Genomic DNA, 56,820 nt, shown 5'->3' on the forward strand with positions numbered 1-56,820 from the left:
AAAGAAGCAGCAAAAGACCCTGTAGCCTTTTGGGCTGCAAGAGCAAAAGAAGGACTAGAATGGTTCCAACCGTGGACTGAAACATACCAGTGGAATCCACCATACTATAAATGGTTTGTCAATGGCAAAATCAACGCTTCCTACAACGCCCTCGACCGCCACGTCAAAACATGGCGAAAAAATAAAGCAGCAATCATCTGGGAGCCAGAATCAATAAACGAGCCCACCCGAGTGCTTACTTATAACGACCTCTATCGCGAAGTCAACAAATTCGCTAATGTACTGAAAAGCTTAGGCGTAAAGAAAGGCGACCGCGTAGGCATCTATTTACCTATGATTCCAGAAGTGCAAATCGCCATGCTAGCTTGCGCACGCATAGGAGCGATCCACAGCGTCATCTTTTCAGCTTTCAGCGGCGAATCATTGGGAAATAGGATGAAGGACGCGGAAGCAAAAGTTTTGGTTACTGCAGACGGTTACTTCAGAAGAGGTAAAGTTGTTAACCTAAAAGCCAACGCAGACATAGGCGTCAAAGACGCAAAAATCAAACAAGTTGTCGTCGTTAAACGCGCAGGAAACGAAATCAAGATGACCGAGGATAGAGATCTTTGGTGGCACGAGTTGATGGCCAAGGCTTCGCTTTACTGCGAACCAGAACCTATGGACAGCGAAGACACACTTTTTATCCTTTACACGAGCGGCACCACGGGAAAACCAAAAGGTATAGTTCATCACACAGGTGGCTACTTGACTGTCGCCCTTTGGACTGCTAAATGGGACTTTGATCTCCACGACGAGGACATATTCTGGTGCACCGCTGACATAGGCTGGGTTACAGGACATACTTACGCGTGTTATGGACCATTACTTAACGGCGCAACTATCCTAGTTTATGAAGGTGCATTAAACTTCCCAGAAGTCGACAGATGGTGGGAAATCGTAGAAAAATATGGTGTCACAGTGTTCTATACGGCTCCAACAGCCATACGGATGATACTGAGGTGGGGCGAAGAATGGCCTAAGAAACACGACCTCAGCAGCCTACGTCTTCTAGGCACAGTCGGCGAACCGATCAACCAAGACGCTTGGATGTGGTATTTCAAGCATATAGGTGGTGAAAGATGCCCCGTTATAGACACGTGGTGGCAGACGGAAACAGGTGCAACCCTCATAAATTCATTGCCAGGCATCGGTCCGTTCATCCCAACAGTCGCTGGTAGAAGCTTCCCTGGTACAACTCACGACATCCTAGACGAAACGGGACAGCCAGTCAAAATGGGCGAAGGCGGATACCTCGTTCAAAAAAGTCCTTTCGCACCCGGCATGTTAAGAGGAGTCTACAAAGACCCAGAAAGATACAAAGCACAATATTGGAGTGTCTACAGCGATAAAACCTATTACACAAGCGACGGGGCAATATTTTGGGACGAACTAGGGAACATACGCTTAACCGGCAGAGTTGACGACGTGATGAAAGTCGCAGGTCACAGGTTATCAACTGCAGAAGTGGAGAACGCGCTGACGCAACACACCTCAGTTGCAGAATGCGCAGTAGTCGCCGCGCCTCATGACATAAAAGGTGAAGTTCCAGTTGCCTTTGTTGTCCTAAAACAGGGAGTAACAGCCTCTTCTGCACTTGAAAACGAACTCATACAACAAGTGGTTAAAGTAATAGGACCTACAGCGAAACCTGCAAAAATAGTGTTAACAGATGCGTTGCCGAAGACTCGAAGCGGAAAAATCATGCGGAGAATTCTGAAAGCCTTAGTGAAAGGCGAGACCGTTGGCGATGTAACAACTTTGATGAACCCTCAAACAGTTGAAGACCTAAAACAAAAGATTGGATATCAAGCCTAGCTCCAGTGCAAATGGGGACGCTCCACAGCTATCCCCATTTCCGATTATTTAAACTTCTTTCTGTGGAAAGAAAATTTTTTTACAACAACGAACACCGCATGCATGCATGTATATGATGGAAAAGCATGGTAAATTGTAAAAAATAGTTGTAAAAAAACTGTGAAAATCCCTTTTTCTCTGGAAACCCTGATTTTACCGTAGACAACAATGGAAAAAAGGTTGTCGCGATTTTGAGTTTTTTACGACCTTGAAAAAGAGGCTGAAACGCCTGTTTTGAGCTGCTTTCCTGATTTAGGTCTAACTCATTAACCTAGAAGATTGGGTAACCATTGCGCAACCGTTGCCTCAACTTTGAGTTTACCATAGATTTACATGGTTAATCGGTGTACTTAGGTCAGAATAGAGGAGTGACTCAATGAAGAAAAAAGATAAGACGCCTGCAGAAAAGCAGAATAAGAAGCCTCAAAGTCAAAGCAAGGTTCACAAGTCAGGAATCAGCTTTGATTCAGAAGTATGGAAGCAGCTAGAAAACTACGCAGGGTCAGAGTTCAAGGGAAATAAGTCAAAGGCATGCATTAATCAGCGTCTCAAAGGTTTGCTGTTTTCCCAAATATATTCTAGGGATCTCTATTTTTCTCCCAAAATACAGATCCAGCTGCATGCATGCCCTCAAAAGATGAATGTGACAATTTTAAATGGTTTTTAAAATGGTTTGGATATCATTGATGCGCGCACAAATAACGATCTGAAGCAGTAACAATATTGATTTAAAATTACATACTTTTAAATGCGTAGTAGTTTATTGGTTAATTAAATAAACTTTCAATATTCACCAACTCTATTAGAGATTGATTCAAACAGTATATGTGGTTGGGAGTGTCGAAGATCGTTAGTGTTCCTAGGCAACCCGTTGGAATGAGTGTCTCAAAGAACAGTAGGTTGCTCTTTCATCCAACCTTTGAAGAAACACTAACAGAGCTTAAAAGAAAGAAAATTAGGTTGCCAAATAAACCCACAGATCAAGAGTTAGACTTCCGTGAATATGGCTACCCACAAGATGGCGAATTAATAACGGGTGTTGAAGACTTCGGCAAACGTAAACTTGATCCTAATAAGGGAGAAGAAATCTGCAAATCTTCTCTTATCTGCGCCTATGACGAATCTGTTAATAAATTTGAGGGATTGGAAGGAACAGCGTATCTCACTTCCCATTCAATAATCGTTCATGGAGAATACGATTTTATTCCTGTCGATCTGTTAACTTTCTATTTTTACACAAGGTCTTTGTTGCTATCTAAAGACTCTAAATATGTCAAATATTCAGAAAACACGGAAGTAGATTCAAAAAGAGATTACATTGATGACCGGAAAAAATTACTGAGCGAGAATGTCCCAGAGAATTCGATTATTTTCATTGACGGTCCACTCGTGGGGAGTCAAATGACAAGACAAACAATTGACTTAAATAATATATTACTAAGGAAGAAAATCGCTCCAATTTTTTTTGTTAAGAACAGTAATAGCAATTTAGTTATAGAAAATATTAAACATTTAAAAAATCGCTATAATTCCGATATGCATTGGTCCTATAATTTTCTCAAAGAGGGAGAACGAACTAGTCTCTTCAGATACGTTGATAAGACAAATCGGGATTTCGCGAAGATCTTTTGTTATTTGAAAGCATTTGATGCAAGTCCACAAAGAATCGAAATTGACCTAAATACCTTCAGAGAATTCGCCAATAGCATCAATGATTTGTTTGATTTGGCGTATTATCTGCTTCTTGCTCAAGGAGATCTGAAGAACCCACAGATTAGATCAATAGCAATTGCCGAAAAATATGCGCGAGCCACTTTAAGATTGATAAATCTTCCACAAATGATGAAAGAACTAGGAATAACTCCAACTATGAATCAAGAAAGGTTTGCGTGGTAGAATATGTGGATAGTTTTGGGTGAAGAAAAAGGAAGAATAAAACTCGTTTCTTCTTCAAAAATGGATGGAATCTTACCTAAAGGGTCATTCCTTACTGTTGAATCAAGCGAGAATAAACATATCTTGAGAGTTGTAGATAGCCAACAACACGAACCTTATTCCCCAACACCAATGTTAGTTGATATGGATTTGACACCTCTCAAACAAGATCAGAAATGTCAAAATGTAATCCATGCCGTAAGAGTTGGGGACATAAAAGAAAGAAAAGACGGACTTATTGATTTTATTAGACCTCAACTACCAGCAAGAAGATCTAATCAAAGTGAAATTGATAGTGTGCTAGGTTTAAAATCGGTTGGTCCACAAGTTTTTGTAGCAACAGTCCAAGGTGGAAAGAATCAGATTCTTCGAGATGAGAAGGGTACTCCAATTATTGTTTCGGTTCCAACTGAATTTTTCTATCACCAGATATTAATTTGTGGAAAAACTGGGAGTGGAAAAACAGTTGCATCCAAGTATCTTGCTCAATACTTCGTTGAAGAACTAGAACACTATGGTGCCGTCTTAGCAGTAAACGTAAAGGACGTAGATTTCCTCAAAATGGAAAAAGCATCTATTACTGCTAACCCAAATTTGGTAGAGGAATGGAAATCAATCCAAAAAACTGCTCATGGAATCGAAAATTTTACAGTGTACTATCCTGCAAACCAAATAATCGATCCCGGTCAAGGAGTAAATATGGATGTATGCAAGAACATTACACTCAATGTCCGTCTTATTGATCCTGAGGCTTTGTCGGGTCTTATAGTTGGATTCTCAGACATTGCAGCACAACATTTACCAAACATATTTAGAGCTTGGCAACATAAAAGACTTGAATCAAACCATGGAGAGTTTACTTTCGGAGATTTTGTAAGGTATTTTGCCTTAGGTTCTGAGGACAATTATCGTTATGAAACGATTAATGCACGAGGAGATCCACTTCAAGTAACTTTACCTTGGGGTACTTATCATAATATTTTGCGAAATTTGAATTATGCTACAGAATTCTTTGATGATGAAACAGCCGAAACAATAAGCGCTCAAGATATTTTAGTTCGAGGAAAGATGTCTGTCATAAATGTTGCCGGAGAAAAAGGAATACAATTTGGATCTGTAATTTTACGACACCTATTGAAAAACATTGTTGAAGAAAAAAGTACTGGAAGGTCTAAAGTTCCTATATTAATTATTATTGACGAAGTACATCAATTTTATGATACAGGTAGTTCGCGAGAAGCACTTGGTGAATTAGATACAATATGCCGTACTGGTCGAAGTAAAGAAATTGGAGTGATATTCTCGTCACAGAATCCTTCAGATATACCAAGAGGGTTGTCAAACGTTATTAATACTAAATTCTTTTTCAAATCTGACAGGTCTTCAGCAAAAGATTATGGGATTTCTGTAACAAATGAAGAAGTTCAGAATCTTGGTAAGGGATATGCGATAGCCAATATTCATGGTTTACCCCAAGTTAGGGTTGTGAAATTTCCGTTAGCTTTGTCAGGTGTATTTGAAAAAGGAGTTTGAACAGTTGGATCAGTATTCTATTATAAGTTTTCTAGAGTCGCTTGCTGACGATGAGATAGAAAAAGTACTGATAAGACTAATTTCCGAGGGTAATCAAGGTGAGGATTTACTGAGAAAACTCCTCGAAACAATTGTGGGGATAAAAAATGATAACATATGACTACCTTATCGAGAGAAATCTTGGTCAAGGTAAATCAATCAGGTTCGATCCAGAGCAAATACCAACTAGACTTGAGAATGTTGTCGTAATTGAAGGCCCAAATTCATCTGGAAAAAGTACTCTCCTGAATATAATTGCTTTGGGGCTTTTCGGTATGAAAAGTTCAAGAATTAACTTTATTTTGAAAAGTAAATTAGATTCTCTATTAGATTTAAATCATCAAAAAATTACGTTTTCATTTAAAATTGTTTCAAAAAACGGAAAATTTACCTTGAAATCAGAAAAAGCTGACATTAATGGAAATGAAATTATTGTGGAAGAAAGCGTTGACGGGAAAAAATTTAAACCTTTGAGTTTTGAGAATTTTCAAAGAAAATATAATCTAATTTATGATATACCCAATAATCCAACTGAAAGGCTACCTGAGTTACTTAAAGAACTAAAAGATGAACAGCTTCAATTTGGGAATAGCTTCAAAAATTTTGGATTTTATTTGCATAATGTTATTACGGAAATAAATAGTTCTAGGAATCCTAAACGTCTTGAAGAACTTAGGAGAAAGCTTGCTGATGAAGAGAAAAAGAAGGGAGAATTAGCTAAAGAACTGCCTGAATTAGAGGCTTTTTTGAACCAGCTAGAAATGAATGCATATATTGATTACTTCTACCACTATTCGAATGAAGGCGAATTCTTAACAAGGAAAATCGACAAACTAGAAAGAGAAATTGGTAAAATAAAAAGAGATGGCAAAAAAATAACCAGGAGTATAACAAATAACAGGAAAAAATTGGCTAGGCTCCGAAGAGAATTTAGTGAATATTATAAAAAAGTTACTCCATTAATTAAAAATGCATTACCAAAAAATGAACGATCACGATTTAATATTTGGAAGGATGTTAACCCATATTGTGCTGAAAGTAACGAACTTAACACTGTGAAAATCGAAGCTACGCACTTTCAAGATATATTTTCTAAAGAAATTGAGGTACTGAAAAAAGATCGATCGTTTATAGATGCTAAGATAATGGCGCAATTATTCGAGGCTTTGAGCGAATTTGAGGATTCTATGCTGAGGATTCCTGAATTGGAAGTTACGATTGGGGAATTAGTTCGTATATTGAAAAAAGAAAGTAATACTAGTTCTATTCTGATTACGAAATATGATACTCTGAATAAAATTATTGGGGACCTTAAAAATCTGAAACTAACTGTCGGGGAGTTACAAAAAATTGAAATGGCGTTGAAACTAGAATCAGATGTAAGTGAAGAATTTTGTGAAGAAACCATTGATGCCTTCGATGAAAACAATCGTCAATTAAAAGATATGAAAAATGATCTGGAGTTATATGCAATTAAGTGTAATGAGTATTTTCAACGAAGTATTTCTAAAGGTATTAATCAACTGCAACTTGAAAACATGACATACAGAGAGTGCGTTAAGGAGATACCCAGAAATAGTAAAATCAATCAATATTTATCACTAAGTGAAAAACAGGTCTTAGAACAAATCAAAAAACTACAAGACGACATTATTGAAAAAAGGGGAGAATTGTCAGGTCGTGAAGTAGTAATAACCCAGTATAGAAAGAACGTCAAACATTTAGAGAACCAAAAACCGCATAAATTTGAGAAACAAGTCGAGGTAATAGGTAGTCTTCTCCGAAAGACTGATGCTATTAGCCAAAAAATTCTGTCTAGTCATAACATTAACCTAAAGAACTTGATAAATAAGAAGATAAAAGTGGAGCAAAAATTAAAGACGGAGGAGTTGAGGTATTATGATGAAGTTTCTAAATATCTCGCTCACAGAATTGGCGCCTTCAGACATATTGACAAGATTTACAAAGCAAAAGTAGTTGATCTTATTTCAGGAAAGATATTAACAGACAGCGAAGAGATAATTTACATTGGTGATATGGGTACTGGGCAAAGTCAAAGTGCGTATATTCTCAGTTTACTTAATGTAAAAGATGATAATAGGAAGATAATAGCTCTTTTTGATGAGATTGCGATGATGGATGATGAATCTCTTAAACCAATTTATTCAAGATTGCGAGAACTCTACAAATCCAATAAGCTTCTGTTAGGAATTCTGGTTCAACGAAGTAACGAACCTGCAGTTAAAGAATTAGTTTAGAGGAATTTAGATGAATTCTGAAGAAAAAAGATACCTAAAAGATTTTTACAATACGTTGAGAGATAATATTCGAAGAGAAAGAAGTCTAAAAAGTAAATCTGTCTTGGTGTCATTTCTAGAAAGTCGAAGCGCATCAAGATTTAAGTTGCTAAAAAACTCGACAATTCATTCAAGTTTAATTCCAAATGAAATTCTTATGTCTCTATTATCAAAAGGTTACATTCAGGTCCTGAGCAACATCAACACTTATGTTGTAACAGCTAAGGGCGTTTGGGAAAATGAGCAAGATTTGGACATAATAAATGAGGACAAATTACTATCGTATATTAATACTAAATATTTTACAGGTAAGCCTCCCGGCTCCAAATTTAAAAACGATTTGGATGATAAAGAAAAGACAATTCTTTTGGCTATGGTTTCAGCCAGAGCTTTTTCAGAGAACTCTTTGGCCGATCTAAAAAAAAGTGAAATGGTTAAGAACAAATGGAAAGAAATTCTGGAAAAATCGTATGACTTACTATACAGCCAAAATCAAATAAAAAAATCGAAGGAATCGTTCTTTAATAAGAAAGGAAACGAACATGTTGCTAGTAGCATATTCAGGCACAATAACCTGATGGTACAAAAAACAAGAGGAATCTACGAATACAAAGGAAATTATCAATATTTTCTAAATCTATACGAGAACTCCGAATTTTCTACAGAAAAACTCAGTTACCTCTTCTGGAAAATTTTCAAAGGGGAAATTGATTCAAATTCAGTGGATGTGATAGTCGAATACTGCAACGATATTTCAAACAAAGAGAGTATCTATCTTTTTGATATGAAAGAACATATTTTCTCAATGCCAATTTATGACTCATTATTAAAAGACAATTTACTTGACTCACTAGCATCAAAAGCTAAATGGGCAAAGATAGGATAGCCGCCAAACAACTTTTTAAATGTTCAAATACTAAATTAACAAACAATTATGGCAATTGTAAAAACCCCGTTAAGATATCCAGGTGGAAAGGCCAAAGCATTAAAAAAAATATTACCTCATATTCCAAATGGCTTTTCTGAATATCGAGAACCGTTTCTTGGTGGAGGCTCCGTTTTTGTGGCTTTAAAACAACAAAACCCAAATTTATTTTGTAGAATTAATGATTTAAATAATGACGTTTCTTCTTTATGGATTTCCCTTAAGGAAAACCCAGACGAACTAATCGCTGCAATTAAAGAAATAAAAAACAGATGGACGAATGGCAAAAGTCTGTATAAGAAATTGGCCCATGCCAAAACTCAAGGGGTTTTTGGTCGAGCCCTAAGATTCTATATTTTAAACAGAATCACTTACTCAGGCACAGTCGACTCTGGAGGATACTCTCCAGAATCTTTCGAGAAACGATTCACTTATTCACGAATTGAAAGTCTTCAACCTTTAGCTAACCTCTTAAAAAATGTGAAGATAACAAATGAAAGCTATGAGCGTTTGCTCTTTGAGAAAGGAAAAGATGTTTTCATTTTTTTAGATCCACCTTATTGGAAACCAAGAAAATCACCATTATATGGAAGAAATGGGGACTTAAACAAATTTTTTGACCACAAACAATTCGCAGAAAACGTCAAAAAATGCAAACATAAGTGGCTTATTACTTGTGATGATTCAGACTTAATAAGGAGCTTATTTTCATTCGCATACACCTATCCCTGGGAAATGCTATACAATGGCTTGAATAAGAAAAAAGCAGTAAAGGGAAAAGAACTCTTCATAACAAACTACAAAATAAAAGATTTATAGTCTGCAGAAGTTTAATAGCACGACGGTTTTAATTTGCTTTTATTTTTAAATTACAATAAGCTTCGCGCGCGTGCATGCATACTCGCCAAAGCGTTTTCTTCACATTGTGTCTACCTTTATTGGATTACTAACCAAGATCATTAATGCTAGGATTCCAAAACGCTTTAACCCTAAGGGCTAATCACTGCTCCAATACAAGTTTTCCGTCTTTGAATTCCTGCCACTCGTTTTCAGCTCCAATCAGAACTCTTTGATGATTGGTGGTATCCTTAATGAAGTTCTCATCAATTGATACATGCTCCTCCATTGCTCCTTCAATGAGTGCATTATGCAGAGATATAATAAAGGGTCGTGGGTTTTTCTGGGTCTTCAAATGAATGTATCTGAGAACGCTCTCCTCAAACGGATATAACTCTGGCTTCTCACTTCCCTCGATTTTATACTTGCCGAGATAGTAAGCGGCTAGTCTGATTGCATCATCTGATTCGAATGGTCCTAAGGTAACTGTTCTCTCCTCCCCGATCTGAACAATCTCCGGAATGTACTCACTAGCAGCCTTACCGAAGATTTCAAATGCTTCTGGATGCATAGAAACTACTAGTGAAGCCCTCCCCAATGTAGCTCTGAAAAGATCGTTAATGTCATTGCCAAGCCTGTCAAGAGCTGCGTATCCTCTATGCGACCGCACGAATTCCTCAAATTGATCTATGAAGACTATCAATCTTCCCAATTTACACGCCTCCATCAATGCAACAACATATCCAAAGACTTCCGTGGCCGAAGAGACCCTAATAGATCTTCGTATGTTGGCAAACTTCTTTGCTGTATCTTCCGGACCCATTTCAAGAATACGGACAAGTGCTCCTACTAAACTTGGAAGTGGAATTCGATAAGAAGCCTTTAGCATATCTCGAATTCTACTATAGGATATTTCCCCAATCGCTTCTTTCATATTGTCAAAAACACCTTCAGCAACCATGGAGTCTATTATTCGTCCCAAAGTCGGAGATGTGGAATAGCCTCCTGTAGCTTCTGCCCATACCACATTTTGCTTTGCATCATAGAGCTTCCAATAGGCTGCCGCCATTAAAGCAGATTTTCCAGTTCCTTTGACAACACGAGGAGAATATACAAATATCAGGTTTGGCTTTCTGACTATCAAGGACATGAGTTTTCCCATTTCTTTGGTAACTATTTCTTCGCAAAAAAGACGTCCGTTTAGTCTTCTATCATTCGCCCATATGTTGATAAAAGCCTGGTCTGTGAATGGATTGTCTTTTAGATCATACCTTCTCCAATCATGTTTTCTCCATTCAAATTCCATTTATCATTTCCTCCTTTTTAGCAATCTTACGTATGTTACATACATTTCTGCATTGATCTGTGGAAGATTCAGTCCCTTTATGAGGACTCCACTAGATCTACCAAGGAAGAGAGTACCTCTACTAAGCTCAACAATCACTTCTGGGCTTCCCTTTGCTAAAGCTAGCAATTCATTATTGAATTGAGTATCGCTGATGCCTAGTTCTTCCGCAACTATATCTCGAAGCTCCAAAATATTCACAACATTTCCCCAAGAATTTCTTGTCAACAGCTTGTAAGCTCTAACTAGGGAGTCTTCAAAAGAATTAGTGGAGATCTTACGCTCATAGAGAATACTTCCGTTTCTTAGCTTGAGATTCCTGCAATAGTTTCCGGAACTTTCTGCTTTCTCAGGAACGAACTCACAAGTTAAGCACAAATGTTCACGATCCTTTTGCATTCTCCAATTCAAAAGGCTGAAATCATACAACAGGTCTCTAATAGTGTAAAACGACGCAACATCTGTTTGAAACTCATTCTCCATGAGATAGTCTTTAATTCCGCTGATTCCAGTTCTCCCCTTGAACCTTCTTGGAATATGAAAGTGTCCACCAATTTCCTGAAGATGTGAGATGAAAAGAAAGTATGCTTTATATCTTGAAGCAAGAATGAGTTCTATCAGCGAGTCGATTGCTGAAGGATAATCTGACTCGATCAAGGAGTTAATGTTCCTGATTCGTTCTGGACATTGGATTTTTCCGTTCACAACTTTGAAGATTCCAACTCCTTTTGCGAAAGCTACAGTGTCTCGTGCCATACTTGCATAAGAACGTCTTTTGGTATCACCTAGTTGACGGAGGGCTCTTCTTGGTCCCATTTGTGTTATCAGAAGTCGCATTGATTCTCTTTTTACACGATCTTTCTCAATAAGCGTCCTGATGTTTTGAGAAGAGAAGATCTTACCTGAGTGAGTAACACTGTATTGGACTAGTTTGACGATTTGAGATTTGGATCTAACTTTTCTCACAGATCCCCACTGACATACGGTATCTGATCGTTTTTTCATTACAACACAGCCTTAATATCTGCATCGACATCTAGTTGTTCAAATTTTTTTGGAACAGCTATAAAACTGCTTGAAGGTAAGTGTCGTCGTCTGACGATACCCTTTGCATTTGGTGAAACTAGGATTACCTTAATGTCTCGGTTTCTTTCATAAGCATCAAGGAAAATCTGCCATACATTCGGATCTCCGAATTCATAGCCAACAACTACACAAAGATCGCACAAAGTGAGTTTCTCTTTCAGAAGATACAACAATTCCAACTGTGGCTCTTTTGCAATATAACTGTATGTTCCTGGATATATTAAATCAGGAAATGCAGGTCTTCCTGCAATAACTAAGGACCCCCGGGGAGGATAAAAGGCAACTCGATCAATATCACCATTATCTAGTTTAGCGTACGTTATTGTCCCATGAAGCTTGAAAAGACGCAAGATTGTGCTTGCCTGTTCATAATAATATGGATCAAAGCGATAGTTCCCCCTCGTTTCTTCTCTGTATCCATCATATAATGCCAACCCATTCCTCCGACAATATTCCTCAATCGTGTTGTCGTAATTAGTGGTAAACACGTCGAGTGGTGGACAAGTATCTCTTCCAGCCGGATTACAATTTCCAAGATCAAAACAGTTGCTTGTGTCCTTGAAGAACTTTCCATATATAGTGAAAATCAGCTCAGTAGTGCTTGCATCATTGACACAGCATCTTCGCACGATATATTCCTTTATCCTTAGAGCGATTCTTTTGTCTCTCTTATTCGGCTTTAGGCTCCCAAGATTGTATTTTGTTATCTCTGAAAAGAACGCTCCCATCTCATATATCATTCTACGGGGATTGGTCCAAAACTCCAAGACAGAAAGTATAGTCTCTATATCATTTCTAAATCCGTACATCTTTGCATGCTGCCTAGTGTCTTTTATCCTCTTGGAATAGTGAGTCAAATCTCTCTCTACAAGATCTGCTAGTTGCTTAGAGTCAGGAATATTAAAAGGAACGGAAGCTCCTGCACCAAGAAATACTAGGACTCTAAAGGTCAAGCTAGGACTCCCTTAATCTTCTTAACAGATTAATTGATCCCTGGCTAACTTGAAATTTTCGCATCTTTCTTCACTATTTCTGTGTTTTTTGGGGTGCCTATGGAGGCCCTTTATCTTTCTGTATAGATCTCAGCCACATAACACAGCCACTCTGAATTCCGAGAACAAGGTTCTCTTTTTTTTGGGGTTGTTGATTGAATCATGAAATTAGAAGTCCTCCTGGCGGAGGAATTAATATACTAAAGGAGAGACATAGCATAAATATGTTTTATCACACTTAGATAGCGGATGCTTTGATGGCAAATAACAGAATAATGTTTGGCAATTCTGAGGATATGCGTGAACTCCAAGAAAACAGTATCCATCTTGTTGCCACAAGTCCTCCATACTTCAATGCTCCTTTTGACTATCCAGACCTATGTGAGAGTTACGAGGAATTCCTAACATTGATTCGTAAAGTAGCAAAGGAGCTAAAAGGAATTCTTGATGAAGGCAGAATTGCGTGTTTTGTGTGTGATGATACTCTAATTAAAGGGAAGAAATATGCAATAGTTGCAGATATTACGAAGATTTTCATTGAAGAAGATTTTAGATACAGAGACAAAATCATATGGATTAAGCCAGAAGGTTACATCAGGATAAGTCAAAGAAGTGGTGTTCAAATCCAACATCCTAATCCCATGTATTATTATCCTGACAACTTACAAGAATCCATTCTAATTTTTCAGAATGGTGATTTTAATTATAATGAAATTCCAAAAAAGAAAAGGGAAAACTCCAAGGTTGACATGGAAGAAGGGTCAGAAGGAAAATGGTATCTGACAGATTGGAAAATTACAAATGTTTTGCCTTTCAATAACCGACATGCATGCGTCGTTTGGAGAAAGGATACACGCTAGCCGAGATTGTCATCACGCTAAAATTTGAACCCAAAGAAGTGGAGCGAATCTACAATGGCTGGATTCGATTAAGTCAGAAAGATGCGAATTTTCCAAATTTAGAACGACTGAACCAAAACCTGATGAGTCATCTGCTGAAGGATCATAGCGAACTTGCCGATCTTCTACTAGATGCAAAGAACATTGGTGAATTCAGAAGATCCCACTGCGAACAGGTTGATAGAAGTGGATTATGTCTGTTCTGGACCTATGAAAAACGGGATGGCTCTGAATTTCATATAGAAGCATCTGCATTACGCTGTGCCTTCTGCATAAATTTTCATCAAAAAACGATATGACATCATTCCGATCTAGACAACAATCGCGCGCGAATATGCTCTTCAAATCCATGTTCAACCTGTCCCAAGCCACCACCGAAAACCAGCCAGTATCCTCCTTCCACATCTTGTTTTGGAGGTAAGAACAACATCTCCTCAGGTTTTCCTTTCAGCTGAACAGTGAAACTCATAAAACCTGGGGCATGAAGTTCTTTCAAAGACCCCATGTCTGGTTTTCCTGAGATCGGATCAATTTGGTGAAAGGCTTCATCTTTATTCTTGGCCCACACTACAAACCATTCTTCTGGATTTCCTGAATAATGCCCTATCCAAATCTTCATAAATCAACCCTCCAAAGAATATTATATCTCGATTAAATACTTATGCGCGCGCATGTATCTAGTACTTTTATTGAAGTCTTTGATGGGAATGCATTTCTTATCCTTTGATAAAAGGTGTCATGCATAAGAATATCTGGATCATAAGATTTCATAAGATACTCACTATGCTGTTAAACAGCAAACCATGCTTGACGCGCATGTCTAGTAACTTCCGAACCCCCATTTTTTTGCGACGACGACGCAATTTTTTACAAGTGTAGAAGAAAAGGCAATGATAAGACTCCATGTAATTGTAAAAAACTATCATGCATGCATGCAATGGATGTGAAATCATTCCCGGAGCTTGACAAAAAATGGTGGCTGTGGTTGGCCATTAATTCAAAACAAGCACGAAAGGAGAAAGGAGATGCTACTGCCTTCCACAACCCCCTTGTAGAAATTAGTTCTATAATTAAGTTCTATATAAAACTTTCACAAAGGATCATATTTCTAAAATACTAGAAGGTTTTTTAGTTAAAAGTTACTGTTTTCCAAAACTTCTCCAAGATTACCGTATGTTCTCTGAATAACCTCTATGCAAGACAAGAAGTGTTGCCGTTTTGGATATAAACTAGTATGAAGTTTGTCGAAACTTATAGCAACACAACACTCTAACCGTGAAAAGATGCGACAAAACTGTTCACGCTAGAAATAAAGTATGCCACATTCCCTAATTCCAATATTATTAGATAGCTTGGTGAATCGCCAACTATTTCGATCATTAGCATTTTCTATAAAAGCATGCCAGAAGTCTCAAACCACAAAACAAGCAGTTTTGACAAGAAAGAAATTTTGAATGAATTAGAATTGCTGAGATACTCATGCGCTTGATAAGTGCAATGCGTTTGCCATTAGTTGGGATGGGAAGGTGGTTAAAAAGTCACTTTAAGGAGAAGGGAGTTCTTGAATTCCCCAACCAAGCTTAGTACACAACTTTTAGTTACTTAAGTTCTGGTTTCTTTCTAGTGCACAGAGCCATAATTTTCGCTCACATTCTGCAAACATAGTTTTATTAGCTTCACCGTAGATTTTTTATGAAAGTCTCGTAAAGAATTCTAGGGATTAAAAATGACTTCACGAAAGTATTCAGTTGTTCGTAAAAAAAGTGGCAAAAAACGTACGGGCAGAGGGTTTAGCAGAGGAGAACTAAAAAAAGCCGGCATTAATTTCAACCAAGCTTTACACATTGGATTGCCGGTTGATGTAAGAAGACGAACGATGTATGATGAAAATGTGAAACTCGCGAAACAACGACTACAAAGCTTCAAAACTATCAAAAAACATGCTTCAAAAGCAAAAGAAAAAACCTCTTGAATCAGTTACCGGATGAGCATAAGTTGAAGCTTCCTATAGCATATGTAGATATTCGATTCTCGGTTCATGCAACCGAGGACCCAGAGAAGGTAAAAAAGGCAGCACAGAGCTTGTTTTCAGCGGATCACATTACAGAAGTAACTTTCACGGAAAAAGTTTTGAAGGGCTATTATGGCAATCGCATAGTTCTTTTTAAAACACGGATAAAGGATAAAGAGATTATTGAGGCTTTTGTTAAAAAACTTTCCATTTGCCTTAGCAAACAAGATAAAGAAAGAATTTTTAAGGAATCAAACTTGTTTGTAGAGAGAGGTAACTTGTATCTTCGTCTTGACAAACAAGCTGCGTTAGAAGGCAAACTTGAGCTTCAGAAAGATGACCCAATTCATATACGTATTCACTTCAAAAAGAAGAAAATTATCGAAATCTGTCGAGAACTCGGGATAATGCCATGAAGCAATTTGCCGACCTCCACTTGCAACCACCTCTAGATAAGAGAGAACAAATAGAGAAGCTAATATGCAAAGCAACAGATCTAGGCTATAGTCTAGTGGCAATTTCTCTACCTCCAAAAATAAAACAGGATACAATCCTCTTCTTGCGGAAAACTTGTAAGAGTCACGGTGTTGATTTCGCAACAAGAATCGATTTGACTCCGAAATCTTCCAATGCACTATTGAAAAGCCTTAGATTGTTTAGACGAAGATTCCAGATAGTAGGTGTAAACTGCATTTCAAAATCGATTGCTAGGCAAGCGGCCAAGGACCATCGAGTTGATATGCTTGCTTTTCCGTCCAGCAACCCACGCAAACGATTTTTCGATCAAGCTGAGGCAAGAGTAGCCTGTCAAGGCGTTGCTGCTTTTGAAATTGATATGGCGTTACTCCTTCAGGAAACAGGCTTCTATCGGATGCGTCTCCTCTCTTCTTTAAGAAAAGAAGTGGCAATTGCCAAGAAAAATTGTATCCCTATTGTGATAAGTAGTAATGCATGCAATCCTCTTCAATTGCGTGGACCTAACGATCTTGCAAACCTTGCCTTATTGTTTGGGATGGATAATGTGTCTGCTCTGAATGCAGTTTCTGTCACACCTTCAACTATTGTCAAACGAAATAGAGAAAAACTCGACTCGAGTTATGTGGCAAGAGGCGTGCGTGTGGTTAGGAGAGGAACAAACTGCGATTCGTAAGAAGACGTTATTTGGCTTTAAAAGCCGATAGTGACCAATCCATTGATGAGAAGAGTTTGATGAACGCAATTTGGGACATGGTGTATCAGCTTTTTGGGGAATTTGGCGCCAGTCAGACTGCCTTGTTTCTAGTGAAACGAGATAACGAGAAAGGAATTGTGATTGTCAGATGCTCGCATAAGGCGTTGAATATGGTCAGAGCAGCTATTACTTCTGTTACGGATATTAATAGAAAACGCGCAGTGATTCGTGTTGTTGCGGTTTCTGGAACGCTGAAGGCGCTTCGAAGAAAGTTGTTTGAACATTAGCGCAGAGGTCGTTAACAATGAATAAATTTGCAGACTTTAAAGTCGCGGTTAAGAAGTGGGTGAAGAATGCAGAGAAAATTGTCGTAGTTGGCGTTGGCAATGAACTACGCAGAGACGACTTCGTTGGTGTTGAAATAGTAAGAGGATTAAAAGATAAAGTTTCTAGGCTCGTGATGCTTATTGAAAGTGAAACCGTACCTGAAAGCTTTATAGAACCAATAACCAAGTTTAACCCTACTCACATTTTAGTTATTGACGCAGGTTTACTGGGGCTAGAGCCGGGTGAAGCCAAGCTCGTGGAATCAAGCAAAATACCAAGTTCACCCTCAGTGGCAATTTCAACCCACGCTCTTCCCCTTAAAATATTCTGTGAATACTTGAAAAAAGCGATAGGTGCTAAAATCGCCTTAATAATTATACAGCCTCAAAGAACTGATTTCGGTGAAGGCTTGAGCAGGAAAGTTGAAAGGGCTGCTGGAAAGTTGAAAAAAACTTTGACTGAAATCCTGAGTACAATTTGAGGCTTTCTTACTATCCATAGCAATGCCTTCCAATTCAACAATTTTATACTACAATCTCTAAAGAAACCAAAGAATCGCTCAAACACGACAGTAACTCATTATTCTCAATACTAATTCTTTCTTCATAAGACAGTTAAATCCAAACTTCACTAGTCAAACCCTATAAAACCATGGGGGAATAGAAGGCAAAAATGAAAATTGAAAAACCATTTTCTCTCCAAAAACGCAGACAACTACAAAGCAAACTCAAGCAGGCACTAAAAGCAGAAATGCGGACACTTTCTACAGAAATGCAGCAAATTCTCTGTGATGACCTAGTCACAGCATTACAAAATAGGTTAATTGTGCTGACCAAAGTCAAGCCAGAATACTGCTAGATAATGGAGAGAAACACTGATTTAGAATACATAAATAATTTATATCCAAATCACCGAAGACACGTTAAAGAGGTTTGAACATGCGACGCTCCAAACTTGAAATGTACGTAGATATCCTAAAAGTTCTGTCTCAACGTGGGCCTCTCAAACTAACTCATATTATGTACAAAGCTAATGTCAACTGTAGCGTCCTCAAGCAGTACCTAGAATTTTTAATCCAACAAAACCTTGTCGAAGAACGAACAGTCGGCAAAAAACGCGTAGTCTACGCCATAACTCATCGAGGAATTACAGTCCTAAAGCACTTCCGTGAACTCAAAACAGTCCTTCCGATAATAGAGGAATCACGGCGCTTACCAGCTATTCTCTAAACCCTCTTCTCTTTTCTTTGCCATGTCGCTTAACTATTCTTTTCTATCAGAAGGAATAATTCCAAATAATTTAGTAAGAAGCTTAAGAATCTGTAAAGTTATGTCGTAAGATTTAATAGAGCTAATGGTTCACATGTACAGTAGGCGTGTTTATCGCATTCTGGTGTGAACAGGTTGACAATAAGCAAATCGCTTGGGAAGAGCCCTACTGTGTTGCTGGAAAAGATTAGAGAAAGCTTAGATAAACTCAATGAAAAGATGGAAGTTTTCATCGAGCTTCAGAAGCAAAGAAGAAACCAAGACTTTATTGTTCAAGACTTGCCTGAAGCTTTAGATGTAATGACTCTTCTATCGTTGCCTGACCATTTGAGAAAAACAGCAATAACGATTTGCAAGCTTGGACGTGCTACTGCGCAGGAGGTAGCAGAGCAGACGAAGCGTGCGCGGGCAGTGGAAAGTGGCTATCTAAATCAGCTTGTTCTAATGAGTTATTTGAAGAAAGAAAGAAAGGGACGCAAAGCCTATTTCTTTGTTGAAAAGTAAAGGATTGAACAGGCTTGGGCAAAATCATAGCCATTCACAGTTACAAGGGCGGTACGGGAAAAACACTTTTAACGATAAACCTTGCCGCTACATATGCAAGAAGGGGGAAGAAAGTCTGTGTTCTCGATTTGGATTTTCGTGCACCCAGCCTTCAATCCATCTTTAAACTACATGGTTCTGAATATTGGCTAAACGATTATCTGAATGGCGCTTGTGAAATCAATAAAGTCCTATTTAATTACACTCCTCAATGCGAATGCAGCGGTACAATGTTGGTAGGATTAGCGAATCCAGCGACTGAAGCCTTGCGGGACATGTCCGCGAAGGATCGCAAATGGGAGATGCGAGCCCTGGGACGATTATTATCACTGAAGAATACACTTCTTAACGACATGGAATTGGACTACCTTTTGCTTGATACTAGTCCAGGACTGCAATATTCTTCTATAAATGCAATAGTGAGCGCAGATCTTATTCTTGTCGTGAGCACGATAGACGCGTCTGATATTGAAGGGACTAAAAGGATGACGCATGAGTTGTATGACTTGTTTGAGAAGAAAACGGCGATTTTGATGAACAAGGTGCCTATTGAGTTTCTGTCGACTCCAGTAGAAAGAGATAGCGTATACAAACGTTTTGAGAACACTCATACTTTACCCATTTTGAAGATAATACCGTGTTATTGTGATGTGCTGCGTGCTGGCGGAACAAAGATATTTGTAAGAGACGAACCTGATCACCCCTTTACTGAGCATATTCAAGAGATCGCCACGAAAATAGAGAAGTTTTAAACCTCAATCTTTGCTGTCATTTTTGCATTTGTTGCTTATTCTGAGTTCTCAGCACTACGTTTTAAATATGAATTAAGCTTGAGCGCACGCCGAAATCTTAAGATTAGACCATTTATCATGTTTTCCAAATAGACGATTAATAGACTCCGAATATGAGTGCTAATTGGAGATTAGCTCACTTTGCTCTAATCCCAGTTTAAAAAATTCTTCTAGCGACATACATAAGTCTTCGCAGGTTAATATCAGCTCCTTCAACCATGGCTTAGGAAGGGACTCATTATTTATTCTGCTCTTCAAAATTTTGATATCCAGCGGTATCTTCTTAATCCTCGAATCTTCGATGAAAGCGGCTAAGGCATCAACTGCTATAAGTGATGTGTCTAGGGTGCTTTTTGATTTAAAACCTGTTCGGTGGTCGTGGGCTTTTATGGCGTGGAGAGCACTTTTTGACAACTTTCCCTTCAGACTTTCTGCAGCCACGATGCCATGCTTGCTCATATCGTTTCTGACAGTGCCATAGTCTAAGTCGTGGAGCAACCCAACAAGTTCCCACTCATCTTCGTTCTTGCCAAGTCTTTTTGCAATGATCCGCATTGCCTTAGATACCAAGATGGCATGGGAGCGCTTGCTCGAATTCTCAATAAGCTTCAGAGCTTGTTCCCTCGAAATGGTGCAATGATTCATGGCGTTCCAATATGCAGTAATACAATTCAATAAAAAAAGGTTGTTGAAATGCAATACTGGTGTTCTCGCAGATGCGTAACAGTATTATGACGGTTTCTATGAATGTTCTTGTTAAAAGCTGATGATTTTTTCATGTCTGCGGTTGTCGTTGCTGGAGGGATTTCCAAGCGTTTTGGACAGGATAAAGGTTCGATTAAATTGGATAAAAAACCCTTGGTTCTTCACGTGTTGGATAAGCTTACTGCAGTAGTTGATGAAGTCGTTGTAGTTGTAAGTTCGGAAATGCAAGAGAGAAAATTCGCTGAAATAATCAAGCAAAAAGCCCGCATTGTAATAGACAAAACGTATGTCCAATCGCCCCTAAATGGCGCTTTAACTGGCTTCGAAACTATTCAAAGTGAATACACATTACTACTTGCGTGCGACACACCTTTTTTATCTTCCAAAATACTCAACTTCGTCTTGGACGTGTGCATAAACAAGAATGCGGCAATTCCAAGATGGCCAAACGACGACATTGAACCCTTACACGCAGCCTACCATGCTGAAACGGCAGCTAAAGCCGCAGAAATCGCCCTAGAAAATGGAAAACTAGACATGCGTTCCATGATAGAAAACATGCAGAATATCCGGTATATCTCCGCGATAGTTCTTCGAGAGTTTGACCCAAAACTCACGACATTCTTTAATATCAACACACCCAGCGACTTGGAAAAGGCAGAAGCAATGATAAAACGCCACACTTATTAGTTCACAGCGCGAAAAATATTTCCTTATGAGAACTATTAAAATAACTCCTATAACAGGACTGCCAATAATCAGAAAAGGAGACAAACTATCCACACTAATCTGCAACGCTGCTGAAAACCAAGGAACTCCAATTCAAAATGGCGACATAATCGTAATCACCCATGTGATAGTCTCTCGTGCAGAGGGCAGCACCATCAATCTCGACACTATAGAACCTTCTCACTTTGCTAAAGCCATTGCTCAAAAAAGCCATAAAGATCCTGCACTCGTAGAAGTCGTTCTAAGAGAAGCTGAAAGTATCATCCGCATGCACAACGGTAGCCTCATAACACTAACAAGACACGGATTTATCTGCGCTAACTCTGGGGTCGACAAAAGTAACGTACCAGGTGGAAGAACTGTCGCTTTGCTACCGAAAGATCCAGACGAATCAGCTAGGCAAATCAGGCAAGAAATAGAAAAAGAAACCGAAAAAACAGTTGCAGTCATCATCTCAGACACTCATGGACGACCCCTCAGAGATGGAGAAATCAACATTGCCATAGGCATTGCTGGACTAATTCCAATTCGTGACAGAAGAGGTGAAAAAGACCTCTTTAATTACGTTTTGAAAGTAAAACGCACTGCTATCGCAGATGAACTTGCTTCTGCCGCAGAACTTGTGATCGGACAAGCAGACGAAGCCATTCCCGTGGCTATCATGAGAGGTTATTCTTACCAAAAGTCCGAAAAGGCAACAGCAAAAGACATGCTTAGACCACTTGAAAAGGAATTTTTCCTCTAACTACTGCTATAATTCTTCGCATATCTCTCAGTCTCTGCCAAAAGCTTCTCTAAATCTTCTTTGGAATGAGCGTTGCTTATAGCCCCACTTTTCTTGGGTAAGAAGAAAACGCCATTCTCAATTAAGGCCATGTGATATTCTTCAAGTTTTTTTCTATCAGTTTTGAAGGCAACGGCTGTATTTTTCACATGTTCTTTGGTGAAATGCACATGAAACAGCGAGCCTGCACAGTGAACTTTAGCGTCAATATTGCTTCTCTCAAAAACGCCCTCAAGTCCTCTTTTAACCCTTCTTCCTTCAATGTTAAGCTTATTAATTATTTTACCATCCTCTAAGGTTCTAAGCATCGCTAATCCAGCACTCAACGATACAGGGTTTGCAGTGAAAGTTCCACCTTGAAATGAAAAACTGGGCCTTTCAAAAAGCAGCGGATCCATCCTTTCCATAATATCCTTTCTGCCAACTACTGCGCCTATTGGAAAGCCTCCTCCTAAAATCTTGCCAAGTAGTGTAATGTCAGGAATCACACCATAATATTGCTGACCCCCACCAGGCGCCAACCTAAACCCAGTAATAATTTCATCAAAAATTAACAACGCGCCCTTTTGGACGCAAAGCTCCTTCAAACCTTTCAAAAATTCTTTCTCGGCTGGTATGCATCCTCCCGCACCGAGAACGGGCTCAACTATAACTGCAGCAAATTCTTGATTTTTGATTTTTCGCTTTGTTTCTTGTAAGTCGTTGAATGGCGCAACTATTGTGTCTTTCAATGCACCTTCTGTTAGGCCGTCCGATTCTGGCATGTCAAAAGGAGGTTTAACAGCCAAATGTAACGCGTCATATCCACCATGCCAGCCACCCTCAAACTTGATGATTTTGCTTTTTCCAGTATAAGAACGTGCAAGCCTAGTGGCATATATTGCAGCTTCAGTGCCAGAGCTGCAAAACCGTACCATTTGAGCGCTTGGCACCATCTTGACCACTTGCTCTGCCATAGCAATTTCGAGTTCATGACACACACCATAATGTGTTCCGCGTTCAATCTGCGCCTTAACGGCTTCTTTTATGTTCGAGGGATTATGCCCCAGAATATGTGTATAGTGGCCCATCCAGAAGTCTATGTAAATGTTGCCATCTATGTCTCTTATTTTGCTCCCTTTTGCCCAATCAACATAAAAAGGGTATGGCTCAAAGTAGCGGATGAAGTACGATACGCCTGCAGGCAAAACATGCTTGGCACGTTCATGAAGTTGCTTTGATTTAACAGTTTTCGAAGCATAATCTTTTTGCATTCAACTTCAAAGCTCCTAATACCAAGCTTTATTGGATGTTAATTTAAATACTTACTTCAAAAGATTTTACAGTGCACAATCTGAGCGAAAATAAATCGTGCTTGAGCAGTTTTTTGAAAGCGTATGAAAATATCTATACTTCAATGCGCGCGTGTGTTCTCTTAGGCTTTACAAGAAGGAAAAATGTGAGGAAGATATATCTGAATTCATTGAATTTGCGTTCTCGAGTGAGGACTTGCATGGTACATACAAGGCAACGTGAAAAACTCATAAGGAGTGTTAAGCAATAGCCCAGCTTCATAGAAAAGCATAAGATATCTCTAATATAATTCTAATATAATGACTGTTGAACGAGAGATTCTAATCGCTGTGCTGAAGCTAACAAAAGATAGCCCAATCAAGTATTCATTAATCGGTAAAAATGCCAGAATCCCCGCCCAAATGGCGGAAAGCTTTCTACGAAAATTTGCACACGCCAATCTCGTTAAATGGAAAGGAAAGATAATTGAAGCTGCTCCACATCAACGAGTTAGAATTGCGGTTCAAGCCATAAAGCTCGGCGCAGATTTTGAACGCGTTTGCAGACTGCTGGAATGGAAAGAGTTCGAAAGCATTACAACTACGGCTTTTGAAGCTTACGACTATTGTGTTGTAAATAATTTTAGGTTTAAGGGAAAAAATGGGAAACGATGGGAAATCGATATCTTAGCCTACAAACAACCGTTAATAGCCTCAGTAGATTGCAAACACTGGAAACACAAGTGGACAAGAGCGCCAATCACAAGAATGGTAGAGCTGCACGTGGAAAGAACTGAAGCCTTTGCAGATATCTTACCCAGCCTCTACGCCAAAGTCAAACTAGGCAAATGGAAGCACACAACGGTCATCCCAATCATCTTATCCCTTTTGTCAAGTCCCTTTAAATTTCACCGCAGCACACCTATAGTTCCCGTGCTAAAACTGCAAAACTTTTTAAATGAACTGCCAGCTCACATGAATTTATTAACACACTTTCCTCAAAAACTGACGAAAGTTGATAGAGAAATAACAGAATACTAGCAATGTATCATCCAAAAGTTCTCTTGCGACGTCAATTTAGCGTAAAACACGGCAAAAACATAATCATGCTTGGATTTCAATACAATTTTTTTTTACAAAATAGTGACAAATCCAGCTTTCCATTATTAACTTGCCCTTCTTGTCAGTACAATCAGTCGAGGGGAACCTTGCTGAAAATCTTGCTCTTCATAGCCTCCATAAACTTTCTCTTTTGCAAGTCCTGCTTTTTCCAACATTTTTTGCAATTGCGGGAAAGAGTATAATCGTAGGTTATGGTCGAATGTTCTTGATTTGCCAGTGTTCTTATCTAAGATAAGCCATTGCGAGTGGAGTTCCAACCCTTTAGCGTCTAAAGTACGTCTTTCCATCATGTAAAAATGAGTGAATTCTCCCCAATCTTTCTTCTGAAAAACCTGCAAGAGATATTCGCGATTCACAATATCCATCAAGAATGGGCCATCTTGTTTAAGTGTTCTTACAATTTCCTTTAGGCTTTTCATGTCTTCTTTTTCTGAGGGCAGGTAGCCGAAACTTGTAAACATGTTGATTATAGATGCGAAGGTTTCCGACCGGAATGGCAGATGCCGCATTTCGCCCCTTACTAGTGGAAAGTGAACGTGTTTTTCCGTCATCTTTTCTTTGGCAATTCTAAGAAGATTTGGCGATATGTCGAGTCCTATTATATTCCATCCTTTATTGCGGAGAAGAACTGAGTGGCGGCCTGTGCCACAACAAAGATCCAGAACTAAACCTTCTGCTTTCACAACGTTTTCAATGAATTCAACTTCTTTTTCCGTAGACCGAGCGTCTGCTATTTCTGCCCAGTAATCATTCAATTCATCAAAAAGTGAAGTAAACCACTCCTGCTTGTTCATGACTGAGCTTTCCATCCTTTCTCCAGCTTAAAGTTTCCTTTGTCCCGTTTTAGAATGCGTTCTTGATCTTGAAGTCTTTGCTTTTCCCAATCTTCCCATGGTATTTGGCGGAAGATCCATTTTTTTCCTAGGTGAGCCGCTAAAATGGCATGCTTAAATTCTTTAGAACCAGGTATGAGTTCGTCGAGAAATCTGAAGAGTTTGTCGACTTGTTTCTTTGGAAAGTAGGCGTAGTAATTGGCGTTTTTTACTTCGAAGGCATAGACATGCTGATCTTTGCGAGCGATTACGTCAGGAAGGGGCTGGAGGCTTGGGTTGCTTACAGGTACTCTGACAGCGTTGTAGCCGCTTTTTTGTAGCTTCTTGACCAAGACTGTCTCGCTATAGAACCCTCGTCTTCGCCATTTCCTCAAATCAGCTATCTTTAGAGGTTTTCCCATTGTTAAACGCACTCGAGAACTTTCTGTTAATATTAATTGTAACGTAGGAAAGTTATATTTTTCCAACGAACAAGTTTCATGTTGAAAACACGCCATTTGTCACTTTTTCTATTTTTTCCTTTCTAAAAGTAGATTTCTAATGAATACGCCCCATCCAAATTCTGTATTCATAATCTATTTCAGAACCTAAGACAATAAAGGAGTCAGATTCAAAATAGGTTAGATACATGCCAAAAAAAGTAAAAGACATCATGATTCGAGACGTGAAGACCGCAAGCACAGAGGACACTGTTCTAAAAGCTGCAGAAGTAATGAATCGATACGAAATTGGCTCTATAGTAGTCACTAAAAATGGAAATCCTGTTGGGATTATAACTGAAAGGGACATATTGAAAAGAGTAGTTTGCAAAGAGAAGGACCCAGCAAAAACTAAAACAATCGAAGTTATGTCAAAACCGCTTGTAACGGTAAAACCTCATGTAACAATCACACGCGCCACACGAAAAATGGTCAAGCAGAAGGTCAAAAAATTAGTAGTGATAAACGCTGATCACTTAGTAGGCGTATTAAGCCTCACCGATCTAATATCACTGCTAGACACACAGAAGCCGATAGACAAACTTTCTCTGAAAGGCGCCTCAAAACGCGTGAAAAGAATTTTTGAAATATACTATGATCCTAAAAGACAGATACGCAAAAGATGCCCTCTGACAATGGGTAAGGGAATATCAATTAGCTGTATAGGTTCAAAGTGCATGTGGTACGTCACAGACAAATGTGTGTTCCTGAATTTGATTGAAAAAATCTCTAATTAGAGAAGAAATATCTTGTCACACCTATAGTTCTATGTAAGAGTGAAGAATTCTCTGCCCTAATGCAGAAACTTGCATTTTTGCACACAACACCATGCCCTAACCAGCTAAAAATACGAGTTTGGAATAGCCGAATCTTATTTTTCTACTTTGGCTTTTTTCCTTCTAAGGACGCGGTCTAAGAGTCTATTGATTATTGAGTCGTAGGTTTCACCTTTCTTTCCTACACTCTTTAGTACGTCTCTGGTTTCTTTTCGAATTTTTATGCTTGTTAATTCTTTCCCCATACTTTTTATCCCCTATTATGCCTCTCTCTCTATTGAGGATAACGAGTATTAACATTTACGCTTTTCCAACGTTTTTCGCGGCCTCTTAAAATATAGTTACGAAAATCTACGGACTTTACCAAAAAATACTCAGAAAACACAAGTTTGCGTAACTCGAGCAAAGTTGCGCGAAAATACTGCAAAAGTGCAGAAATTGGAAAAAATATACAGGTTATGCAATTGTATCCACACCATAGATAAATTTCCGAGCATCGAAGATTAGAGCCAAGACTAAACAGAATCCCACTGAAATCAATGAGAAAAATGAAAGAGAATGGAATATGAATATGGAACACGGAGGGCGTACAAAAAAGTAGAGAATTTATGAGACAGGAGCAAGCCAGCAAATAGAACAGTAAATCAACAATACACTTTTTTTTCTGTTATGCAGGGTATGCTTTTGTATCCAGACTCAAATTGCTATGGTTCAATCTACTGTCTCCTATGAGGTACTGGTTGTTCAGCTCATCAGTCCGGCAGAAAAACATGCTGGTGATGTAATATTTCATTGCAAATACTTATATCACCCACATCACCGATACTGCCATGGCTCACATTAAAAACTGTAAAATACGCGCTGTTTTGCCCTACCTCTATTACTTCAAAAGCATATGGTCCAAGCAAATGCCTCAAAAAGGGTTTCTTTTTTCGCAGGTTTTACGGCGAAAATTGTCAGCATCACCACAGAAATCACACCTTTCGAAAGAGAGGAAAGTATACAAAAGCATAACCGTCCACGGCTTCAACTTGCAGAGTCAAATAGATTAGACGCTTTTGCGTGCACCCTTACTCTCGTTAATGTTCTACTGCATGATTTCGTCGTGGAAAAGCTTCATCGGGTCTTTGATAGAAGGTCCTCCACGAACAACGATAACCATCTTTTTGACACCAAATCTTTTTACCTGCTTAATTTTTCCTCTTATGTCATCTAAGTAGCCAACAAAATTAGTCTCTCAAGATTTGTTGCTTGTTAAGTTCTTGGTTATGTTGTTTGGCACGTTCAACTATTTGACCAACGATTCCATCTAATTATTCTTGGCTACTAACAAAAGTGTGCACGTTGAAAGTAGAAATTTCAAATTCTTTTGGGTTCCTATTGTACTTGTGAAGCTTGGAAATAATGAAATCAGTTCTCTCCCTTAGTTCATCGATGCCTCTTTGAGAAATGCTGATTCCATCAGCTTCATGACAAGCAATCGTGGTGCGCGCTAGGCTGCTTAGAAATTAATTATGTGGCTTCTTTCTCCTATTCGGGAGGGTTCTTTGGTTTTTTGTGAGTGCTTTTTTGTTGAACTTCAGTTTTCGTGGGTTCTTGATGTCTCGTTATCATGGAATGATGGAGAAAAACCCGTTAAGGAAGTCAATGGTGAAAATTCGACTATGTTCAAGACTAAAGGAAGAAACGGGTCTTGGACATAGTTAAACAGAGGTTACTCCTCTGCCTTGACGACCTTTTCCAGTTCGTCAATAGCCTCCTGCTCCAAATCTCGCATTTTCAGCAGGAGATTAGCAAATCGGCGTCGCCCCTTCAGAGTTGAGAAAAGTTCGACTATGGGCCGTTCCTTTTCGTGTGCACGCCACAACAAATTGGTACCCCATTTATCAGACTCTGGTGGAAAAACTATCTGTATATTGGCATCAAATATCCCTATTAGTTGCTTATAGCATTCTTCAGCAGCTTTTACATGACCTCTGCTGGGGGGAGAGAATTCGTTAGCTATCTTCTCAAGATATTGAATCGCATAACTTCGGCAAAGATGGAGTACATCAAGTCTCCAAAATATCCAGTGTTCCAGCAGCTTGTACACGTTCTGTTTCGGATCTATTCCTGTGGGGATCATTCGGACGTGCGTTTCATATGCAACAAGCCCATATGCCCCTTTCTCCTCCCCTGCCTTTATCCCTGTTTTTGACATCTGAATGGCACAGCGTAGAGCACCTAATGCCGTTTCACGGTTAGACAACTTCTCCTTTGACTTCTCTCCAATAACGAGTATATAATGCAGGTGTTCCGGTCTTAGCGATACATATTCCTCCTCCGGCTTGAAGGCGTAGCTTCGACCAAGGAATTCTTTCTTTTCCTGATCGTATCCAGCAAGGATGGCGAAGTGCCCTCTATGCGCCACTGGACTTCATTCTACACACACAACAGGTCTATCAGCATCGATGGACTGGACAGCGGCTTTCCATAAAAGCTCATGCGCTGTCTTCTTGACCATAGTATAGTTTCGACCGATAGCCTCGAAAAGATTTGCGATTCCTGGTTCTACATAGTCCGGAAATAGGAAAACGGACCCACCCATCCCAGATCCTAAGCTTTCAGCACGCCAACCTATGTAGAAAGCAGCACATGATGTGCCTGCTAAATAGACTTTTGAGTATTTCTCTCCCAGGTGGTTGAGACACAGTTTGAGGACTGAAACCACTGTAAGATCGTCTGTTTCATCGCCAATGCCTCCCCAGATAAGATTAGGTATACCTTCTATCACCCGCTTCTTTGAACGATTGTATGACGCCATCTTTTTATCTTCCTCTCCTAAGGTTGTTTCCTTTCAGGATCAAAGCCAATTAAGTGGTCATTGACATGTACAGAGCTAAATTTATATTCTTCTGCTAAAAGAGCAAGATTTCTAATCTCTGGATAAGCATAGGCGGTTCGAATATAATAACCATATAAATTGGTTTAATCTTTGTTATATTTCTTAAATATTCTTAGCCGATAGAAGTTTCCTGCCACATTTTTTGCAGACAACTGCCATCCTTTCATTTCTTGTTCCACAGTACGGGCAATGTAGTAGTGTACGTACGTGTTGTTTTGCACGATAGACTACAATATGGAGCGCTTCGTTGCGCCAACTAGGATAGATGCTCATCAAATCTCTAGATAGATATGCGTCTCTACATTACTAAAACCTTTTTGTGCTAGCATATGTTGCGCGAGATTGCCATATTGATAAATTCTTATCCATGTTTTAGGGATGCTTAGGCTACTTTTAGTTAGCAGCAACAATTTTATTCTATTCTTTGCAAATCTCTGTCTCGAGGTATTGATAGTTGAAAGTTTTTAATCAGACCATGGAGTTCTCTACTAAAGGAGAAATAGACTTCATAGATCTTACAGAAGAAGTTCAGGAAACAGTCTTTAAATCCCAAGTGAAAAATGGTATAGTCCATGTTTTCGCTCCCCACGCAACTGGAGTAATAGTTCTCACGGAGCACGACTGGAATCTACTGAAAGACATCAAAAGAATGTTAGAAAAATTGATTCCAAAGCAAACATCGTATAGCCATCCATCAAACGCCCACTCACACCTTCGCTCCATGTTCCTTCCTCCCGACAAAACGTTACCCGTAATTGATGGAAAACTGGTCCTAGGGACTTGGCAGTCCCTCCTCTTTGTGGAGACCGATGTCCATCCGAGACGAAGAACAGTGATAATTCAAGTGCTCGGAGAATAGATATACAGGTAAACTTGATTTTTTGCCGTTTCTGTAAATATACGTTTCATCTTCGCTCTGATTCCGAACAATAAAGCGCCTTAAGATAACAAAAAATGGCGCTCAAAGCCGCTTGTTAAACATACATTTTAACACATAAAGTTAAACTATGTGATATTCGGGATTCTTTCGCCACTTAGAAAGGAGAAACTTGACCTTTACGTCAACTTTTGAGCCAGTAGTCGACTAATGATTGAATAATTCGTTATGCCATAAGTTAAGGGAAGTTAGGCAGGTGAAAAATTTTAAAGCATTAATTTAGCTTATAAAGTTCGGCTAAATTCGTCGAAAAATAGATCTTCTACTTGTGTGTTCAATAGTCTTGTATTTGCCAAATGATTCTTACGTAATCTTTGATAAGTCGTTGTTTTTGCCGTTTGTCTTCCAGAGCATCGATACGTCGCCGTAAATGAAATGCGCGGCGTTTCAGTTTTTTAATGTTCAAAAAAATCACCTCTCTCGACAATGAAATTTGGTTGAAGAGTGCGTTTCTCGCTAATAAGTGTTGTGTTGCCAAAATATATGCGGGGTATATAGGTTCTTACGTCTTCGTTTTGCATATAGAAATAAATAATTGCGTTAAGATCTACGTTTTCCAATGATAAATAATGCAATCTGAACTCAAAAAGTTGATTAACCTTGGCGAAAGCAGCCCTCATTACCAACTTTTGAACATGAAAATCGAAGAAGTGATGAAGGATTATACTCGTCTATCAATAAAAATCGATAAGAGACACATTCAGTTCCTAAAAACAGTTCACGGCGAAGTTATAGCAAGTTTAGCTGATTCAGTAGCGGTGTGGGCAATCTACGGCTCAAATAATCTTAAAAGCACTCTTGTAACCATAGAGATGAAGATTGATTTTTTGAAACCTATAAAATCGGGCAACTCATTGCTGAGGTTAGAAACATCCATAGAGGCTCTAAAATTTTTGTAAGCGATGTAAACGTTAGAAACTATAAAAATGCTCTAATTGCAAAGAGTTTTTTGACTTATTATCTAGTAAAAGATGAAAGTCAACACAAACTTGACATATGCCTTCAATAAGCTTTAGTTTTTTTTGGAAAAAAACTGCAGTGAAATTTTTTTAGTCTATGCATGAAGACGATCGACACGTACTTGCTTCTTCTATGGAACGCTTTGGCACATGCAGGTTCTACACTTTCTACATGCCACTTTTTCGCTCAAATTGCTGCTCGTAAATTTCTCTAACTTTCTGTATAGTATCCCCCTCTTCAAGGTTTTTGTCATCGCGAATTCGAGTAATTCTGGCAAAACGAAGAGCCATGCCACATTTGTATTTTGGGCTTCTTTGAATTTCATTATAAGCAACCTCTACCACTATTTTTGGCACAACAATAATTTTGTACCTTTCATCTTTGATAGTCAACTCTTTTAGTCGTTGGGTCATTCTGATGATTTCAGCGTCAGTTAAACCTTTGAAAGTCTTTCCTACAATCAACAATTCGCCACTCTTTATGTCTCGAGCAGCAAGATAGTAGTTTGAAAGCCAACCATGCCTACGTCCATATCCATACTCTGCCGCAACTATAACCAAGTCTAGAAACTCAAGAACCTTTTTAATTTTAAACCATCTTTTTCCACGAACTCCCGGTGTATAGAGGCTGTCAACTCTTTTCGCCATCAAACCTTCGTGTCCAGCTTCGATGGCTTCTTCTAAAAATTTTTCAGCTACTCTGATATTTTGAGTGACAATTTGTTTCGTTAGAGGGATTGTCCGTATGACGTTGGTTAGTTTTTTTCTTCGCTGTGTGTAGGTTTCATTAATGAAGCTTTGACCATTAATATATAGTGCATCAAATAGGTAAAGCTTAACTGGAATTTTTTCAGCTGTGAATTGAATTTTACGGATTCGCCTGAAACGCCTCATTAAATGTTGAAAAGGCATAGGACTTCCATTTTTACCAACAGCGATGACCTCGCCTTCTAGAATGGCTTCGTTTGCCTTAACCTCACTTTGGATAAGTTCAACGATTTCCGGGAGGCTTTCTGTTACGTCTTTCAATCGCCGACTGAAAATTTTCACAGCGTTTCCTGACTTGTGAATTTGAATACGGGCTCCATCCAACTTGTATTCTAACGCGGTCTGTCCGTCATGCTCCTCTAAAGCTTCAGCAACCGTTGCAGCTGTCTGGGCCAACATAGGTTTTACTGGTCTGAAAACTTCGAGTTCTAGTTTCAACAAGCCTTCTTTTCCTTTGAACTTTGCTATAGTGGCAACTTTGCCAATGTCGCCTGTAAGCATACTTGCTGTTTGAACAACGCCAAACGGGATGTTGAATGCTTGTGCTACTGTAAGCTCCATTAAGCCTTCGTGGAAACCAGTCCGCATTTCGCCAATTAAAACTTTCACGACGTATTTAGCCTCGAGCGGTGTTGCTGAACCTAGCAGTGTTTCAAGCAGTCTTTCTTTCTTTTCTCTTGAGCCAGTTCCCGTTGCCTCTGCGATGGCTTCGAAAGTACGCTGCACTTCAAGTATTGTTAATTGCTTTTGGAAAAGCATAGCTTGTTTCCTAATTTTGCCTTCTTCGAATATAATTCTGGTCGCGTCGCCTAAATCACCAGTTTTACTAAAGGCTTGAGAAAACATGTTGTTGTCAATATTGGTTATTTTTCGTATTGTTGTGCTAATGGTCATCCAACTAATTTCTAAAACACGTTGATCGCATCTTGGAAAGACTCTACCCATAAGCATTGATATTGCGGGTTCAATCTCCTCGGTTTCAAGTTGTAGAATGAATAAAGCAACCCAGTTGACCATAGCCTTACGTTTTGTTGTTGACTCTAGCTTTTCGCAAAGCTCTGCTAGAGTTCGGAATAATGTTGGCATATGAATCGCTTTAGAAGAAAAGATAATTTAAGGGAAGATAAGCGTTCCCAGTTTAAAAAGTGGCCTTTTAGAATAGTTGCGATGCAAGTTTGTCTTTGACTTCCTTTATCTTCTTCTGCAACTTCACAGCTTCTTTGCTTTTCTCTTTTTTCAACCCTTTGTAGCAGTCTAGAATATATTCTAAGGCACTGACACCGAAGCGGTCGAACCCTTTTTGAAAAGAAATGTCAGCAGACTTGTTGAAACGTTCAATAGCGGTTTTATATTTCTTTAGCATGAAACTGCATTCACCAGCCTTGAATAACATGTTTGAAGCGTCGAAGAAATTGCCCTTCTTTTCGTAAAGTTCTGAAGATTGAAGGAACTTTTCTGCAGCTTCCTCGTATTTCTCGGTCTCGTATAAAATGTTGCCTTGCTTGTGAAGCTTAATTGGATCTTCTTTTTGAACACTCATCAGTTTTTCACCCGCAACTTTTTATTCATTTACCTCTTAGTGTTTTAAATGTTTCCGCATGGGCATACACGATTTTGAGAAATAAATGCAAGGTATCAAAGCTTATATGTGTATGCTCTAAACGGTTGGTTCGTGATAAATGCATGTTTGGAATGATGGAGACACTGAGAAAACAGTTAACTAGTCCTAGCAGATTTTTTAGCGGTGTGCGAACCCAAGACTGGAAGTCCGCTTTTGTTTTCTTGTTATGGATGAAAATTTTCATTTCTGTTGTCACGCCTATCGTTAATTATCTTGGAATAGATACACTCTACAAAGCTAAAGAATGTGGAGCCATAATTGTTTTGGTTGTGTTTGTAGCCTTGAACTTTGTTGGAATATTCCTTTTAGCTACGACGGTGGGTTTTTAATCACCGAGGCAGCTCAAAACTCAGCCAAGGAACAGCGATATTTCCTTAAAAAGCTACCCAAGAAAGGAACCTATACGCTGATAATCCTTGTATCAAACGAACTAAAAGTAAATGTAGGAAAACTCGGCATAGAAACGTTCTTGCCAGGATACTACGTTTACACAGGTTCTGCCCTCGGAAAAGGTGCAACTAGTTTGCCAAACAGGCTTGCAAGAAATCTTAAGACTTTGAAAAAGAAACATTGGCACATCGATTTCTTACTCTCCAAAAAAGAGGCTAGCATAGAGGCTATAGCTGCTGTTTCAGGCAAACAGAATTCTGAGTGTGAGATAAATCAATTTATCAGAAGCCAAATGAAGGCAAAGGTTCTAATTCCAAAATTTGGTGCGTCTGATTGCAAAAACAACTGTGAGAGCCATCTTTTGTATGTTGGGAATAAGGCTATTAAGCGCAAAATTTGTGTTTTGTTTGAAGGAAAGTTTGGTGAAGACAGCACTTTTTTAGACCTAGGGGAATAGTGTCAAATTAAAAAAGTTCTATAATGACTTTGAACGGTATAATGCGCTTTAAGTAACATAGTTACTTCTACAGGGACCATAAGTGGAGATTTCTCTGTGGATCAAGTTCCCTTGTAAGGGATCCGCTTTCCGCCGCAATTAATACAAGCTCAGCCGTTGCATCAACTAAACATCCTGGTAAAACATGACCACCAAAAGCATTGGCATCGACGTCACTGACCACTATATGCCCATGAACAACAAGTTCAGCCTTTTCTTTGACGGAAATGTTTCCTATACACGACACTATTTCCAAAGGACCAGTTTTTTCAATAGGTATATACTTCCCTTCTTTGTAGTAACCCAAAACTGCCTTTTTCAATGTGCCTATAAGGAAAAAGAAGCCGGAGTTAACATTACTATGCTTAGCTGCCAAAGCAATAGTCTCAAGCAAATCCTCATTTTCAAAGAATCTAGCAAAAACCGCCTTTTCGATTTTGGATTCAACAATTTTCATAAGAATATCTCTTTGTGGAATGCACAGCGCTATAGCATTAAAAGCTTTTGGAAAATGTAGAGTCATAAAGTCATTTTAACATGAAATAGAGAAGCACCAATAGCAAAGACTTCATTAAAGCATCACAATTAATCAATTTCTAGAAGGAAGTGCACAAAATGCCTTAACGAAGACTTAAAAGAGATAAGACACCCCAAAAATGAGGGCAAATACGTAACACTTATCTAAATTTCCTTTGAATAGCGTGCTGTGAGGAACCGATAGTGAAGCTTAAAGCAAAAATAATTGATTTGGAAATTGGCAAACAGATGGTCTTGCTTCACGAAAAAGATGCCCAAGAAATCGGAACTCTAGCTCACGATTGGGTAAAAATTATTTCTGGAAAACGAAAGGCTGTGGCTTTCGTTGACACAACGAAATCTTATTTAACGCAAGGAGAAATTGGGATTTTTAGAGATGTTCATAAAGAGTTTAAAGTTAAAGATGGCGTGGGAATATCTGTTTCTGTAGCGGAACCACCAGAGTCAATAAAGTTTATTCACAAGAAGATAGGTGGCGAACCTCTCAACAAAGAAGAATACTATACTATAATGCATGACCTAGTCAATTACAGACTTGACGAAGTGCAGATTGCAGCTTTTGTATTAGCCGAAGAGTTTCATGGCTTAACAATGGACGAAATTGAATACTTGACCCGCGCCATGGTTGACACAGGGAGTGTGATTGACTTCGACCGTTCATGCTATGACAAGCACAGCATAGGAGGCGTGCCAGGCAACAAAGTTACATTATTAATTGTTCCTATTGTAGCAGCAGCTGGATTGCTTATTCCAAAAACTAGCAGTCGCGCCATAACCAGTGCCTCAGGAACTGCTGACACAATGGAAGTACTTGCCAATGTTGAATTTGACGCCACTGAGCTGAAGGAAATCGCATCGAAGACATCTGGAGCAATTGTTTGGGGTGGAAAACTTGGCATCGCACCAGCTGATGACTTGCTAATTCGCGTTGAACATGCGTTAAACATTGACCCTTTTGGACAAATGTTGGCAAGTATTCTCTCCAAAAAACTCTCAGTTGGAGCGGACCATGTAGTAGTTGACATTCCTGTGGGAACAGAAGCAAAGGTTACTACAGTGGAGGAAGCACGAAAACTTGCCAAAAACTTTGTCGAACTAAGCGAACGCTTTAACATGCATCTTCAGTGTGGTATCACTTATGGAGGGCAGCCCGTCGGACACATGATAGGCCCGGCGTTAGAAGCACGAGAAGCACTAATCGCGCTGCAAGGAAAAGGACCTGCAAGCATAGTTGAAAAATCTACAGCATTGGCAGGCATGCTTTTAGAAATGGGGTTCAAAGCTCAACCTGGTCAAGGCAAGGATTTGGCTAAAAAAATTCTTGCTTCCGGAAAAGCTTTGAAAAAAATGCGAGAAATTATTGAGATTCAAGGAGGCAACCCAAGACTTCGATCTGAAGACATCGTCATTGGGCACCACACCATGGTACTTAAAGCACCTTGCGATGGGTTCGTGACAAACGTCAGCAACACCGCAATAACCACTATAGCTAGAGCAGCTGGGGCGCCCCGAGAAAAAGGGGCTGGAGTAGCGCTGCGCTGGAAGAGAGGGTACAAAGTAAAGAAAAACGACATTCTATTAGAAATCTACGCCGAACGAACATCGAAACTCAACACTGCATATAATTTAGCTTTGACTATGAACCCTGTCACTGTTGAAGGAATGCTTCTTCACAAGATCCCAGAATTTTAATGAGTAATTCTGGATTCTACTCAGGAATGTGGAAGAGTGGAACAACAAGTCGTCAATTATCTGAGAGAGGCGTAAAATCAAGATAGATATTTTATCAAACTATTTTTCCAACAGCAGATTCCTAGCGTTTTTGACCCATCGATTAGTGATTTTGGATGAAATCTGGAGTTGTTCCGCCAACTCTTCAGCAGAGGCTGCCGACAAATCTGCCACCGTGGAAATTCCTAGCGCTTTCAGTTGCTCAGCTCTTTTTTCGCCTATTCCTTTCACCCGTGTTAACTTTGTAATGGACTCAACTGTTGGAGAAGGAGTGATGAAATGTAATTTTTGTTTCTTAGGGCGCATGCTATAGCCAAAAATAAAGGATGTAGTTCCGAAAAGAGCCAAGACAAAGACAACCGCGCTGTAAATCAGCATCCCACCCAAAACCGCTTCTATGGCCGCCCTATCGAATAAGGCATAACCTGCCGCCACAAAGAGTATCACACCGATGATGTATAAGATGCAATCTGAACGCAATGTTTTTCCCCAATCGTGTTATCATGATTCCTTTTTAACGCATAAATAGCTTTTCTAATGTTCTGGAAATAAAAAAGGGAGAAGGAGGAGCTATTTCCCTACTACTTTGCGCGTTGCAATCTCAATGTCTTCTGATTTCACAGTTTTTCGCCCTGCGTGCATCGCATATTCTATGGCCTCTTTGGCAATTTTGATTCCAATATCTTCAAGGGCAACTGCTAACGCTTGTGCAGCACTTTCGCTCACTCTGTCCGCTTTGGCTTTTTTGATTATTCGGTGCATGGGTGCAATAGACAACTCTAAATCAGCCATTTAACCATCTCCGTAGCCTCTTTTTCTGTTTAAGCCAGTATTTAACCCTTATCCTTTCTTCTCAGACAAAATTCGTTCTATCCGTCTATAGCAATGCCTAAAAGCTAACAATAAACATTGAAAAGTCATGAGATTCGTGGATGTCCATCTACACCTGTCAGACCCGGAATACGAAGCACAGGTCGATGAAGTAGTAGAAGACGCCGAAAGTTCAAACGTTATTGCTTTGGTATCTAACTCGGTGAACTTTCAAACAAGTCTTCAGAGCATCAAACTCGCAGAAAAATATCCCACGCTTGTGTACGCTGCTTTAGGAATACATCCGTGGAATGTCAAGGAGTTATTGCCTGATGAATTAGAATGTATAGTAGACTTGATCCTTAACTATAGAAAGTATGAAAGAATGGTCGCGATTGGTGAGATAGGGTTAGATTACAAGTATTTGAAGGGGGAAAAAAAGGAACTCATGAGCAGGCAGTATGAAGTGTTTTGTGAGATGTTGCACCTTAGCGAAAAGCTTTCCTTACCTGCAGTAATTCATTCAAGAGGAAAAACCTCAGAAATCATGAATATACTCTCCTCTTACAACATCAAGAAAGTATTGTTACACTGGTTCAGCAATCCAGTGAAACTGCTGCCTGAAATTGTAGACCGCGGATATTATATTACAGAAGGCCCTGCAACAGTTTATTCGACCCACATACAAGACATTATTCGTCGAATTCCCCTCGAAAATCTGTTAACTGAAACAGATGGCCCTGTCAGATTCTTTAGGCTGCCTTTTAAAGGAAAGATGACCACACCTTCATTTATACCGCTGGTAGTAAATGCAATAGCAAAAATAAAAGGCAAACAGGAAGCGGAAGTGGCTAAACGGATTTTTCAGAACTTTGTGACCTTTTTCGAGATAGAACCGACATAACCAAATTGCTTTTATGGAAGCCATAATTATTAAGAGAACCAAAGAAGGAAACAGTTACAAGAGTCAAAAACACAGGGGATGAACAGAAACTTTGGGCAAAGTGCGGCAAGAGCACGTGAAGAAAGCTGCCCGCGAATTAGTAGGGCTATACCCGGACAAATTCAGTACCGACTTTCAAAGCAACAAAAAAGCAGTAGAATCTCTAGCTCAAACCTCTTCAATTAAGCTTAGAAACAGGATAGCTGGATATATTACCAGGCTGGTCTCAATTGCCAAAAAGGCAGAAGAAAGTGAAATGGAAGAAAGCGTTGAAGAGGACAAACAGTAGGAGCTCAAAGCTAAATGGCTACAGCAGGGGATTATAGAAAAGGATGGGCTCTCCGTTACCTTAGAGAAGCAAAAGCAGAACTTCTAGCAGCTCAGAAAACGCCTTCTATTGCATACAGCCTAATACTCGAAGCAATGAGGAAAGCGCAGGCAGCAATATACTACAGCTTAGGCGACCCTGCCTTCATAGAATCAATCGTATACCAAGCGTTTTATACCCAACAGCAGTCAACTGACGAACCTGTGCTTAAATGTCTGATTGAAATTGAGCGGACAATACAAAAGCTTTCTCGAACGTCTGATTTACAGCTTCCCAAGACAATCAAGCATGTTGATGATATTGTGCAAATTGCATCTGATATTGTCGAACTTTTTATTGACGAAAAAGATTAGTCTGGAATGAGAAGGTTGACTATTAGAATAGAAGTAAATCTTCTAGGTACTCTACAAGAAATAACTAAGAAAAGGAATGTTTCACTGGAATTTGATAGCTTTGTAGCCGTCAAAGATGTGATTTCTGAGCTAGCAACCTTTTTTCCATCCAAGTTTAAACAAGTTTTGATTGACCCTGAACTCAACGATCCTCGACCAAATATGATTATTTTGCTTAATAAGAAAGAGATTGGTGTACTTGATGGACTCGACACTAGAATTGAGGATGGTGACAATTTGGTTTTGATTCCAGTCTCACATGGAGGCTAATGGACACCCCCACGTGATAATAAGTCCCTCAGCTTGATATGTCAGATGCATGAAAAACTTCTCTCATTTTAACGATAGCATCAAATTCCATGAATTCGCCATTTACTATTTTCAGTTTTTCCTTTATTCTTTTTTTCTTTATAGTTATAACATTGTAAGAGTTACAGAAGAAACCACGAAGCTTTTCGCAGGACACGCTTCCAGCATGAATTACTTTCATATTTTGTATTTGCCATCGCCAGGGTCTGTGCCTGTGACCACACAATACGAGGTCTACTTCTGATTTTATTAGACTCCTTAGAACGTCGCCTGCATCTATAACAGTGATCTGGTCTGCACCCGTATCTGGGACAGGAATTATGTGATGGTGAATTGCTACTATCTTCAATTTATCTTGATGTTTTGCAAGCGTGCTTTCTAGCCAGAGGTTTTGTCTGTGGCCTACTTCTCCGTCGTCTCTGTCGGGTCTTGCAGAGCTAACCACAACAATAACAACATTTCCTACCTCTGTAATTTGTGAAAAGGAGAAAAATCGCCTAAAGAGTAGGTAGCCTGTAGAGCGATAGTCGTGGTTTCCGCTTACATAAATGACCTTCTCTGCTTTCAACTTTTTCAATTGTGCTGCGACGGTTTGGAATTCAGTCATTAAGCCCTCTTCAGTTAGATCTCCAGTTACTAGAACCACGTCTGGAGACATTGCGTTGATCTCTTTTAAAGCGTCTTGCAGTGTTTTTTTTCGAAACATTGAGCCACAATGGATGTCAGAAATTTGAACTAGCAACATGTTTTTGTTCATCCTTTTGACTATTTCATGGCTTCTTTTATAGATGTTTTTGTGCTGCAGCAATCTGCAAAAGCAGGTAGATGATGCTTATTCAGATGTTGGTGGAGATAGCTCCCACATTTTCCTCCCTTTTTTTTGTGTATCTTCTGAGGAAACGTGTGTATCAATACTAATTACCCGTTCATAAGTCATTTATGTTTAGCTTCTTCAGATTAAACTCTTAGTGGAACTATCATGAGCCAGGAATTTGAGGAACAGCAGAGGCTTGCATACGAACTTAAAGAGCAATTGAAATCATTGGAAGAAGAAGAAAAGAGTCTGATCGAGAGAGTAAAAATCCTCGAAGCAAAGCTGGAAGTTCAGAACTTGCTGGATAAGGTTAGAGCGAAGAGAGAAACAAATGGTCAGCTTCGAGACAGAATAAAGGAACTAGAAGAGAGACTGAAATCACGAGAGAAGCCCCCTATCCAAGCACAATTAGCATCACAACAAGAAGGAATACCAAGGGAGCATTTCTAATTAGACCTCTTGTGCATGTTGAAGAGTTTGACACTTTTGGGAAAATCTACGGAGTAAATGCAAAACTCCGTTTTTCAAGTCATTTTTGCTTTATCTTGCATGATCTAGTTGTTTCACTGTGTTCCACAATTGGTCTCCGATGTAATGGATGTTTTTTAGGATTTTTCCATGCTCAAGTTCTTTTGCCTTTTCTGTGCTATAGAGTGCTATGGCAATAGCTATGGGTTTTTGGTGGCGTTCGTCGGAGATTACGACAATGTCTCCTTTATTGAAGGCTCCTTCGAAGTTGACAATGCCGGGAGCCATAATATCTGCTCCATTGCATACGTATGGGACTGCTCCCATGTTTACCGTTGCTTTCGGCAGGTTTGACAAAAGCTCGTGAGATACAAGTGTAGGAAAGAGCTTGTTGTCTGACTTTACGAAAATTGGTTTTCTATTGATTAGAAATATTTCTTCATTGTTAGTTTTAGCAAGTTCGATAGGTGGCTTCAGCGCTGGTAGCTGTTTAGTGTGGATTTTAGCTCTTTTGAGGAATTCTGAGAGCAGCTTCTTTGCTTCCTTTTCTTTCAGGAACTGACGTTCGATTTTCGACACATTGTCACCAATTAGCTATTGTTACAGTAATTAAAAATGTTAACTTAACTGTTAGCTTCCTATTTCATATACATTCAAAGCGAGGAAAATTGACCATCAACTTAACCGGAAACTCACAGTAAAGATTGAAGCCCCAAAGATTTTTTAATTAAGTCCTTCGTGCAGGTCCGTGTGCGCTTATAGAAATTAGTTCCATAAGCTTTAAATGGTTTTTAAGGTTATAGAAATAGTAGCTGAGGGAGAAGGAGAAACAATGTGTGCGAACGCAGTCAAGTCGTTACGCTTGAGTGTTTTAGGTCTTATAATCCTAATGCTTTTTTCCCTCTGTCTCTTGAATCCCGTAAAAGCTGATCCCGCAGCCATCCTCAAGATTTCTCTCCCAGATGGCACATATGTCGGCCCCGATTCAGATCCATGGTTAAGCGAATGTTGGTTGTTAAACCTTACTGGGACATCCCAAACTTTTACTGTTAGAATTAACAACACTAGCGCTGCAAAAAGATCATACGACACACACCTCATTATTACCCTAAATGACATTGGCTACAATAACCTTGAAAATCTTGTTGTGAGTAGCATCCCTATACCGAAATCGGCATTCCGATACGGCTCTCCAACTCCATACAACCTTTGGACTTGGCCGTCAGGTGATGTTTATCCTACATGGTTTAACGATACCTATGTCAATATTGGAACTGTACCCCGTAAAGGATATAAGGAAGTCGTAGTTTCTGTAACATTTTCAAATACAACAGGCATTAGGATGCATTTTGATGCCTACGGAAGTAAAGTTAATCCCCCACCTACAAGAACCGGCGACATAACCCACAACTCCATTTCCGAAGATTCCACAGTTTTACTCCAACCCGGACCGCCAGCACCTCAACATCCAATAGCCAAGTTCTTTTATGACCCAGCTTATCCGAACACAGATGAGATAATAACTCTCAATGCTTCCGAAAGCTACGATCCAGACGGCTATATCGTTAGTTATAGTTGGAATTTCGGAGACGGAACCCCCGTCGTTATAGAAAGCGACCCAATAACCAATCACACTTACACGGCCTTTGGAAACTACACAGTAATACTGGTTGTCACGGATAATGACGGTCTGACAGACAACTCTACAGCAACCATAAGTGTCAGACAGCATCCCGTCGCTGCTTTCAGTTTTTCGCCATCTGACCCATTGGAGCATGAGGTAGTAACCTTCGACGCGTCAACTTCAACACCTGATGGAGGGATCATTATCAGCTGCGAGTGGAATTTTGGAGACGGAAACATCACGACAATCACCTCCCCCATCATAAACCACACGTATTCCACGTTTGGGAACTACACAGTCACTCTAAACGTGACAGACAGCGAGGGAAAATGGGACACAGAATCCAAATCGATTATGGTTGAAGCTTTGCCTATCGCTGACTTCTTGTGGTCGCCATTTTATCCCTACACATACGAAAATGTCACCTTTGACGCTTCAGACTCGACCCCTGACGGCGGGGTTTTAATCAGTTACGCTTGGAATTTCGGAGACGGAACCCCCGTCGTTATAGAAAGCGACCCAATAACAACACACCGCTACACTGCGAATGGAAGCTTTACAGTAACCTTAAACATAACGGACAGCGAAGGCAGATGGGATACAGAATCAAAGACAATCACTATTCGCCCCCGAAGGTACTATTTGACAGTGGAGACAGATCCAGATAACATCACAACGATTCTAGGTGAAGGCTGGTACGATGAGAGAACAAACGTCAGCCTGACAGCGCCGGAATTTGTTCAAGTCTCAACAGGTGTCCAATACAGGCTCAGCTATTGGGATGTTGACAACAACACAATTCCGGGAAATCCTATCGTTGTATATATGGATGCTAACCACACAGCCACTGCCCATTACGTCCTACAATACTACTTGATAGTAACCACAAATCCCAGCGGTGCCACTACTCCTTCTGGCGAAGATTGGTATGATGTTGGGGCATATGCACCAATATCCACAGATGAATTTATCGACATTGTGTTCGGTTTATCCCGTTACAAGTTCTTCGGCTGGACAACAGCCAACATGTCTGAAATAACTGATCCATCTTCTTCCTCGACAACAGTGTTAATGGATAAGCCTAAAACTGTAACTGCAAACTACGAGACCCAATACTATTTGACGGTTGAGACTGATCCATTAGGGATTGCAACAATTCCAGGCGAAGGTTGGTATGACGAATCTACAAATGTGACTCTTGCTGCACCTTCAGTTGTAGACTATAAGTTTCTCCATTGGGAGGTTGACACATTTCTGCAGGATGCGGGTGATGAATCAATTTCAGTAAGGATGAACATGTCTCATACTGCCATCGCTTGCTACGAAGAGATTATTATAGGAGGTTCTACAGTTTCTGTAAAGTCGCCTCTACTGCCCACATGGATAAGCCTAAACGTTATGCTCATTGCTGTCGTCTTTATTACGTCGTATTGGGTAAGAAAACGGCAAATGAGAACCAAATAGACATCTTGGAAATTTGGACAAAAAGTCAACGAACACTTGGTTAGTTTCCGCTTTGGAAGGAAAAAGTTTCTTCTTTATATTTCCGCGTGATAATGGAAGTTCTAATGCGAAGTACGCCCTGCAGAGGGGCCACGAACTGTGCAAGAAAAGAATGTAATTTCTCTTGGTCTTCAGCTACTATTTTTGCAATTATTAGTAATTCCTCAGAGAGCGAAGTGAAGACTTCTACTACCTGTTCTTGTTTTGCCAGTTGTTCTGCAACTTTTCCGCTTTCTTTCGGATTGGTAAAAACTGTTACAATTGCAGTAAGCAGTTTCACTCCGGCTTTTTTAGGGTCAATCATAACGCAATATCTTCTGATTACTCCATATCTCTCCATCCTCTTTATGCGGTCATATACAGTAGAGTGCGCCAAATTCAAGCGCCGCCCGATTTCTGTATATGTCTGCCTGGCGTTTTCTTGCAGAATTCTTAGTATACCCCAGTCTAAATCGTCAAGAATAACCAGTTGATTCTTAGTCTTCATAAACCGAACCTTCTCAAGAAAAAGTAGTCTTTGCATTTTTCATAATTTATCCTTTGCCATCGGTAAAATGTAGAAAAACTTGGCGGATTTCTGCAATTTTGCAAATGGTTAGTAAGAATTTGTTTCGGAAAACTGTTTGAAAAGCATGGAATGTTCCTACAATTTTATGGGCTTTCACTGTTGCAGCCACGGTTTTGCGAAGTTTATGTCAAATAGATTTAAATTAGACATTGAGAACTAGAAGATGGAAACTAGAAAATAGTTCTATAAGAATCTTCTAGTGATGTTTAGAATGACTGAACCTTCAGAAATGCCTAAGGTCTGGGATCTTTTGAAGCGTTTTAAGGAAACCTGTCGTCGCAGAGGTTGGAAAACCTCCGATTACGAGGATATAGTTAAGATAGATGACGAATACCATAATTTCATTGGAACGCGAACGATCCACCCATCTACCTTTAAACGAATTGTTACCAACAAGAAACGTGCCGTTCCTGAAGGAAAATCTTATCGCATAATAGATGTCTCTTATACCGCTTGGGTTTTTCAGCAGCCACCTTCAGAGCAATTAGTGGAAACTTTGATAGTGAATTCTGAGCTCTCCAAGAGAACAGCATTGTATGATTTAAGTGGGCTATATCAAGGCAAGCCACTCTGCTTAAAGTTGAATGAAACAGGCAGCCTCGTATTTGATGAATTTGAGAAATTTTTAACGAAAGCATATGGAGTAGAGACCAAACCACTTTACGGACCACGAACAAATGAACCTAAAACCTTTAAGTCAAAGCTTCTAAAAGCCTCACTTGGTTAAAATTGACATCTACGATGTTGTAATGCAAGCTAATGCCTATGGCAGCCAAGGGACTAGTATGCCAGATAGAAAATGGTTTTCAGGAGCAGACGTGGCGCCTTCCGGTGGCAATGTTGATATCTTTGACATCGTTTGCACATCTGGTCCATATGGATATACATGGGGAGGCACGCCTTAGATTCAGAAGATTCATATATACATCTTACTGAAACAATGATTAATGATGTCCCGTTGAGAAACGCAAGCTTTCTTAAGGAACATAGTTGATATTTTCTGCTCGGAGAGAGACTATGGCAAGAGAAGAAAAGAAGGACGAAAACGAAAAGATAAAGAAGCTTGCCGAGTTCAAGTCGATGCTTGAGAAGAAGATAACTGCAGCAAAGGTCGATTTGGAAAATTTCAAAATGCTTCTCGAGTTTGCCAATGAAACTCTATTGGAAAAAGGATTTAAAAGAGCAGAGATTACAGAGCTCAAACCTGCTAAGGTGCCTTCGTTGCCGCCTGTTGTGGAATATGAAACTGTGTTTCCTCTTAAAGCCGTGACAGGAGATCTTCTAGCGAATCTATACATGAGCAGAGATTCTATGCGTGTAACAATTGCTGAGGGCAAAAGATTTGACGTAAAAACTCCACCTTTTCAACAGTTTCTAGTTGAGCGTGTTCTAAAAAAAATGCAGGAGAAAGACAGTCAAGCTGCAAGTGAAGGCGAGATGGCTCCTGACAAGATTTTCTCTTACGAGATAATTTTGGACGGTGATGCCATTCGAGAGATCGTGATCAAAAATCTTACAGCTGATAGGCTGCGCGAGTTAAAGTCAAGCATCCGATGGACATTAGAGAAAATGTACGAAAAAATGAAAAAAAATGTTTAACACTTGCCCCTTCTATGTATGTCTATCAAAATAGATGATTCTATTTGTTTGGAAAGGCAAAAGCGTTTTCCAGAAGGCGTCGATCTCCCTTTTTTCCTTTTTGGATTCCTTTCAGGGCTTGTTCTCTAAGCAGCATCGGCTCGGCTATATGATATCTTCTGAAGCTCCGCGAAATGCGCATTAGAGATGCACGTCGCAAAGAGAACAAAGCGCCTTATGGGCAGGGCTCCTGCAACGTGGATGATGCGGCCTCGGGGACATGATGTCTACCAAAATCCCAAGATTAACGATATATGCGCGTTAACAAAAAGTCGCCGGGCGAAGTAGCCTTGGTTAAAATGGAGATATCTCCCGTCTCTTCTCCGATTTTTTCTGTCTAACTGCATCCACTCTGGTAAATCTTAAATGTTGAAGATGTGAAAAAATTGGGGAGGTTGGCGTGTATGCAGGTAAGCTTCAGAAGTAAGGATGAGACCTTGCTCGCAACTCTGTATGGGGGTTCATCTGTGGGGGTTGTTCTTTGTCCGCCGCATCCTCTGTACGGCGGCAGCAGGGATGATACTAGAATTGTTAGAGTTGCCAGAGAACTTGCGTCTCATGACGTCTCTGCTTTGTGCATGGATTATGGTGGTTATGGTAAAGGGGTCAAGGAGGTTCAAAATGTATTGGATGCGACTTCGTTCATGCGGAAAAGAGTTGATTCTTTAGGTCTTCTGGGATATTCTTTTGGCGCCGTAGTCGCGTCTAATGTAGCGGTTCAAGTTGAGACTAATTGTTTTGTTGCCATTTCGATTCTGAAGAAAGTGAATAGTCTAAAGGCGAACTTAAACTTTGATTGCCCCAAACTCTTTGTACATGGAAAACACGACAAAGTAGCGCCATACTCGGATTTTAAACAACTCTACAAAAAAGCAAGAGAAAGAAAAGAGAAACTTATTTTAAACACAGATCATTTCTACATGGATGACTATCCAACAACAATTGATTTAGCTTCAAAAAGTATATGTGAATTTTTCAAAGAGGCATTTTCCAAATGACCCGCGAGCCATGCTTTTTTCGCATCTTCTTCAGAAAAACGGTGCTGGGGGGGATTTGAACCCCCTATCGAGTGGAGACATCACCCCCCTAGCTTAAGGTGGCAAAGGTGCAATCACTGATGTTTTCCTGAGCAGGTCAGCCTGATATAACAGTTAAAGAGCTTCTAACAACGTTTCTGAGGTAATCTATAAAAAGTAAAGACAATAAACACTTAACAAGTGTTCATAGATGCACACGAGGCTGGCTGTTCTATAAGTATTCATCAATTCTATTTTTGCCATTTCTTTGCATGTCTTCTATTAACGTGAAAATGCATGGTTCATCTGGCGTCGGGCATTCCATTGCGGGATGATACAGACATTTTTTCTTCCTTGCATACTTGGCATTGTTTATATCCTTCTTGATGCCCTGCATGGCACATTCACTCATGCAATTATACATGTTCTTGTTGAAAGCTAACACTCGAATAATTAACAATTGCGGTTTGGTCACCGTATTTATGCGGAACTACTTCAACCATGCTTTGACAAGCGACTTGAAAACTCGGGCATGCATACTGCAAAGGCGGAGTATGAGTTTGCGTTATTGCAGTGTCTTGGATGTAGTTGTGGGGGCTTTCAAAAGGACAGAGACACACCTAGCCCTCCCCCCTACCCTTTTCTGCGGGCACTGAAGCTTTGAAGCCTAGCAACATAATATTGATTCCAGTTTCTGCGTGCGCATAGCTTGTTTGTCACTCATTTGATAGTTTCTTTATGAGGCTTTGGATATGATCTTGAGGAAATACTCACCAAAGAAAATTTCAGTCAGTCTGATAGCACTGTAGCTGGTTCAGATTTAGAAGACGATGCAGTTCAAACGTTACGTAATATTCTCAAAGACCTGACCAAGCAAGAAGTGTCTCAGCGGCGTACTTATACCTCTCTAGATCTGTCGAAGTAGACGCTTTTGCCGCTAGCGGAGAGAGGTATCCCCATAATGATGTGGGCTTCCGGCAGTAATTTTAGTCTCTTTGCTGCGGTTCCAACCCGATACATTATTCGGTTGTCTACGTTAAGGAGATTTGCTGTTTTTGCTGCTGAGCCCAAGGCTATACCCAAGTCTAAGGCTTTAAACAAACATGTAGGTCCCACAAAATCTTGACCCTGCGTTTTTTCCGCTTTGTTGAAGGCTTCGCAGGTTGTGTAGCCACATGCGCCGCAGTTGATACTGAGGGATTTTGGTCCTTTTACGCCGATTATCAAGGCTGCTTCAGAGTCGCGTAAGTTTTTGCTGTCTCGTCTGAAGGCTTTGATGTTCCTTTCTTCTGCAATCTTGTCCATTTCTGCTGCAATTTCATCTTTTTCTTTTCCATAGACTATCGCCATAACTAAGTCATCGATTCCCGCTGACTTGGGTGCGGTTCTTGCCGAGACCATCATTAGTTTTGCGGCCTCTAGAATTCCTTCCTTTTCTCCTTCTCTGCGAATTATAGGCATTTTCTTTCCTTCTCACGGCAAGCCTGCTACTGCAGGTTCGAAAATGTTTTTCATTAAATCTGCGATTTTGTCTAATTGACCCGTAAATAATGCCATCGAAACAAATGTTAAACCTGCCAATAGAATAAGGGAGCCTATGATTCTTTTTTCTGAAATCTCCATAGATTCCCCGCCTCAGATATACTTCTTCAGCTTATTTTCAATTAGCAGCTTCGGGGATGCTCCAACTATGCGGTCCACTTCTGTTCCGTTCTTTATAATTAGCAACGTTGGAATTCCCATTACACTGAACCGTGTAGCTGTTTTCGGGTTTTCATCTACGTTAAGTTTACCAAAGACTATTTCGCCAGCATGCTCTTTAGCTAGCTCGTTTATGATTGGAGTAATCATGTGGCAGGGTCCACACCACGGTGCCCAGCAATCTATGACCATTAGCGGATGTTCTTTGATAGCCTTGCCGAAATCGGCGTCTGTTACTGTGATTGGGCTAGAGATTTCATCGCCGCTTTTTGATTTTTTCATCATTTTTTGCATTTTTCTTGCCTTGATTTTTTCTAGTTCAGTGTCTTCTTTTTCTCCAAACAAGTGACCATGCTCCTTCATTATACATTTATTCATTATTACTGCTACTTCAGCTTTTTGAGCTTTCTCTGCAGCTTGCTGATTAGTTATTCCGAGTTGCATCCAGATTAAATAAGGCTTTCCATGCTGCTTTTTCAGTTGGATCGCTTGGTCTATTACAGGCGGCACATCTTCTGAGGATCTGAAGATGTCAACGATTTCTATAGTTTTTTGCGTTTCTGGTGGTATGTCCAGTAGGGTTTTGCAGGTTTTTTGTCCTAGGATTTGTTCTGCGTTAGGGTTGACCGGTATGACGTTGTAGCCTTTTTCTTGTAGATATCGGGCGACTTGGTGGCTTGCTTTTGTGGAGTCTTGGGAGAGCCCGACGATGGCTAAGGTTTTATATTGTTTTAGGATTTGTTCTATGCTGGCTCGATTCAACCTTATGTTGCCTTCTTTTGAGGCACTGGTGGTTATTGCAGTACTAAAGACTTTAGATTTCTCTATACGCGGCTCTTAGATTAAATCGGCCGCTACAACCCACAAATTAGCTGCCAATAGGCGTCATATATCACTTCGAGTGTACGTGCTTTGAGATTAGATACAGTCAGGATTGGCTGAAATCATTTAGGATAGTTGCCATAAATTTAGTTCCCTTTATAAAGCCATCTATGGTCAGGTTTTCGTTTGGAGCATGACCTTTCGCATCTGCGTGACTGCAACCCGCAGAAACAACGGGGCAATCCAACCAGTTTCGGAATAGATGCATAGGTCCTGAACCTGCACTAGTAGGATACACAACAGCTTTTTTCTTATAGATTTTTTCCGCCGCCTGAACAACAACATCTACAAACTTGTCGGTTACGGGAGTTTTTGCTGGCTCAGTAGAACCATGTTCTATAGCTTCGACATCTCTGAAACCAGTTTTCTGCAAGTGGTTGACAAGCTTCTCTAGAATTTCGTTGGGCATCTGGTTGGGCACAAGTCTAAAGTCAAGTTTCACCATAGCTTCCTTTGGTAAAACTGTCTTCGAGCCGTGCCCCGTATAGCCCGTGAGAAAACCATTAATTGTGCATGTGGGACTGTAAAGCAGTGCTTTCTTTGCTTCTATCCCGGTTTTCCCGCGTAAAAACTTTTTTAACCCCAAAGTTTTCTTTAGTTTTTCTTCTTCAAGCGGAATGTCGCTCAATAGTTGGAGTTCTTCTTTAGAAGGCTGTTCAACGTCGTCATAAAAGCCTTCAATTAGTATATCTCCGTCTTTGTTTTTCAAACTGTTTAAAGTCCAGACGAGGCGCCACGCAGGATTTGGAATTAGCGGAGCATTTGCAGAGTGAACATCCCTAGACGCACCTTTAGCTTTTAACTCAACCGACAACACACCTTTGAGCCCTAGGTAAATCTCGGGTCGTCCTTCATAGTTCGTTCCGCCAAACTCCCATATTGTAGCGTCATTGGAAAACAAGTCTTTATGCCGCTTAACAACAGGTGCAAAATGGGGGCTGCCGATTTCTTCTTCGCCTTCAACAACAAACTTTACATTTACAGGAACGTCGCTAACAACTTCAAGAAAAGCCTCAATGGCCTTTATTCTCGAAACAATATTTCCCTTATTATCAGAGACGCCTCGACCATAAATTTTTCCCTCATAAACTTTGCCGCTGAAGGCATCGAATTTCCATTCTTCCAAGGGTTCAGGCGGTTGAACGTCATAATGATCGTAGAACAGCAGTGTTTTCTCTGAATTTTTCGACTTGAGCTCTCCATAAACAACGGGATATCCATCTTTTTCAGGAATTATCTCAGTAGAAAATCCAGCCTCACACAGCATTTTTTCAACCATTTCGGCACATTCTTGCATCCCTTCACCCTTTGCAGAGACGCTGGGCTGTTTCACCAACCTTGCCACTTCTTGAATGAAGTTCTGCGAATGCCTGTCAATATAGCCATAAACTTTTTTCATGCCCACAAAAAGCACCGTCAGCTTAGAGGTTTGCCGAATTCTTCTTCGAAGAAGGTTTCTGAAATTTTCTTACTCGGTCTAGGCTTTGGAATTTCGTCAGGCACGCCGATGGGCAGTAGAGCAATTACGCGCTTCTCCTCAGGGATAGTAAGAATGTGCTTCACTTCCTCTTCGTTGAAAGCCCCTATCCAGCATGTACCATAGCCTAGGGCAACGGCCGCCAGAGCCATATGTTCCACCGCTATCATGGGGTCTTTTTCATACCATCTTTTAGATATTTCAGGATCACCTATAGCCGTTACAATTGCCGCATCATCTGCCAAGAACATCTGATTGTTTGCTGCCTTAGCCAAAGCCTGCTTTCTTTCCGCATCACGCACCACCACAAAACACCACGGCTGTCGGTTAGCGGCAGAAGGCGCCAAGCGAGCAGCTTCAAAAATCATCTTCAACTCTTTATCTGAAATAGAACCAGATTTATATTTTCTAATGCTTCTCCAAGTTTCTATTGTTTCAAAAATATCCATACTCTTTCTCTCTATCTTGGATTCATACTTCGTAGAACCATATTATCCTTTACCTAATTTAGGTTTTAAGCAAGAGGCTTTTAATCAGAAAACCGCATTAGAATTCGAGGTACACTAAAATGGTTGAGCAAAAAGATGTTTCAGATTTTCTCAAGCAACATGATAGTCAAGCTTCTCTTGACGAGATATCCGAAGGGCTTCACATAGCAAAGTATGGACCTGATTCCGCCTATGCTATACTTCAAGTTTTGAAATCGAAGGGTGTGGTTGATAGAAAAGGTGAAATGTGGATTCTAACAACCGATGTTGAACTAATTGTGCCTGAGGCAAAGCCGAAAGAGAAAGTTGTCACTGCTGCCAAAGAAGAAAGCGAGCCGCAACATGATGTTAATAAAATAGTTAAAGCAATGGCTAAGACTCTAGCTAACGCTGTGAAAGAGGCAAGAGAGCCAGCAGACGAGTGGGAACTTGCCACAAAACCCATGACAACCGAAATCGAACGTAAAGAAAAAAAGCTTAGCTCCCTAGTACTGCGACCGAGCTCCGCAGGAAAAGCCAAAAAAACCTTGACAGCCCTTCCAACCGGAACTTTCATTGACCACTTGTTTCTCACAATTGAAGGGCCCCCGTTGAATGGTCTACCTATCGTAGGTCAGTTCGCACTCACTGGCTTGCCTGGCGCGGGCAAATCAATTCTTGTGGAGGAAATTGCCATAAATGTTTCTTCTGTGGAAAAGAAAGTTCTCTACGCAACGGCTGAAGACATTTGGCAGAGTCCTTCATCTCGTTTTGACCTGCAGTCTCGCATGAAAGAAAAAGCCGATTTTTTAGGAAAAGATTGGAGTAAAATCCAGGAAAACTTGTTTGTGCTAGACACGGTCATGTTTCCAGAGCTACTTGACTGGGATACCTTTGCAGAGGTTTACCGCTACGTTGTAGAAAAGGAAAACATTGATTTAGCCATTATCGACTCTGTGACTGTTCTTGAATCGTATAGAGGCGCACTGAAATACCGAGTTATGGAGTTAGCTAGACACAACCAGAAGAAAGGGGTCACGTGCATCTATGTAAATCAACGCGGTAAAGAATCGTGGGATACTTATGAGATGGCAGGAGGCATTGGGCTTGCCCATAACCTTGATGGCACTATAATAGTTGACTACGGGCGTGTATACTGGCAGGATCAGCAGATGGACTTGGAAGTGAAGAGAGGTGAGTTCGTCAGAATAGCGCGAGTCTTGGACTGTCGAATGTGCAATTTCAAACGTGATAGAATCCGCATTGAGATCACAAAAGAGGGTCTATTGAGACCTGTAAAACCTTCCTAGAGGCTTCGATTTCGTAAATGGACGCATTCGCTGACTAGACGATTTTTATACAGGTTTACATATTCTCCAGCAGAAAGGGGCAGTATTCGATGACAATAATAATAGATGATGCGGGTATAGGAGACCTCCTTTTCGGTGTGGTCATAGGAGCCTTTCGTGATGAAACACAAGAATTTAGATATGAAATTTTGGATGTCAGATATTTCAGAAGTCAACAATTCCGCCAAAAAGAGTATCTGAACGAAGCTTCAAAGATTGTACTCCACTTACTGGACAGATTCAAACTCAAAGCAGAGGAACCAATCCACATCTGCAGGGGCTACATCTTCGACGAGGCTGTTAAAGATTTGGGAAAGAGATACGGCGATGACCGAATCCGCCGAGTCAAAGTGACAGGAGAAACACAACGCCTTACAGAAACAGCTTACCTTGATGAAATAAGAAACTTGGGCTACAAACCCCTAAAAGAGAGGGACACAAAGAGGGCAAAAAACTTCTTCCACATGATGAACTGGTTGAAGAAAAACCCAAACAAATTGAAATACGCCAAAACTGGCTGGCCACGCCTATCTAGATACCACTTATTTAAATCATATCACCAAGCGGAATCAAGAGAAAACCGAAAATGACACTTTCAATAAGAAAAACTATTGGTTGATGCCTTGTCGCTTTCTTCTCCACCTTGGCATGGCATAGGCCATCAGTGCGACCATCATTGCAGCCGAAGCCACAATTGTCCCAAGCGGAACTTCTGGAATAACACCAGTTGATGTTATAATTTTTGTATCCATAGCTGTATCTGTTAGACCATCATCGTCTGTTACCCTAAGAGTGACATTGTATTCTCCAGGGATCAAGTATACAAAGGATACCACAACAGGAGATGTTGTGCTCTCATCATAGACGCCATCACCATCAAAATCCCATTCATACAAGACGATCGTTCCGTTATAATCATAACTCTCACTAGGGTCAAATTCTATAGGTATACCCACAGGCGCAGTGTGCACGCTCTCTGTAAACGATGCCACAGGCATATGTGCACCAAACTTCGCTATTATTTTCACTACATCAAAAATGTCTATCTTTCCATCAGCAACAACATCTACGTTTGGATTCCAATACTTGTCACCAGATTGATAACCGTAGGCTTCCTTCACTACCATAATGTCATCCATATCAACTCTGCCATCACGGTTGACGTCTTCTGGTAAGTAACAAGCACAGGGGCTTGCAAGGGAAAGCATTATGACGCTAGCTAGGAAAGATGCCAACAGTAGATATGAGAATCGCATGTTATTTGCTCCATTAACTCTTAACCTTGTTTTTAGATATTAGCCTAGTTTCAAAAATTGACACATTCTAAATTTTGACCTATTGACTGCACGTATGAACTTGGGTTTTTTTGCTATGAAAGATTGAGTTTTTTCAATCCTTTAAGAATCTCCTCAACTCCAATTTCAGGTGGTATGTCTGTGTCTTCACATTTGAATTTTACAAATGGAGCCTTGCCTTTGTAGTATTCTAGAAGAGGTTGCGTTTGTCTTTCATAAACTTTCAACCTTTCCTTGATAACTTTTGGTGTATCATCAATCCGCTGATAGAGTTCGCCACCACATTTATCGCAGATTCCTGGTTTCTTGGGTTTCAAATACCGAATATTGTAGACCTCTCCACAGTTTCTGCAGATTCTTCGGCTTGAGAGTCTTTCAATGATGATCCACTCGGGTATAAGGAGGAGGATGATTACATCAATCTTCGCGAAAGTGCCAAGTGCCTTCGCTTGTTCAATAGTTCGAGGATAACCATCTAATATGAAACCCCTTTTGCTATCATCTTTGGCAAGTCTTTCTTTCAGAACCTCGACTATGATGTTGTCCGGGACTAGTTCCCCTTTGCTCATATACTCCTTGAGTTTTTTGCTTAACATTGTTTCTTCTTTCACTATCTCTCGAAGAATATCGCCCGTCGCTATGGCCGGCATGCCGAGTCTTAACTGTAACCTTGAGGCATATGTCCCCTTTCCTGAACCCGGCGGGCCGAGAATTATGAGGTTCATTTTTCATGTCTCCTAGGAACTCGTGGTTTTAAAGAAGTTTACAGCTTGGTAATTAAGCATTACTGCAAGAGTAATATTGGTAGCTACGCTCTGTACTCAAAAATTGCGTGGATTTTACCTATTTGCTTTAAGAGCCTTCTGGTTGTCTTTCCGCAAAATCTTTTTTCTACGCTCTTACTAACGTTCCTTAGAACTTTTTCAGAAAGTGAAAATGATCCGCAAAAAACTCAAAATTATTTATGATAAATGTATATTGTGTGTGATGGGTAGCCGAGCTTTGGGTTTTCACAGAAGTTTTCCGTTTTTACTGGTTTCCACCCTAGAATCTCGTAGTCGTGAGAAACTACTCGTGCACTGGGCTTCAACTCTTTTTCCAGCTTTGGCTTGACTTTGTCATTCGCGCTAGTTGTGAGATATAAAAACACGACGTTTGCTGGAGAAAGGTTCACTTTGAATAAGTCGTTTTGGACGATTGTTACTCGGTCTTGGATGCCGAGTTCATGAATAGTTGCTAAAGCTTTTTTGGCTAAATCTTCTCGCAGTTCAACGCCGACCGCTCTGGCTCCAAATTCTTGGGCGGCCATAATTACTGTTCGTCCATCCCCAGCGCCTAGATCGTAGAAGGTTTCACCAGGCTTTAGGTCCGCAAGTCTTAGCATGTGCCTGACAACTGGAAGAGGGGATGCAACGAAAGGAGCGATGGACAATCTGTGGATTTCTCCTTCTATGCTTTTGTGTTATCGATTTGGATATTTTAATGTTTGTTGATGTTTACTATGCTACATATGTGGTTTTCTTCTTTGGCATAGTTCGTCTTGCCTCACCGCACTTCAGACAGCTTTGCTGGCAAAGTTCAAGGTATTTCTCCTCGTCTTCTTTTACGACTCCAGCCGCCTGTTGGCAAAGCTCACTTTGTTCAATGCAACCTGATTCTTTACATAATTTTGAAATGAAGCTACAACACTGCTCCACATCTTCTGGGCTAAAAGCAACACGATTTGTCCTTACAAGTAAGCAGAGTTCCCTTGCTAGGACACAAGTTCGCATGTATTTGAACCTGCTCAAGGTTTTTTTCCTTAATCTTTTCCTACTTAATTCCAAGCATCCTTACTCCAAAGTGTGTATTAGTTTTTTGGTCGAGCAATTTATAGTTTTGGAAGCTTTAATAGCTATGGCTAATCTGTCTTTAAGTTGTTGGCTGGAATGCCAATACTCGCACATGAATTCGGACAGTGGAATTGGCAGTTCTCTCAACTAATCTGCCCAGAACCTTCTCCTTAGCGCTTTTCGTTCAGCTTCAAGCACTAATTCAAAGAAGTGATCTGTAGGCTTTTTCTCTTTTTTAAGGATACTTTTAACATCGTCGGGTTTTACTCTTCGAGCAGAAAGAGCTATTGCCGCAGTTTTTCCATAACTTGAAATCAATTGTGCAGTCTTCATAGCTTGCTGGTGCATTTTTCTTTCAAATTTAGCCAGTTTTTCTCCTCTCTTTTCCACCAAGGACCTCACATGATTTTCTTCATTTCTCAGTATTCCTAAAGCGTTGGAACCACACTGTGGACAGACTGGGTGGTCAGGTAGGTTTTTTATGCGT

General features: G+C 40.0%; 68 protein-coding genes and 1 pseudogene (1 of these 69 only partly in view). 38 read left to right on the plus strand and 31 right to left on the minus strand.

Translation table 11 applies throughout. The features are described from left to right. The 8 genes from acs to KAU88_02515 all read left to right on the plus strand — a co-directional run. A partial coding sequence (gene acs, locus KAU88_02480) for an acetate--CoA ligase (protein MCK4477378.1) occupies positions 1-1,857 on the plus strand: 1,857 nt, incomplete at its 5' end. A 415-nt stretch (positions 1,858-2,272) separates the two neighbouring features. Beyond that, positions 2,273-2,563, plus strand: a complete 291-nt coding sequence (locus tag KAU88_02485) for a hypothetical protein (protein MCK4477379.1) — start codon at positions 2,273-2,275, stop codon at positions 2,561-2,563. A 170-nt stretch (positions 2,564-2,733) separates the two neighbouring features. Continuing rightward, entirely contained in the window at positions 2,734-3,792 is a 1,059-nt protein-coding gene (locus KAU88_02490) for a DNA double-strand break repair nuclease NurA (protein MCK4477380.1), read from the plus strand. 3 nt (positions 3,793-3,795) lie between these two features. Next, on the plus strand, positions 3,796-5,364 hold the full coding sequence (locus tag KAU88_02495) for an ATP-binding protein (GenBank protein ID MCK4477381.1): 1,569 nt from the start codon (positions 3,796-3,798) through the stop codon (positions 5,362-5,364). A 4-nt stretch (positions 5,365-5,368) separates the two neighbouring features. Next, on the plus strand, positions 5,369-5,524 hold the full coding sequence (locus KAU88_02500) for a hypothetical protein (protein ID MCK4477382.1): 156 nt from the start codon (positions 5,369-5,371) through the stop codon (positions 5,522-5,524). Beyond that, complete coding sequence (locus KAU88_02505; GenBank protein MCK4477383.1) at positions 5,511-7,661, plus strand: AAA family ATPase; 2,151 nt, start codon at positions 5,511-5,513, stop codon at positions 7,659-7,661. Before KAU88_02500 ends, KAU88_02505 begins: the two co-directional genes overlap by 14 nt. 10 nt (positions 7,662-7,671) lie before the next feature. Then, positions 7,672-8,586 carry a hypothetical protein gene (locus KAU88_02510; protein MCK4477384.1) on the plus strand — a complete coding sequence of 305 codons (915 nt, stop codon included), beginning with the start codon at positions 7,672-7,674 and terminating at the stop codon, positions 8,584-8,586. 54 nt (positions 8,587-8,640) lie between these two features. Next, complete coding sequence (locus KAU88_02515) at positions 8,641-9,444, plus strand: DNA adenine methylase (protein ID MCK4477385.1); 804 nt, start codon at positions 8,641-8,643, stop codon at positions 9,442-9,444. A gap of 181 nt (positions 9,445-9,625) precedes the next feature. Here the strand turns inward: KAU88_02515 and KAU88_02520 are convergent, their stop codons facing one another. Genes KAU88_02520 through KAU88_02530 form a run of 3 tightly spaced genes read right to left on the minus strand, consistent with a single transcriptional unit; the run spans position 9,626 to position 12,846 of the window. Further along, a complete protein-coding gene (locus tag KAU88_02520; GenBank protein MCK4477386.1) occupies positions 9,626-10,768 on the minus strand; it encodes a hypothetical protein in 1,143 nt (380 codons plus the stop codon). Positions 10,769-10,771: 3 nt separating this feature from the next. Continuing rightward, entirely contained in the window at positions 10,772-11,773 is a 1,002-nt protein-coding gene (locus tag KAU88_02525) for a hypothetical protein (GenBank protein ID MCK4477387.1), read from the minus strand. Between the two features lie 38 nt (positions 11,774-11,811). Further along, the gene (locus KAU88_02530; protein MCK4477388.1) at positions 11,812-12,846 is read right to left on the minus strand and encodes an SIR2 family protein; all 1,035 of its coding nucleotides are present in this window, start codon (positions 12,844-12,846) and stop codon (positions 11,812-11,814) included. A gap of 293 nt (positions 12,847-13,139) precedes the next feature. Between KAU88_02530 and KAU88_02535 the strand changes: the two genes are divergently transcribed. After that, positions 13,140-13,745 carry a site-specific DNA-methyltransferase gene (locus KAU88_02535; protein MCK4477389.1) on the plus strand — a complete coding sequence of 202 codons (606 nt, stop codon included), beginning with the start codon at positions 13,140-13,142 and terminating at the stop codon, positions 13,743-13,745. A gap of 340 nt (positions 13,746-14,085) precedes the next feature. On the opposite strand, the gene KAU88_02540 is transcribed toward KAU88_02535, so the two are convergent. Further along, positions 14,086-14,403 carry a hypothetical protein gene (locus KAU88_02540; protein MCK4477390.1) on the minus strand — a complete coding sequence of 106 codons (318 nt, stop codon included), beginning with the start codon at positions 14,401-14,403 and terminating at the stop codon, positions 14,086-14,088. Positions 14,404-15,510: 1,107 nt separating this feature from the next. Here KAU88_02540 and KAU88_02545 point away from each other — a divergent pair. From KAU88_02545 to KAU88_02585, 9 genes are all read left to right on the plus strand, one after another. Next, complete coding sequence (locus tag KAU88_02545) at positions 15,511-15,756, plus strand: ribosomal protein L13e (GenBank protein MCK4477391.1); 246 nt, start codon at positions 15,511-15,513, stop codon at positions 15,754-15,756. 23 nt (positions 15,757-15,779) lie between these two features. Then, on the plus strand, positions 15,780-16,211 hold the full coding sequence (locus KAU88_02550; GenBank protein MCK4477392.1) for a hypothetical protein: 432 nt from the start codon (positions 15,780-15,782) through the stop codon (positions 16,209-16,211). Then, on the plus strand, positions 16,208-16,945 hold the full coding sequence (locus KAU88_02555; protein ID MCK4477393.1) for a hypothetical protein: 738 nt from the start codon (positions 16,208-16,210) through the stop codon (positions 16,943-16,945). Before KAU88_02550 ends, KAU88_02555 begins: the two co-directional genes overlap by 4 nt. A gap of 11 nt (positions 16,946-16,956) precedes the next feature. Continuing rightward, entirely contained in the window at positions 16,957-17,253 is a 297-nt protein-coding gene (locus KAU88_02560; protein ID MCK4477394.1) for an Rpp14/Pop5 family protein, read from the plus strand. A gap of 17 nt (positions 17,254-17,270) precedes the next feature. Further along, positions 17,271-17,774: a hydrogenase 3 maturation endopeptidase HyCI gene (locus tag KAU88_02565; protein MCK4477395.1), complete on the plus strand. Its 504-nt coding sequence runs from the start codon at positions 17,271-17,273 to the stop codon at positions 17,772-17,774. A 191-nt stretch (positions 17,775-17,965) separates the two neighbouring features. After that, positions 17,966-18,151, plus strand: coding sequence for a hypothetical protein (locus tag KAU88_02570; protein ID MCK4477396.1), 186 nt, complete (start codon positions 17,966-17,968; stop codon positions 18,149-18,151). Positions 18,152-18,231: 80 nt separating this feature from the next. Continuing rightward, positions 18,232-18,522 carry an ArsR family transcriptional regulator gene (locus KAU88_02575; protein MCK4477397.1) on the plus strand — a complete coding sequence of 97 codons (291 nt, stop codon included), beginning with the start codon at positions 18,232-18,234 and terminating at the stop codon, positions 18,520-18,522. A gap of 180 nt (positions 18,523-18,702) precedes the next feature. Continuing rightward, entirely contained in the window at positions 18,703-19,065 is a 363-nt protein-coding gene (locus tag KAU88_02580; GenBank protein ID MCK4477398.1) for a transcriptional regulator, read from the plus strand. Positions 19,066-19,079: 14 nt separating this feature from the next. Further along, complete coding sequence (locus KAU88_02585; GenBank protein MCK4477399.1) at positions 19,080-19,856, plus strand: MinD/ParA family protein; 777 nt, start codon at positions 19,080-19,082, stop codon at positions 19,854-19,856. Positions 19,857-20,015: 159 nt separating this feature from the next. Here the strand turns inward: KAU88_02585 and KAU88_02590 are convergent, their stop codons facing one another. Then, positions 20,016-20,450, minus strand: coding sequence for an HD domain-containing protein (locus tag KAU88_02590; protein ID MCK4477400.1), 435 nt, complete (start codon positions 20,448-20,450; stop codon positions 20,016-20,018). 222 nt (positions 20,451-20,672) lie between these two features. Here KAU88_02590 and KAU88_02595 point away from each other — a divergent pair, with 222 nt between their 5' ends. Both KAU88_02595 and cofE read left to right on the plus strand, forming a co-directional pair. Then, positions 20,673-21,290, plus strand: coding sequence for a molybdenum cofactor guanylyltransferase (locus tag KAU88_02595; protein ID MCK4477401.1), 618 nt, complete (start codon positions 20,673-20,675; stop codon positions 21,288-21,290). A 25-nt stretch (positions 21,291-21,315) separates the two neighbouring features. Then, positions 21,316-22,074, plus strand: a complete 759-nt coding sequence (cofE, locus tag KAU88_02600; GenBank protein MCK4477402.1) for a coenzyme F420-0:L-glutamate ligase — start codon at positions 21,316-21,318, stop codon at positions 22,072-22,074. On the opposite strand, the gene KAU88_02605 is transcribed toward cofE, so the two are convergent. Beyond that, complete coding sequence (locus tag KAU88_02605) at positions 22,071-23,366, minus strand: aspartate aminotransferase family protein (protein ID MCK4477403.1); 1,296 nt, start codon at positions 23,364-23,366, stop codon at positions 22,071-22,073. The genes cofE and KAU88_02605 overlap by 4 nt on opposite strands. A gap of 339 nt (positions 23,367-23,705) precedes the next feature. Between KAU88_02605 and KAU88_02610 the strand changes: the two genes are divergently transcribed. After that, the gene (locus KAU88_02610) at positions 23,706-24,425 is read left to right on the plus strand and encodes a hypothetical protein (GenBank protein MCK4477404.1); all 720 of its coding nucleotides are present in this window, start codon (positions 23,706-23,708) and stop codon (positions 24,423-24,425) included. 125 nt (positions 24,426-24,550) lie between these two features. On the opposite strand, the gene KAU88_02615 is transcribed toward KAU88_02610, so the two are convergent. Then, positions 24,551-25,315 (minus strand): methyltransferase domain-containing protein, encoded by a 765-nt coding sequence (locus KAU88_02615; protein ID MCK4477405.1) that lies wholly within the window; start codon positions 25,313-25,315, stop codon positions 24,551-24,553. After that, positions 25,297-25,740, minus strand: a complete 444-nt coding sequence (locus tag KAU88_02620; GenBank protein MCK4477406.1) for a hypothetical protein — start codon at positions 25,738-25,740, stop codon at positions 25,297-25,299. Before KAU88_02620 ends, KAU88_02615 begins: the two co-directional genes overlap by 19 nt. Before the next feature lie 227 nt (positions 25,741-25,967). Between KAU88_02620 and KAU88_02625 the strand changes: the two genes are divergently transcribed. Next, on the plus strand, positions 25,968-26,555 hold the full coding sequence (locus tag KAU88_02625; GenBank protein ID MCK4477407.1) for a CBS domain-containing protein: 588 nt from the start codon (positions 25,968-25,970) through the stop codon (positions 26,553-26,555). 134 nt (positions 26,556-26,689) lie between these two features. Here the strand turns inward: KAU88_02625 and KAU88_02630 are convergent, their stop codons facing one another. The 3 genes from KAU88_02630 to KAU88_02640 all read right to left on the minus strand — a co-directional run bounded on the left by KAU88_02630 (position 26,690) and on the right by KAU88_02640 (position 29,397). After that, positions 26,690-26,839 (minus strand): hypothetical protein, encoded by a 150-nt coding sequence (locus KAU88_02630; GenBank protein ID MCK4477408.1) that lies wholly within the window; start codon positions 26,837-26,839, stop codon positions 26,690-26,692. 1,469 nt (positions 26,840-28,308) lie between these two features. Beyond that, positions 28,309-29,004: a hypothetical protein gene (locus KAU88_02635; GenBank protein MCK4477409.1), complete on the minus strand. Its 696-nt coding sequence runs from the start codon at positions 29,002-29,004 to the stop codon at positions 28,309-28,311. A 6-nt stretch (positions 29,005-29,010) separates the two neighbouring features. Next, positions 29,011-29,397: a hypothetical protein gene (locus KAU88_02640; protein ID MCK4477410.1), complete on the minus strand. Its 387-nt coding sequence runs from the start codon at positions 29,395-29,397 to the stop codon at positions 29,011-29,013. 535 nt (positions 29,398-29,932) lie between these two features. Here KAU88_02640 and KAU88_02645 point away from each other — a divergent pair. Both KAU88_02645 and KAU88_02650 read left to right on the plus strand, forming a co-directional pair. Continuing rightward, positions 29,933-30,337 (plus strand): secondary thiamine-phosphate synthase enzyme YjbQ, encoded by a 405-nt coding sequence (locus KAU88_02645; GenBank protein MCK4477411.1) that lies wholly within the window; start codon positions 29,933-29,935, stop codon positions 30,335-30,337. Positions 30,338-30,984: 647 nt separating this feature from the next. Next, complete coding sequence (locus KAU88_02650) at positions 30,985-31,314, plus strand: PaaI family thioesterase (protein MCK4477412.1); 330 nt, start codon at positions 30,985-30,987, stop codon at positions 31,312-31,314. 228 nt (positions 31,315-31,542) lie between these two features. Here the strand turns inward: KAU88_02650 and KAU88_02655 are convergent, their stop codons facing one another. Next, the gene (locus tag KAU88_02655; GenBank protein ID MCK4477413.1) at positions 31,543-33,228 is read right to left on the minus strand and encodes an ATP-dependent DNA ligase; all 1,686 of its coding nucleotides are present in this window, start codon (positions 33,226-33,228) and stop codon (positions 31,543-31,545) included. Positions 33,229-33,295: 67 nt separating this feature from the next. Further along, positions 33,296-33,682: a hypothetical protein gene (locus KAU88_02660; protein ID MCK4477414.1), complete on the minus strand. Its 387-nt coding sequence runs from the start codon at positions 33,680-33,682 to the stop codon at positions 33,296-33,298. Between the two features lie 325 nt (positions 33,683-34,007). Here KAU88_02660 and KAU88_02665 point away from each other — a divergent pair, with 325 nt between their 5' ends. Next, on the plus strand, positions 34,008-34,610 hold the full coding sequence (locus KAU88_02665; protein ID MCK4477415.1) for a GIY-YIG nuclease family protein: 603 nt from the start codon (positions 34,008-34,010) through the stop codon (positions 34,608-34,610). Positions 34,611-34,677: 67 nt separating this feature from the next. Here the strand turns inward: KAU88_02665 and KAU88_02670 are convergent, their stop codons facing one another. Then, complete coding sequence (locus tag KAU88_02670; GenBank protein MCK4477416.1) at positions 34,678-35,106, minus strand: DNA-binding protein; 429 nt, start codon at positions 35,104-35,106, stop codon at positions 34,678-34,680. Positions 35,107-35,369: 263 nt separating this feature from the next. Between KAU88_02670 and KAU88_02675 the strand changes: the two genes are divergently transcribed. Then, on the plus strand, positions 35,370-36,878 hold the full coding sequence (locus KAU88_02675) for an AMP phosphorylase (protein MCK4477417.1): 1,509 nt from the start codon (positions 35,370-35,372) through the stop codon (positions 36,876-36,878). A gap of 99 nt (positions 36,879-36,977) precedes the next feature. On the opposite strand, the gene KAU88_02680 is transcribed toward KAU88_02675, so the two are convergent. Both KAU88_02680 and KAU88_02685 read right to left on the minus strand, forming a co-directional pair. Beyond that, positions 36,978-37,295, minus strand: coding sequence for a helix-hairpin-helix domain-containing protein (locus KAU88_02680; GenBank protein MCK4477418.1), 318 nt, complete (start codon positions 37,293-37,295; stop codon positions 36,978-36,980). Positions 37,296-37,487: 192 nt separating this feature from the next. Then, positions 37,488-37,709, minus strand: a complete 222-nt coding sequence (locus KAU88_02685) for an NFYB/HAP3 family transcription factor subunit (protein MCK4477419.1) — start codon at positions 37,707-37,709, stop codon at positions 37,488-37,490. A gap of 127 nt (positions 37,710-37,836) precedes the next feature. Between KAU88_02685 and KAU88_02690 the strand changes: the two genes are divergently transcribed. The 4 genes from KAU88_02690 to KAU88_02705 all read left to right on the plus strand — a co-directional run bounded on the left by KAU88_02690 (position 37,837) and on the right by KAU88_02705 (position 39,660). Next, positions 37,837-38,631 (plus strand): TatD family hydrolase, encoded by a 795-nt coding sequence (locus KAU88_02690; GenBank protein MCK4477420.1) that lies wholly within the window; start codon positions 37,837-37,839, stop codon positions 38,629-38,631. 91 nt (positions 38,632-38,722) lie between these two features. Beyond that, positions 38,723-38,959, plus strand: a complete 237-nt coding sequence (locus KAU88_02695; protein ID MCK4477421.1) for a 30S ribosomal protein S17e — start codon at positions 38,723-38,725, stop codon at positions 38,957-38,959. Positions 38,960-38,973: 14 nt separating this feature from the next. Further along, on the plus strand, positions 38,974-39,351 hold the full coding sequence (locus tag KAU88_02700) for a hypothetical protein (protein ID MCK4477422.1): 378 nt from the start codon (positions 38,974-38,976) through the stop codon (positions 39,349-39,351). 15 nt (positions 39,352-39,366) lie between these two features. Next, positions 39,367-39,660, plus strand: coding sequence for a MoaD/ThiS family protein (locus KAU88_02705; protein MCK4477423.1), 294 nt, complete (start codon positions 39,367-39,369; stop codon positions 39,658-39,660). Between the two features lie 28 nt (positions 39,661-39,688). Here KAU88_02705 and KAU88_02710 read toward each other — a convergent pair whose 3' ends face one another. Then, positions 39,689-40,444, minus strand: coding sequence for a metallophosphoesterase (locus tag KAU88_02710; protein ID MCK4477424.1), 756 nt, complete (start codon positions 40,442-40,444; stop codon positions 39,689-39,691). Positions 40,445-40,678: 234 nt separating this feature from the next. Here KAU88_02710 and KAU88_02715 point away from each other — a divergent pair, with 234 nt between their 5' ends. Next, entirely contained in the window at positions 40,679-40,963 is a 285-nt protein-coding gene (locus KAU88_02715) for a hypothetical protein (GenBank protein ID MCK4477425.1), read from the plus strand. A 90-nt stretch (positions 40,964-41,053) separates the two neighbouring features. Here the strand turns inward: KAU88_02715 and KAU88_02720 are convergent, their stop codons facing one another. Then, positions 41,054-41,560, minus strand: a complete 507-nt coding sequence (locus KAU88_02720) for a DUF1947 domain-containing protein (GenBank protein MCK4477426.1) — start codon at positions 41,558-41,560, stop codon at positions 41,054-41,056. A 205-nt stretch (positions 41,561-41,765) separates the two neighbouring features. On the opposite strand from KAU88_02720, the gene KAU88_02725 reads away from it, so the two are divergent. Then, entirely contained in the window at positions 41,766-44,069 is a 2,304-nt protein-coding gene (locus KAU88_02725; protein MCK4477427.1) for a PKD domain-containing protein, read from the plus strand. Between the two features lie 40 nt (positions 44,070-44,109). On the opposite strand, the gene KAU88_02730 is transcribed toward KAU88_02725, so the two are convergent. Continuing rightward, positions 44,110-44,595, minus strand: a complete 486-nt coding sequence (locus KAU88_02730; GenBank protein ID MCK4477428.1) for an Lrp/AsnC family transcriptional regulator — start codon at positions 44,593-44,595, stop codon at positions 44,110-44,112. A 292-nt stretch (positions 44,596-44,887) separates the two neighbouring features. On the opposite strand from KAU88_02730, the gene KAU88_02735 reads away from it, so the two are divergent. From KAU88_02735 to KAU88_02750, 4 genes are all read left to right on the plus strand, one after another. Further along, entirely contained in the window at positions 44,888-45,403 is a 516-nt protein-coding gene (locus KAU88_02735; GenBank protein MCK4477429.1) for a hypothetical protein, read from the plus strand. Continuing rightward, on the plus strand, positions 45,396-45,581 hold the full coding sequence (locus KAU88_02740; protein ID MCK4477430.1) for a hypothetical protein: 186 nt from the start codon (positions 45,396-45,398) through the stop codon (positions 45,579-45,581). Before KAU88_02735 ends, KAU88_02740 begins: the two co-directional genes overlap by 8 nt. A 112-nt stretch (positions 45,582-45,693) precedes the next feature. Continuing rightward, positions 45,694-46,275 (plus strand): hypothetical protein, encoded by a 582-nt coding sequence (locus KAU88_02745; GenBank protein MCK4477431.1) that lies wholly within the window; start codon positions 45,694-45,696, stop codon positions 46,273-46,275. A gap of 443 nt (positions 46,276-46,718) precedes the next feature. After that, positions 46,719-47,312: a dienelactone hydrolase family protein gene (locus tag KAU88_02750; protein MCK4477432.1), complete on the plus strand. Its 594-nt coding sequence runs from the start codon at positions 46,719-46,721 to the stop codon at positions 47,310-47,312. Between the two features lie 250 nt (positions 47,313-47,562). Here KAU88_02750 and KAU88_02755 read toward each other — a convergent pair whose 3' ends face one another. The 7 genes and pseudogenes from KAU88_02755 to KAU88_02785 form a co-directional block, all read right to left on the minus strand. Then, the gene (locus KAU88_02755) at positions 47,563-47,727 is read right to left on the minus strand and encodes a hypothetical protein (GenBank protein ID MCK4477433.1); all 165 of its coding nucleotides are present in this window, start codon (positions 47,725-47,727) and stop codon (positions 47,563-47,565) included. Positions 47,728-48,227: 500 nt separating this feature from the next. Then, positions 48,228-48,791, minus strand: coding sequence for a hypothetical protein (locus tag KAU88_02760; protein MCK4477434.1), 564 nt, complete (start codon positions 48,789-48,791; stop codon positions 48,228-48,230). A gap of 12 nt (positions 48,792-48,803) precedes the next feature. After that, a complete protein-coding gene (locus tag KAU88_02765; protein MCK4477435.1) occupies positions 48,804-48,953 on the minus strand; it encodes a hypothetical protein in 150 nt (49 codons plus the stop codon). A 12-nt stretch (positions 48,954-48,965) separates the two neighbouring features. Further along, positions 48,966-49,286 (minus strand): thioredoxin, encoded by a 321-nt coding sequence (gene trxA / locus KAU88_02770; protein ID MCK4477436.1) that lies wholly within the window; start codon positions 49,284-49,286, stop codon positions 48,966-48,968. A 96-nt stretch (positions 49,287-49,382) separates the two neighbouring features. Continuing rightward, positions 49,383-49,793 (minus strand): annotated as a pseudogene (locus KAU88_02775) (CoA-binding protein). Between the two features lie 166 nt (positions 49,794-49,959). Continuing rightward, positions 49,960-51,312, minus strand: a complete 1,353-nt coding sequence (locus KAU88_02780; protein ID MCK4477437.1) for a M20/M25/M40 family metallo-hydrolase — start codon at positions 51,310-51,312, stop codon at positions 49,960-49,962. A gap of 17 nt (positions 51,313-51,329) precedes the next feature. Continuing rightward, the gene (locus KAU88_02785) at positions 51,330-51,839 is read right to left on the minus strand and encodes a nitroreductase family protein (protein ID MCK4477438.1); all 510 of its coding nucleotides are present in this window, start codon (positions 51,837-51,839) and stop codon (positions 51,330-51,332) included. Between the two features lie 119 nt (positions 51,840-51,958). Between KAU88_02785 and KAU88_02790 the strand changes: the two genes are divergently transcribed. Continuing rightward, the gene (locus KAU88_02790; protein MCK4477439.1) at positions 51,959-53,167 is read left to right on the plus strand and encodes a hypothetical protein; all 1,209 of its coding nucleotides are present in this window, start codon (positions 51,959-51,961) and stop codon (positions 53,165-53,167) included. A gap of 89 nt (positions 53,168-53,256) precedes the next feature. Further along, the gene (locus KAU88_02795) at positions 53,257-53,796 is read left to right on the plus strand and encodes a hypothetical protein (protein ID MCK4477440.1); all 540 of its coding nucleotides are present in this window, start codon (positions 53,257-53,259) and stop codon (positions 53,794-53,796) included. Between the two features lie 18 nt (positions 53,797-53,814). Here KAU88_02795 and KAU88_02800 read toward each other — a convergent pair whose 3' ends face one another. The 5 genes from KAU88_02800 to KAU88_02820 all read right to left on the minus strand — a co-directional run. Next, on the minus strand, positions 53,815-54,462 hold the full coding sequence (locus KAU88_02800) for a PKD domain-containing protein (GenBank protein MCK4477441.1): 648 nt from the start codon (positions 54,460-54,462) through the stop codon (positions 53,815-53,817). Positions 54,463-54,575: 113 nt separating this feature from the next. Beyond that, complete coding sequence (locus KAU88_02805; GenBank protein ID MCK4477442.1) at positions 54,576-55,226, minus strand: nucleoside monophosphate kinase; 651 nt, start codon at positions 55,224-55,226, stop codon at positions 54,576-54,578. Between the two features lie 233 nt (positions 55,227-55,459). Beyond that, positions 55,460-55,933 carry a class I SAM-dependent methyltransferase gene (locus KAU88_02810; protein MCK4477443.1) on the minus strand — a complete coding sequence of 158 codons (474 nt, stop codon included), beginning with the start codon at positions 55,931-55,933 and terminating at the stop codon, positions 55,460-55,462. A gap of 67 nt (positions 55,934-56,000) precedes the next feature. Continuing rightward, the gene (locus KAU88_02815) at positions 56,001-56,327 is read right to left on the minus strand and encodes a hypothetical protein (GenBank protein ID MCK4477444.1); all 327 of its coding nucleotides are present in this window, start codon (positions 56,325-56,327) and stop codon (positions 56,001-56,003) included. Positions 56,328-56,480: 153 nt separating this feature from the next. Beyond that, positions 56,481-56,820 carry the final stretch of a DEAD/DEAH box helicase gene (locus KAU88_02820; GenBank protein MCK4477445.1) on the minus strand. The gene runs 2,546 nt beyond the window's last position, so the window shows 340 of its 2,886 coding nt (coding positions 2,547-2,886); the start codon falls outside the window, past its right edge; its stop codon occupies positions 56,481-56,483.

The sequence above is a fragment of the Candidatus Bathyarchaeota archaeon genome (assembly GCA_023131225.1).
GTDB lineage: Archaea > Thermoproteota > Bathyarchaeia > Bathyarchaeales > SOJC01 > JAGLZW01.

Excerpts from the sequence above, each read along its gene's own strand:
- KAU88_02760 (MCK4477434.1), bottom strand. The coding sequence starts at position 48,791 with ATGCCTATAATTCGCAGAGAAGGAGAAAAGGAAGGAATTCTAGAGGCC.
- KAU88_02650 (MCK4477412.1), top strand. The coding sequence starts at position 30,985 with ATGCAATCTGAACTCAAAAAGTTGATTAACCTTGGCGAAAGCAGCCCT.
- KAU88_02745 (MCK4477431.1), top strand. The coding sequence starts at position 45,694 with ATGGCAAGAGAAGAAAAGAAGGACGAAAACGAAAAGATAAAGAAGCTT.
- KAU88_02590 (MCK4477400.1), bottom strand. The coding sequence starts at position 20,450 with ATGCGGATCATTGCAAAAAGACTTGGCAAGAACGAAGATGAGTGGGAA.
- KAU88_02700 (MCK4477422.1), top strand. The coding sequence starts at position 38,974 with ATGGCTACAGCAGGGGATTATAGAAAAGGATGGGCTCTCCGTTACCTT.
- KAU88_02610 (MCK4477404.1), top strand. The coding sequence starts at position 23,706 with ATGACTGTTGAACGAGAGATTCTAATCGCTGTGCTGAAGCTAACAAAA.
- KAU88_02755 (MCK4477433.1), bottom strand. The coding sequence starts at position 47,727 with ATGCAGGGCATCAAGAAGGATATAAACAATGCCAAGTATGCAAGGAAG.
- KAU88_02575 (MCK4477397.1), top strand. The coding sequence starts at position 18,232 with ATGCGACGCTCCAAACTTGAAATGTACGTAGATATCCTAAAAGTTCTG.
- KAU88_02615 (MCK4477405.1), bottom strand. The coding sequence starts at position 25,315 with ATGGAAAGCTCAGTCATGAACAAGCAGGAGTGGTTTACTTCACTTTTT.
- KAU88_02625 (MCK4477407.1), top strand. The coding sequence starts at position 25,968 with ATGCCAAAAAAAGTAAAAGACATCATGATTCGAGACGTGAAGACCGCA.
- KAU88_02510 (MCK4477384.1), top strand. The coding sequence starts at position 7,672 with ATGAATTCTGAAGAAAAAAGATACCTAAAAGATTTTTACAATACGTTG.
- KAU88_02605 (MCK4477403.1), bottom strand. The coding sequence starts at position 23,366 with ATGCAAAAAGATTATGCTTCGAAAACTGTTAAATCAAAGCAACTTCAT.
- KAU88_02565 (MCK4477395.1), top strand. The coding sequence starts at position 17,271 with ATGAATAAATTTGCAGACTTTAAAGTCGCGGTTAAGAAGTGGGTGAAG.
- KAU88_02800 (MCK4477441.1), bottom strand. The coding sequence starts at position 54,462 with ATGCGATTCTCATATCTACTGTTGGCATCTTTCCTAGCTAGCGTCATA.
- KAU88_02750 (MCK4477432.1), top strand. The coding sequence starts at position 46,719 with ATGCAGGTAAGCTTCAGAAGTAAGGATGAGACCTTGCTCGCAACTCTG.
- KAU88_02630 (MCK4477408.1), bottom strand. The coding sequence starts at position 26,839 with ATGGGGAAAGAATTAACAAGCATAAAAATTCGAAAAGAAACCAGAGAC.
- KAU88_02655 (MCK4477413.1), bottom strand. The coding sequence starts at position 33,228 with ATGCCAACATTATTCCGAACTCTAGCAGAGCTTTGCGAAAAGCTAGAG.
- KAU88_02730 (MCK4477428.1), bottom strand. The coding sequence starts at position 44,595 with ATGAAGACTAAGAATCAACTGGTTATTCTTGACGATTTAGACTGGGGT.
- KAU88_02665 (MCK4477415.1), top strand. The coding sequence starts at position 34,008 with ATGTGGAGCCATAATTGTTTTGGTTGTGTTTGTAGCCTTGAACTTTGT.
- KAU88_02495 (MCK4477381.1), top strand. The coding sequence starts at position 3,796 with ATGTGGATAGTTTTGGGTGAAGAAAAAGGAAGAATAAAACTCGTTTCT.
- KAU88_02715 (MCK4477425.1), top strand. The coding sequence starts at position 40,679 with ATGAGCCAGGAATTTGAGGAACAGCAGAGGCTTGCATACGAACTTAAA.
- KAU88_02685 (MCK4477419.1), bottom strand. The coding sequence starts at position 37,709 with ATGGCTGATTTAGAGTTGTCTATTGCACCCATGCACCGAATAATCAAA.
- KAU88_02790 (MCK4477439.1), top strand. The coding sequence starts at position 51,959 with ATGGTTGAGCAAAAAGATGTTTCAGATTTTCTCAAGCAACATGATAGT.
- cofE (MCK4477402.1), top strand. The coding sequence starts at position 21,316 with ATGAGAACTATTAAAATAACTCCTATAACAGGACTGCCAATAATCAGA.
- KAU88_02570 (MCK4477396.1), top strand. The coding sequence starts at position 17,966 with ATGAAAATTGAAAAACCATTTTCTCTCCAAAAACGCAGACAACTACAA.
- KAU88_02520 (MCK4477386.1), bottom strand. The coding sequence starts at position 10,768 with ATGGAATTTGAATGGAGAAAACATGATTGGAGAAGGTATGATCTAAAA.
- KAU88_02785 (MCK4477438.1), bottom strand. The coding sequence starts at position 51,839 with ATGGATATTTTTGAAACAATAGAAACTTGGAGAAGCATTAGAAAATAT.
- KAU88_02780 (MCK4477437.1), bottom strand. The coding sequence starts at position 51,312 with ATGAAAAAAGTTTATGGCTATATTGACAGGCATTCGCAGAACTTCATT.
- KAU88_02660 (MCK4477414.1), bottom strand. The coding sequence starts at position 33,682 with ATGAGTGTTCAAAAAGAAGATCCAATTAAGCTTCACAAGCAAGGCAAC.
- KAU88_02690 (MCK4477420.1), top strand. The coding sequence starts at position 37,837 with ATGAGATTCGTGGATGTCCATCTACACCTGTCAGACCCGGAATACGAA.
- KAU88_02485 (MCK4477379.1), top strand. The coding sequence starts at position 2,273 with ATGAAGAAAAAAGATAAGACGCCTGCAGAAAAGCAGAATAAGAAGCCT.
- KAU88_02640 (MCK4477410.1), bottom strand. The coding sequence starts at position 29,397 with ATGGCGTCATACAATCGTTCAAAGAAGCGGGTGATAGAAGGTATACCT.
- KAU88_02805 (MCK4477442.1), bottom strand. The coding sequence starts at position 55,226 with ATGAACCTCATAATTCTCGGCCCGCCGGGTTCAGGAAAGGGGACATAT.
- KAU88_02765 (MCK4477435.1), bottom strand. The coding sequence starts at position 48,953 with ATGGAGATTTCAGAAAAAAGAATCATAGGCTCCCTTATTCTATTGGCA.
- KAU88_02670 (MCK4477416.1), bottom strand. The coding sequence starts at position 35,106 with ATGAAAATTGTTGAATCCAAAATCGAAAAGGCGGTTTTTGCTAGATTC.
- KAU88_02595 (MCK4477401.1), top strand. The coding sequence starts at position 20,673 with ATGTCTGCGGTTGTCGTTGCTGGAGGGATTTCCAAGCGTTTTGGACAG.
- KAU88_02505 (MCK4477383.1), top strand. The coding sequence starts at position 5,511 with ATGATAACATATGACTACCTTATCGAGAGAAATCTTGGTCAAGGTAAA.
- KAU88_02545 (MCK4477391.1), top strand. The coding sequence starts at position 15,511 with ATGACTTCACGAAAGTATTCAGTTGTTCGTAAAAAAAGTGGCAAAAAA.
- KAU88_02680 (MCK4477418.1), bottom strand. The coding sequence starts at position 37,295 with ATGCTGATTTACAGCGCGGTTGTCTTTGTCTTGGCTCTTTTCGGAACT.
- KAU88_02710 (MCK4477424.1), bottom strand. The coding sequence starts at position 40,444 with ATGTTGCTAGTTCAAATTTCTGACATCCATTGTGGCTCAATGTTTCGA.
- KAU88_02540 (MCK4477390.1), bottom strand. The coding sequence starts at position 14,403 with ATGAAGATTTGGATAGGGCATTATTCAGGAAATCCAGAAGAATGGTTT.
- KAU88_02795 (MCK4477440.1), top strand. The coding sequence starts at position 53,257 with ATGACAATAATAATAGATGATGCGGGTATAGGAGACCTCCTTTTCGGT.
- KAU88_02620 (MCK4477406.1), bottom strand. The coding sequence starts at position 25,740 with ATGGGAAAACCTCTAAAGATAGCTGATTTGAGGAAATGGCGAAGACGA.
- KAU88_02735 (MCK4477429.1), top strand. The coding sequence starts at position 44,888 with ATGACTGAACCTTCAGAAATGCCTAAGGTCTGGGATCTTTTGAAGCGT.
- KAU88_02725 (MCK4477427.1), top strand. The coding sequence starts at position 41,766 with ATGGTTTTTAAGGTTATAGAAATAGTAGCTGAGGGAGAAGGAGAAACA.
- KAU88_02555 (MCK4477393.1), top strand. The coding sequence starts at position 16,208 with ATGAAGCAATTTGCCGACCTCCACTTGCAACCACCTCTAGATAAGAGA.